The organism is Streptomyces sp. NPDC008092 (assembly GCF_042957285.1).
In the GTDB taxonomy this organism is placed as follows: domain Bacteria; phylum Actinomycetota; class Actinomycetes; order Streptomycetales; family Streptomycetaceae; genus Streptomyces.
The window spans coordinates 274,991-330,848 of record NZ_JBIBHY010000001.1; the positions used below are offsets into that span (position 1 = coordinate 274,991).

Annotated in this window: 49 protein-coding genes; 26 read left to right on the top strand and 23 right to left on the bottom strand. The window is 72.9% G+C overall.

Annotated elements, in window-relative coordinates:
* The first annotated feature begins 147 nt into the window (after positions 1–147).
* Entirely contained in the window at positions 148–1,659 is a 1,512-nt protein-coding gene (locus tag ACFZB3_RS01180) for a cellulose binding domain-containing protein (protein ID WP_391367758.1), read from the top strand.
* A 91-nt stretch (positions 1,660–1,750) separates the two neighbouring features.
* On the opposite strand, the gene ACFZB3_RS01185 is transcribed toward ACFZB3_RS01180, so the two are convergent.
* The 3 genes from ACFZB3_RS01185 to ACFZB3_RS01195 all read right to left on the bottom strand — a co-directional run bounded on the left by ACFZB3_RS01185 (position 1,751) and on the right by ACFZB3_RS01195 (position 4,664).
* Positions 1,751–2,755: a substrate-binding domain-containing protein gene (locus tag ACFZB3_RS01185; protein WP_391367760.1), complete on the bottom strand. Its 1,005-nt coding sequence runs from the start codon at positions 2,753–2,755 to the stop codon at positions 1,751–1,753.
* Between the two features lie 83 nt (positions 2,756–2,838).
* A complete protein-coding gene (locus ACFZB3_RS01190; RefSeq protein WP_391367763.1) occupies positions 2,839–3,873 on the bottom strand; it encodes an ABC transporter permease in 1,035 nt (344 codons plus the stop codon).
* Positions 3,870–4,664 carry an ATP-binding cassette domain-containing protein gene (locus tag ACFZB3_RS01195; RefSeq protein ID WP_391367765.1) on the bottom strand — a complete coding sequence of 265 codons (795 nt, stop codon included), beginning with the start codon at positions 4,662–4,664 and terminating at the stop codon, positions 3,870–3,872. The genes ACFZB3_RS01190 and ACFZB3_RS01195 overlap by 4 nt, the downstream gene beginning before the upstream one ends.
* A gap of 200 nt (positions 4,665–4,864) precedes the next feature.
* Here ACFZB3_RS01195 and ACFZB3_RS01200 point away from each other — a divergent pair, with 200 nt between their 5' ends.
* Positions 4,865–5,875 (top strand): substrate-binding domain-containing protein, encoded by a 1,011-nt coding sequence (locus ACFZB3_RS01200; RefSeq protein ID WP_391367766.1) that lies wholly within the window; start codon positions 4,865–4,867, stop codon positions 5,873–5,875.
* A 196-nt stretch (positions 5,876–6,071) separates the two neighbouring features.
* Here the strand turns inward: ACFZB3_RS01200 and ACFZB3_RS01205 are convergent, their stop codons facing one another.
* A complete protein-coding gene (locus ACFZB3_RS01205; protein ID WP_391367769.1) occupies positions 6,072–7,700 on the bottom strand; it encodes a DEAD/DEAH box helicase in 1,629 nt (542 codons plus the stop codon).
* Between ACFZB3_RS01205 and ACFZB3_RS01210 the strand changes: the two genes are divergently transcribed.
* Positions 7,699–7,902 carry a hypothetical protein gene (locus ACFZB3_RS01210; protein ID WP_362649688.1) on the top strand — a complete coding sequence of 68 codons (204 nt, stop codon included), beginning with the start codon at positions 7,699–7,701 and terminating at the stop codon, positions 7,900–7,902. The two genes, ACFZB3_RS01205 and ACFZB3_RS01210, sit on opposite strands and share 2 nt — an antisense overlap.
* 37 nt (positions 7,903–7,939) lie before the next feature.
* On the opposite strand, the gene ACFZB3_RS01215 is transcribed toward ACFZB3_RS01210, so the two are convergent.
* Both ACFZB3_RS01215 and ACFZB3_RS01220 read right to left on the bottom strand, forming a co-directional pair.
* Positions 7,940–8,143 carry a cold-shock protein gene (locus tag ACFZB3_RS01215; protein WP_016578941.1) on the bottom strand — a complete coding sequence of 68 codons (204 nt, stop codon included), beginning with the start codon at positions 8,141–8,143 and terminating at the stop codon, positions 7,940–7,942.
* A gap of 140 nt (positions 8,144–8,283) precedes the next feature.
* A complete protein-coding gene (locus tag ACFZB3_RS01220; RefSeq protein ID WP_391367773.1) occupies positions 8,284–9,606 on the bottom strand; it encodes an acyltransferase family protein in 1,323 nt (440 codons plus the stop codon).
* Positions 9,607–9,956: 350 nt separating this feature from the next.
* Here ACFZB3_RS01220 and rsgA point away from each other — a divergent pair, with 350 nt between their 5' ends.
* The 3 genes from rsgA to ACFZB3_RS01235 all read left to right on the top strand — a co-directional run bounded on the left by rsgA (position 9,957) and on the right by ACFZB3_RS01235 (position 14,157).
* Entirely contained in the window at positions 9,957–11,051 is a 1,095-nt protein-coding gene (gene rsgA, locus ACFZB3_RS01225; RefSeq protein WP_391367776.1) for a ribosome small subunit-dependent GTPase A, read from the top strand.
* Between the two features lie 217 nt (positions 11,052–11,268).
* Positions 11,269–12,681, top strand: coding sequence for an AlkA N-terminal domain-containing protein (locus ACFZB3_RS01230; protein ID WP_391369672.1), 1,413 nt, complete (start codon positions 11,269–11,271; stop codon positions 12,679–12,681).
* Positions 12,682–12,975: 294 nt separating this feature from the next.
* Positions 12,976–14,157 carry a GDSL-type esterase/lipase family protein gene (locus ACFZB3_RS01235; protein WP_391367779.1) on the top strand — a complete coding sequence of 394 codons (1,182 nt, stop codon included), beginning with the start codon at positions 12,976–12,978 and terminating at the stop codon, positions 14,155–14,157.
* Between the two features lie 43 nt (positions 14,158–14,200).
* Here ACFZB3_RS01235 and ACFZB3_RS01240 read toward each other — a convergent pair whose 3' ends face one another.
* Positions 14,201–14,686: a DUF456 family protein gene (locus tag ACFZB3_RS01240; protein WP_391367781.1), complete on the bottom strand. Its 486-nt coding sequence runs from the start codon at positions 14,684–14,686 to the stop codon at positions 14,201–14,203.
* Between the two features lie 36 nt (positions 14,687–14,722).
* Positions 14,723–15,703, bottom strand: a complete 981-nt coding sequence (locus tag ACFZB3_RS01245; protein ID WP_391367784.1) for a helix-turn-helix domain-containing protein — start codon at positions 15,701–15,703, stop codon at positions 14,723–14,725.
* 551 nt (positions 15,704–16,254) lie between these two features.
* On the opposite strand from ACFZB3_RS01245, the gene ACFZB3_RS01250 reads away from it, so the two are divergent.
* Complete coding sequence (locus tag ACFZB3_RS01250) at positions 16,255–17,676, top strand: protein phosphatase 2C domain-containing protein (protein WP_391367787.1); 1,422 nt, start codon at positions 16,255–16,257, stop codon at positions 17,674–17,676.
* Positions 17,677–17,769: 93 nt separating this feature from the next.
* Positions 17,770–19,512, top strand: coding sequence for a pyruvate dehydrogenase (locus ACFZB3_RS01255; protein ID WP_391367789.1), 1,743 nt, complete (start codon positions 17,770–17,772; stop codon positions 19,510–19,512).
* Between the two features lie 14 nt (positions 19,513–19,526).
* On the opposite strand, the gene ACFZB3_RS01260 is transcribed toward ACFZB3_RS01255, so the two are convergent.
* Complete coding sequence (locus ACFZB3_RS01260) at positions 19,527–20,864, bottom strand: helix-turn-helix domain-containing protein (protein WP_391367792.1); 1,338 nt, start codon at positions 20,862–20,864, stop codon at positions 19,527–19,529.
* A 210-nt stretch (positions 20,865–21,074) separates the two neighbouring features.
* On the opposite strand from ACFZB3_RS01260, the gene ACFZB3_RS01265 reads away from it, so the two are divergent.
* From ACFZB3_RS01265 to ACFZB3_RS01275, 3 genes are all read left to right on the top strand, one after another.
* Positions 21,075–21,695: a hypothetical protein gene (locus ACFZB3_RS01265; protein ID WP_391367795.1), complete on the top strand. Its 621-nt coding sequence runs from the start codon at positions 21,075–21,077 to the stop codon at positions 21,693–21,695.
* A 148-nt stretch (positions 21,696–21,843) separates the two neighbouring features.
* Positions 21,844–22,305, top strand: a complete 462-nt coding sequence (locus ACFZB3_RS01270) for a hypothetical protein (protein ID WP_391367797.1) — start codon at positions 21,844–21,846, stop codon at positions 22,303–22,305.
* A 308-nt stretch (positions 22,306–22,613) separates the two neighbouring features.
* Complete coding sequence (locus tag ACFZB3_RS01275; protein WP_391367800.1) at positions 22,614–23,063, top strand: ATP-binding protein; 450 nt, start codon at positions 22,614–22,616, stop codon at positions 23,061–23,063.
* 82 nt (positions 23,064–23,145) lie between these two features.
* On the opposite strand, the gene ACFZB3_RS01280 is transcribed toward ACFZB3_RS01275, so the two are convergent.
* Positions 23,146–24,180: a DUF2637 domain-containing protein gene (locus ACFZB3_RS01280; RefSeq protein WP_089104555.1), complete on the bottom strand. Its 1,035-nt coding sequence runs from the start codon at positions 24,178–24,180 to the stop codon at positions 23,146–23,148.
* Between the two features lie 328 nt (positions 24,181–24,508).
* Entirely contained in the window at positions 24,509–25,378 is an 870-nt protein-coding gene (locus ACFZB3_RS01285; RefSeq protein ID WP_391367804.1) for a (2Fe-2S)-binding protein, read from the bottom strand.
* 163 nt (positions 25,379–25,541) lie between these two features.
* Here ACFZB3_RS01285 and ACFZB3_RS01290 point away from each other — a divergent pair, with 163 nt between their 5' ends.
* Positions 25,542–26,309 carry an FCD domain-containing protein gene (locus tag ACFZB3_RS01290; RefSeq protein ID WP_391367806.1) on the top strand — a complete coding sequence of 256 codons (768 nt, stop codon included), beginning with the start codon at positions 25,542–25,544 and terminating at the stop codon, positions 26,307–26,309.
* Positions 26,310–26,540: 231 nt separating this feature from the next.
* On the opposite strand, the gene ACFZB3_RS01295 is transcribed toward ACFZB3_RS01290, so the two are convergent.
* From ACFZB3_RS01295 to ACFZB3_RS01305, 3 genes are all read right to left on the bottom strand, one after another.
* Positions 26,541–27,041: a DUF2231 domain-containing protein gene (locus ACFZB3_RS01295; protein WP_391367809.1), complete on the bottom strand. Its 501-nt coding sequence runs from the start codon at positions 27,039–27,041 to the stop codon at positions 26,541–26,543.
* A 78-nt stretch (positions 27,042–27,119) separates the two neighbouring features.
* Entirely contained in the window at positions 27,120–27,887 is a 768-nt protein-coding gene (locus tag ACFZB3_RS01300; protein ID WP_391367812.1) for a hypothetical protein, read from the bottom strand.
* A gap of 168 nt (positions 27,888–28,055) precedes the next feature.
* Complete coding sequence (locus ACFZB3_RS01305; protein ID WP_391367815.1) at positions 28,056–29,729, bottom strand: PucR family transcriptional regulator ligand-binding domain-containing protein; 1,674 nt, start codon at positions 29,727–29,729, stop codon at positions 28,056–28,058.
* Positions 29,730–30,102: 373 nt separating this feature from the next.
* On the opposite strand from ACFZB3_RS01305, the gene ACFZB3_RS01310 reads away from it, so the two are divergent.
* From ACFZB3_RS01310 to ACFZB3_RS01335, 6 genes are all read left to right on the top strand, one after another.
* Positions 30,103–31,005 carry an FAD binding domain-containing protein gene (locus tag ACFZB3_RS01310; protein ID WP_391367818.1) on the top strand — a complete coding sequence of 301 codons (903 nt, stop codon included), beginning with the start codon at positions 30,103–30,105 and terminating at the stop codon, positions 31,003–31,005.
* Positions 31,005–31,601 (top strand): 2Fe-2S iron-sulfur cluster-binding protein, encoded by a 597-nt coding sequence (locus ACFZB3_RS01315; protein ID WP_391367821.1) that lies wholly within the window; start codon positions 31,005–31,007, stop codon positions 31,599–31,601. The genes ACFZB3_RS01310 and ACFZB3_RS01315 overlap by 1 nt, the downstream gene beginning before the upstream one ends.
* 5 nt (positions 31,602–31,606) lie before the next feature.
* On the top strand, positions 31,607–34,003 hold the full coding sequence (locus ACFZB3_RS01320; RefSeq protein WP_391367823.1) for a molybdopterin cofactor-binding domain-containing protein: 2,397 nt from the start codon (positions 31,607–31,609) through the stop codon (positions 34,001–34,003).
* A 171-nt stretch (positions 34,004–34,174) separates the two neighbouring features.
* Positions 34,175–35,635, top strand: a complete 1,461-nt coding sequence (locus ACFZB3_RS01325) for a solute carrier family 23 protein (RefSeq protein WP_391367826.1) — start codon at positions 34,175–34,177, stop codon at positions 35,633–35,635.
* 54 nt (positions 35,636–35,689) lie between these two features.
* A complete protein-coding gene (locus tag ACFZB3_RS01330) occupies positions 35,690–36,847 on the top strand; it encodes an XdhC family protein (protein WP_391367829.1) in 1,158 nt (385 codons plus the stop codon).
* 67 nt (positions 36,848–36,914) lie between these two features.
* A protein-coding gene (locus tag ACFZB3_RS01335) for an IS5 family transposase (protein ID WP_391369675.1) occupies positions 36,915–37,744 on the top strand; the annotation gives its coding sequence in 2 pieces (ribosomal slippage) (positions 36,915–37,242 and positions 37,242–37,744; 831 coding nt in all).
* 18 nt (positions 37,745–37,762) lie between these two features.
* Here the strand turns inward: ACFZB3_RS01335 and ACFZB3_RS01340 are convergent.
* The 3 genes from ACFZB3_RS01340 to ACFZB3_RS01350 all read right to left on the bottom strand — a co-directional run bounded on the left by ACFZB3_RS01340 (position 37,763) and on the right by ACFZB3_RS01350 (position 39,785).
* Positions 37,763–38,224, bottom strand: coding sequence for a hypothetical protein (locus tag ACFZB3_RS01340; protein ID WP_391367832.1), 462 nt, complete (start codon positions 38,222–38,224; stop codon positions 37,763–37,765).
* A gap of 146 nt (positions 38,225–38,370) precedes the next feature.
* Positions 38,371–39,153: an ALF repeat-containing protein gene (locus tag ACFZB3_RS01345; RefSeq protein ID WP_391367834.1), complete on the bottom strand. Its 783-nt coding sequence runs from the start codon at positions 39,151–39,153 to the stop codon at positions 38,371–38,373.
* Between the two features lie 191 nt (positions 39,154–39,344).
* Positions 39,345–39,785 (bottom strand): SRPBCC family protein, encoded by a 441-nt coding sequence (locus ACFZB3_RS01350; RefSeq protein WP_391367837.1) that lies wholly within the window; start codon positions 39,783–39,785, stop codon positions 39,345–39,347.
* Positions 39,786–39,941: 156 nt separating this feature from the next.
* Here ACFZB3_RS01350 and ACFZB3_RS01355 point away from each other — a divergent pair, with 156 nt between their 5' ends.
* Positions 39,942–40,964 carry a DUF2278 family protein gene (locus ACFZB3_RS01355; protein ID WP_391367840.1) on the top strand — a complete coding sequence of 341 codons (1,023 nt, stop codon included), beginning with the start codon at positions 39,942–39,944 and terminating at the stop codon, positions 40,962–40,964.
* A 207-nt stretch (positions 40,965–41,171) separates the two neighbouring features.
* Positions 41,172–42,368, top strand: coding sequence for a cytochrome P450 (locus ACFZB3_RS01360; protein WP_391369678.1), 1,197 nt, complete (start codon positions 41,172–41,174; stop codon positions 42,366–42,368).
* Positions 42,369–42,437: 69 nt separating this feature from the next.
* On the opposite strand, the gene ACFZB3_RS01365 is transcribed toward ACFZB3_RS01360, so the two are convergent.
* Positions 42,438–44,192 (bottom strand): esterase, encoded by a 1,755-nt coding sequence (locus ACFZB3_RS01365; RefSeq protein WP_391367843.1) that lies wholly within the window; start codon positions 44,190–44,192, stop codon positions 42,438–42,440.
* Between the two features lie 113 nt (positions 44,193–44,305).
* Positions 44,306–45,133 carry a polysaccharide deacetylase family protein gene (locus ACFZB3_RS01370; protein WP_391367845.1) on the bottom strand — a complete coding sequence of 276 codons (828 nt, stop codon included), beginning with the start codon at positions 45,131–45,133 and terminating at the stop codon, positions 44,306–44,308.
* A 124-nt stretch (positions 45,134–45,257) separates the two neighbouring features.
* On the opposite strand from ACFZB3_RS01370, the gene ACFZB3_RS01375 reads away from it, so the two are divergent.
* The 3 genes from ACFZB3_RS01375 (at position 45,258) to ACFZB3_RS01385 (ending at position 47,420) form a co-directional block, all read left to right on the top strand.
* The gene (locus ACFZB3_RS01375) at positions 45,258–45,899 is read left to right on the top strand and encodes a phosphoribosyltransferase family protein (RefSeq protein ID WP_391369681.1); all 642 of its coding nucleotides are present in this window, start codon (positions 45,258–45,260) and stop codon (positions 45,897–45,899) included.
* Positions 45,900–45,916: 17 nt separating this feature from the next.
* A complete protein-coding gene (locus ACFZB3_RS01380; protein ID WP_391367847.1) occupies positions 45,917–46,339 on the top strand; it encodes a TIGR03668 family PPOX class F420-dependent oxidoreductase in 423 nt (140 codons plus the stop codon).
* Positions 46,340–46,451: 112 nt separating this feature from the next.
* Positions 46,452–47,420 carry a protein kinase gene (locus ACFZB3_RS01385; protein WP_391367850.1) on the top strand — a complete coding sequence of 323 codons (969 nt, stop codon included), beginning with the start codon at positions 46,452–46,454 and terminating at the stop codon, positions 47,418–47,420.
* A 128-nt stretch (positions 47,421–47,548) separates the two neighbouring features.
* Here ACFZB3_RS01385 and ACFZB3_RS01390 read toward each other — a convergent pair whose 3' ends face one another.
* Positions 47,549–49,993 (bottom strand): SpoIIE family protein phosphatase, encoded by a 2,445-nt coding sequence (locus tag ACFZB3_RS01390; RefSeq protein WP_391367853.1) that lies wholly within the window; start codon positions 49,991–49,993, stop codon positions 47,549–47,551.
* A 262-nt stretch (positions 49,994–50,255) separates the two neighbouring features.
* Between ACFZB3_RS01390 and ACFZB3_RS01395 the strand changes: the two genes are divergently transcribed.
* The 3 genes from ACFZB3_RS01395 to ACFZB3_RS01405 all read left to right on the top strand — a co-directional run bounded on the left by ACFZB3_RS01395 (position 50,256) and on the right by ACFZB3_RS01405 (position 52,762).
* Complete coding sequence (locus ACFZB3_RS01395) at positions 50,256–50,483, top strand: LuxR C-terminal-related transcriptional regulator (RefSeq protein ID WP_391367856.1); 228 nt, start codon at positions 50,256–50,258, stop codon at positions 50,481–50,483.
* An 81-nt stretch (positions 50,484–50,564) separates the two neighbouring features.
* The gene (locus ACFZB3_RS01400) at positions 50,565–51,728 is read left to right on the top strand and encodes an NAD(+)/NADH kinase (RefSeq protein ID WP_391369683.1); all 1,164 of its coding nucleotides are present in this window, start codon (positions 50,565–50,567) and stop codon (positions 51,726–51,728) included.
* Positions 51,725–52,762: a phosphotriesterase gene (locus ACFZB3_RS01405; RefSeq protein WP_391367858.1), complete on the top strand. Its 1,038-nt coding sequence runs from the start codon at positions 51,725–51,727 to the stop codon at positions 52,760–52,762. The genes ACFZB3_RS01400 and ACFZB3_RS01405 overlap by 4 nt, the downstream gene beginning before the upstream one ends.
* Here ACFZB3_RS01405 and ACFZB3_RS01410 read toward each other — a convergent pair.
* The 3 genes from ACFZB3_RS01410 to ACFZB3_RS01420 all read right to left on the bottom strand — a co-directional run bounded on the left by ACFZB3_RS01410 (position 52,755) and on the right by ACFZB3_RS01420 (position 55,769).
* A complete protein-coding gene (locus tag ACFZB3_RS01410; protein ID WP_391367861.1) occupies positions 52,755–53,690 on the bottom strand; it encodes a helix-turn-helix domain-containing protein in 936 nt (311 codons plus the stop codon). The two genes, ACFZB3_RS01405 and ACFZB3_RS01410, sit on opposite strands and share 8 nt — an antisense overlap.
* Positions 53,691–53,873: 183 nt before the next feature.
* Positions 53,874–54,779 (bottom strand): alpha/beta fold hydrolase, encoded by a 906-nt coding sequence (locus ACFZB3_RS01415; RefSeq protein WP_391367864.1) that lies wholly within the window; start codon positions 54,777–54,779, stop codon positions 53,874–53,876.
* Positions 54,780–54,881: 102 nt separating this feature from the next.
* Positions 54,882–55,769: an aldo/keto reductase gene (locus tag ACFZB3_RS01420; RefSeq protein ID WP_391369686.1), complete on the bottom strand. Its 888-nt coding sequence runs from the start codon at positions 55,767–55,769 to the stop codon at positions 54,882–54,884.
* Positions 55,770–55,858: the final 89 nt, after the last annotated feature.

Consider the following 55,858-nt stretch of genomic DNA (forward strand, 5'->3'; position numbering starts at 1 on the left):
CCCGTGGCACGACCATCGGTAACCGGTTTCGAATATGCCGCTTGTCAGTTGTGCGGGAGACGTGAAAAGCTCGGGCCCTGCCGTGAGGTACCCCCCAACTCCGTTGCCGATACGGTGAGTTGACCTCGCTTTGGATGCAGGAGACCCATGCCCGACCTGCCGACCCCTCAGGACGCCGCCGAGGCAGCGCTGTTCTCCGAATGCTGGGACGCGGTGCTCTCCTATGCCGACCTGTGCACGTCCGGCTCTCTGACGGCCAACCAACTGGCCACCGAGGCCTTCACGCTCGGCATGCGCGAGGCCCGCGAGGCCGACTTCGCGCCGGTCCGCAGCTCCGGACGGCGCGCCGCCCGGCTCCCGATGATCCCGCTGCTGCTCACCGCCGTGCGCAACACGGCCGCCGACTGGGAGGCCGGCGGGCTCGGGCACAAGCTCGATCCGGACCTCAGGCTGTGGCTCAACTCCGAGAAGGCCGCGCGCTACACGGGCCCGCCGCTGCAGCGGCCCGTCGCGCTGCGCGGCCTGCGCGACATGCAGGAGGCGGACGCCTCGCTGCTGTGGCTGGCCGAGGTGGAGGCGCTGCCGCTGTCCTCCGTGGCGCGCCGGCTCGGTCTCGACCAGGCCGTCGTCGCCCAGGAGCTGGAGCAGGTCCGCGGACTCTTCCGCGACCGCTGCCACCGCGCCCATCTCGACACGCCGATGGCCGCCGAGTGCCGCAGCTACGCCCGGCTCCTCGACGCGGTCACCCGGTCCTCCGCGGCCGACACGCCCGAGGACCTCTCCCGGCACCTCGCCACCTGTGTGCAGTGCGCCGAGGCCGCCGCCTGCCTGCGGCTGCACGGCGGCGGACTGCCCGCGGCGCTCGCTGGCGGGGTCATCGGCTGGGGCGGCCTCGCCTACCTGGAGCGCCGCAGGCGCGCCGCCGAGGTACGGCTCGGCGCCGGCCGCCCGGCCACCGCCGACAACGACGGCGGCGACGTCAAGGAGAGCGGCGGCCGGGGCAAGGTGCTGCGGCACGGTCTGCTCGGCGCCGCGGTGCTGATCTCGCTGGTGGCGCTCGGCGTGTCGATGATGCCGATGGGCGGCGGCTCCGGCGACGACACGACCGCCGCCTCCCACGACGACCGCCAGCCGGTCGCCGACCCCGACGCCGGGGTCCCGTCGGCCGACCCGACCGCCACGCACACCGCCTCCGCCTCCGCGGCCCCCTCCGCCTCGGCCACCACCGGGAAGCCGGCCCACAAGAACCCCGACCCGGAACCCCAGGGCACCTCCTCGGCCACGGCGAGCACCGGCCACCACGGCACCGCCTCCGCCTCCGCCAGCCCCACCGCTCCGGCGGCGGCCACCTGCCGGGTCTCCTACGACCTGGTCAACCAGTGGACCGACGGCTTCCAGTCCACCGTCACCGTCACCACCACCCAGGCCCTGACCGGCTGGCGGGTCCAGTGGTCCTTCCGGGACGGCCAGAAGGTCACCCAGATGTGGGACGCGACCGTCAGCCAGAACGGCGGCCAGGTCACCGCCGACGCCGCCGACTACAACCAGTCGGTCGCCGCCGACGGCACCCTGTCCTTCGGCTTCCTCGGCACCTGGAGCGGCAGCAACTCGGCGCCGTACGCCTTCACGCTGAACGGCACCTCCTGCTCGCTGAACTGAGCCGGGGCGGTCCGCACGCCCGGCGGCGGGCGGACCCACCGGGTCCGCCCGCCGCCGGTCATGCGTCAGACCGGTACCGCCGAAGCGACGCTCAGCACTGCGACTTGTAGAAGTACTTGCTGACCGCCGGCTCGTTCATGTTGTCCTTGGTGATCGCCACCATGTTCGTGCCGATCGACTTGCTGACCGACTTGCCCTCGAAGGCGTCGGCGAGCTGGTCCACCGCCTGCCGGCCGATCGCCGCCGGGTCCTGGGCGACCAGCACCTGGAGGGTGCCCGCCTTCAGGGAGGCGATCTCGTCCGGCTCGGCGTCGAACGCCGCCACCTTCACCGCGCCCTCCTTGCCGGCCTGCTTCAGACCGGTGGCGATGCCCTGACCGGTGTTGGTGTTGCCCGCGAACACCCCGCCGAGGTCCGGGTGCGCGGCGAGCGTCGACTGGATCTGGGAGGCCGCGGTGGCCGGCAGGTCGTTGTCGTAGAGCGTGGGCAGCACCTTGATGTCCGGGTACTTGGCCATCTCCTCGGTGAAGCCCTTGATCCGAGCGTCGGTCGTCGACACACCGGGCTTGACGCTGATGACGATGACCGAGCCCTTCTTGTTCATCAGCTTGGCCAGCGCGTCGGCGGCGACCCGGCCGCCCTTCTCGTTGTCCGACGAGATCCGGGTGATGCCGATCGACGTGTCGGTCACCGTCGTGTCCACCAGCGCCACCTTGGTGCCGGCCGACTGGATCTGCTTGAGCGACGGCGTCAGCGCGCTGGTGTCGACCGGCGAGATGAGCAGCCCGTCGGGCCGGGACGCGGCCACCGAGTCGAGCAGCGGCCGCTGCACCGACACGTCCCACTGCGCGGAACCGTCGGCCGTGAAGTCCATCCCCTTGGCCTTGGCCTCCGCCTGCGCGGCACAGGTCATGGTGATGTAGAACGGGTCGCTCTTCACCCCCGTGATCAGCCGGACCTTCTTGCCCTTGGCACTGCCCGAACTCCCCGAGCCGCCGCCGTCGTCCGACGAACCGCACGCCGAGGCCCCCGCGCCGAGGGCCAGAACCGTGCCCACCGCGACCAGCAACCGGCGCTTGCTGCGAATGCTCCCCATCACAGAGTCCTCCTTAGCCACGAGCGATTCAGTCATGTGCGATTCAGTAGTCACGAGCGATTCAGTAGTCACGTGCGATCCGGTCATGCGCGTTCCCGGGTCTTCCTGCGCAGCTGGTCGACGTAGACGGCCACGACCAGCACCACGCCCACCGCCACGTCCTGCCAGTACTGCTGGACGCCGATCACGATCAGCCCGGTGGTCAGCACCGCCGGGATGAAGACACCGATCACCGTGCCCAGCACCGAACCCCGGCCGCCGAACAGGCTGGTGCCGCCGAGCACCACCGCGGTGATCACCTTGAGGTTGTCCGTGGAGTGCCCGGCGATCGACGTCGTGCCGTACGAGGCCAGCCACATCACCGCGCCGAGCCCGGCCAGCAGCCCCATCAGGCCGTACACCTTCACCAGTTGCCGGCCCACCGGGATGCCGGCCCGCCGTACCGCGGTCGGGTTCGACCCGATCGCGAGGGTGTGCTCGCCGAACCGGGTGCCGGCCAGCACCGCGCCGAAGACCGCGGTCACCACGGCCGCCAGGATCACCATCCAGGGGATCCCGAGCACCTTGCCGAAGCCGAGGCTGTTCTGCAGGTGCGTGGAGGCCGCCCCGGCCGGGTCCTGGCCGCCGGTGGCGAGTTCGGCGATGCCCAGCGCCGCGCCGAGCCCGCCCAGCGTCACGATCAGCGGCGGCACCTTGCCGGTCGCCACCACCGCACCCTGCAGCGCACCCCACGCCGTGCCCACCGCCAGCGCGATGACGACACTGAACGCGACCGTGCCCCAGCCCGAAGTCGCCCCGCCGTGATGGATGTTGTACTCGCCCGCCGCCACCGCGGCCAGCACCAGTACCGAGCCGATCGACAGGTCGATGCCCGCCGTGATGATCACGAACGTCATGCCGACGCCGAGCACCAGGTAGATGGCCGCGTTCACGGCGATCTGGGTGATGTCGTACGTGGTGAAGAACTTGCCCGGCGCCGCGATCGTGAAGAACAGCACCAGCGCCACGAGGATGACAAAGGTCCACAGTTCGTTGAGGGTTGCCGCGCGGCGCACCCAGTCGGGCACCGCGGACCGGCCGTCCACGGCTGCCGCGGCCTTCTCGCTCTGCGCCGTCATCGTGCGCCCTCCGCTTCCCCGGTGCCGTTCGGCCCGTCCAGCGAGCCGGTCATCGCGCCGACCAGCTCCTCGATCGTCGTGTCGGCGGCCGTGTACGACGCGACGCGCCGGCCCAGCCGCAGCACCTCCACCCGGTCCGCGACCGACAGCACCTCGGGCATGTTGTGACTGATCAGCACAACGCAGATGCCCCGGTCGGCGACCCTGCGGACGGTCTCCAGGACCCGGGCGCGCTGGATGACGCCCAGCGCGGCGGTCGGCTCGTCCATGAAGATGACCTTGTGGGCGAAGGCGACGGCTCGGGCCACCGCGACGGACTGCCGCTGCCCGCCGGACAACGTTGTCACAGCAGCCGTCACGTCCTTCAGCTCCACACCGAGTTCGGCGAAGGCCTTGACCGCCTCCCGGCGCATCGTGGGCCGGTCGAGCACGCCGAGACGTCCGAGCAGGCCCCCGCGCACGATCTCCCGGCCGAGGTAGAGGTTGGCCGCCGCGTCCAGGTCGGGCGCGAGCGACAGGTCCTGGTAGACGGTTTCCACGCCCTGTCGCTGGGCGTCCATCGGACCGGAGAACCGCACCGGCGCGCCGTCCAGGCGGACCTCGCCGGCATCGGGGGCGAGCACGCCCGACAGGACGTTCACCAGAGTGGACTTGCCGGCACCGTTGTCACCGATGAGGGCGACGACCTCGCCGGGGTATGCCGTGAAATCGGCGCCCGAGAGCGCCTGGACGTGGCCGAAACGCTTGACCACTCCATGTGCGGTGAGCAGTGGTTCCCTTGCAGAGGCCATGTTGTGCCTTCTGGTTGGTATCGTTAACAGCTTGGCTGATTCTTGGGGCGCCCACAGCGGGGTGTCAAGGGTGGTGCAGCCGGTCGCCGGGCGCGTTGCTCGCGCCTCATCTCCCGCTGTTTGCAAGGCCGTTGATACGCGTGCGAGTTGGTAACGTTAACGAGTCGACGCTCAAACGTGACGCAGGTGGAGGACGTGGCGTGGCAGCCACCCGGCCGACCATGAAGGACGTTGCCGCGGAAGCGGGCGTCAGCACGATGACGGTGTCCCGCGTCGTCAACGGCGATTCGGCCGTCGCCCCGCGGACCGCCGCGCGGGTGGAGGCCGCGGTCCGCAAGCTCGGCTACCAACGCGACGACGTGGCACGCCAGTTACGCCGCACCCATGAACTGAGCCAGATCATCGGCCTGTTGGTCGACGACGTGACCGATCCCTTCATGGCCGCGGTCGCCTCCGCCGCCGAGGACGTCGCCCGGCAGCGCGGCAGCATCATGCTGATCGGCTCCAGCCGTGCCGACCTGCGCCGCGAGCGCGAGGTGATCGCCGCGTTCACCGCCCGGCGCGTCGACGGCCTGATCCTCACCCCGGCCGCCGGCAGCCACCGTTTCCTGCGCCCCGCGCAGGCGCAGGGCACGAAGATCGTCTGCGTGGACCGGGCGGCGCCCGGCCTCGACGTGGACGCCGTGGTGGTCGACAACTTCGGCGCGGTGCGCGGGGCCGTGGAGCAGCTGCTGGCACACGGCCACCGCAGGATCGGCTACCTGGGCGACACGCCGAAGATCTGGACGTTCGGCGAACGCCGGCGGGGCTATCTGGCGGCGCTCGGGGCCGCGGGCATCGCGGCCGACCCGGCGCTGGTCAGGGACGCCGTGCGCACCGGCCCGGAGGCCGCCGCTGCCGTCACCGGGATGCTGGCGCTGCCCGACCCGCCGACGGCCCTCCTCGCGGGCAACGAACTGCTCGCGTTCGGCGCGCTGACCGCGGCCCCCGGCGGCCTCGCCTTCGTCGCCTTCGACGACTTCGCGCTCGCCTCGCGGCTGACCCCGCCCGTCACGGTGATCGCCCAGGACCCGGTGGCCCTCGCGACCAGCGCGGCACACCTGCTGTTCGCCCGCATCCACGGCGACGTCTCACCACCGCGCACCGTCGTCATGCCGACGCGGCTGATCCGGCGGGGGTCGGGGGAGATACCCGGGCCGTTCGCCGCGTAGCGGCGCGTGGCGCCGGGAGGCCGACCGGTCGGCGGGCGGGTGCTGGCCGGTGGGGGCTGGTCGCGCAGTTCCCCGCGCCCCCAGAAAAGGCAGGGCACGGGGTGAGCGCCCCTTCAGGGGCGCGGGGAAGTGCGCGAACAGCCACGACGCACCCGCAGTCGAGGGACGGCGGATCGCGGTGCTTGCCGTGGAGTGCTCAGGTGGCCGGGGTGCGGCGGCCGCCCCGGCGGCCCGAGGCGTGACCGCCGGTGCCGGTGGCACCGCCGGACGGCGTGCGCCGACGGGAGCCGCCCGCGTCCTTGCCGGACGCGGTGCCGGCGCTGGTACCGGTCGCGGCCCGACGGTCGGAACTGCGGCCGGCCGCCGCGCTGGATGTCCCGCCGGACGCGGCCCGGCGGTCGGTGCCCCGGCTGCCCGCGCCTGCGGCGTCCCCCGTGGCACCGGAGGTGCCCTTTCGGCGGGCAGCACCGCGCCCGCCGCCCGCCGCGGACGCACCGGCGGCCGGTGCGGCCCCCGCGGCGGCCCGGGGAGCCGAGCCCCGGCCACCCGTCCCGGCCGCCGCCCCGGAACCGCCGCCGCCGCGGCGCCGACGGGTGGACCGCCTGCCGGACTTGGGGTCGGTCTGCTGGTCCGGGCCGGACGCCGTGGCCGTCGCCGGCTGCGGGACCTCGATGACGACCGGCACGCCGGAGGGCTCGCGGGCGCCGGTGAGCGTGGTCAGCTCGGCGTCGCCGGACGCGATCCGGGCCGTCCGGGGGCGGATGCCGGCGTCCGACATGAGCCGGGTGACATCGCGCTTCTGCTCGGGCAGCACCAGCGTGACCACGCTGCCGGAGCCGCCGGCGCGGGCCGTACGGCCGCCCCGGTGGACGTAGTCCTTGTGGTCGGTGGGGGGATCGACGTTCACGACGAGGTCGAGGTCGTCGATGTGTATGCCGCGGGCCGCGACGTTCGTCGCCACCAGAGCGGTGACCTGGCCGTTCCTGAACTGCTCCAGGGTGCGGTTGCGCTGCGGCTGCGAGCGGCCGCCGTGCAGCGCCGCCGCGCGGACGCCGACGGCCAGCAGCCGCTTGGCGAGCCGGTCGGCGGACCTCTTGGTGTCGAGGAAGAGGATGACCCGGCCGTCGCGGGCCGCGATGCGCGTGGTGACGGCCTTCTTGTCGGTCTCGTCCTGGATGTGGAGCACGTGGTGCTCCATGGTGGTGACCGCCCCCGCCGACGGGTCCACGGAGTGCACCACGGGGTCGGTCAGGAACCGCTGCACCAGGCGGTCGATGTTCCGGTCGAGGGTGGCCGAGAAGAGCAGCCGCTGCCCGTCGGGCCGTACCTGCTGGATCAGCTTGGTGATCTGCGGCAGGAAGCCCATGTCGGTCATCTGGTCGGCCTCGTCCAGCACCGTGATGCGGACGTCGCCGAGCACGCAGTCCCCGCGTTCCACGAGGTCGTTGAGCCGGCCGGGACTCGCCACGACCACCTCGGCGCCGCGCCGGAGCGTGGCGGCCTGCTTGGTGATCGACAGTCCGCCGACCACGGTGGCCAGCCGGAGGTTCACGGCCGTCGCGTAGGGCGTCAGCGCGTCCGTCACCTGCTGGGCGAGTTCACGGGTGGGTACCAGCACCAGCGCGAGGGGCGCCTTGGGCTGCGCGCGCAGTCCGGCCGTACGGGCGAGCAGCGCCAGCCCGAACGCGAGGGTCTTGCCGGAGCCGGTCCGTCCCCGTCCCAGCAGGTCACGGCCGGCGAGCGAGTTGGGCAGCGTGGCGGCCTGGATGGGGAACGGGGTGGTCACCCCCTGCGCGGTCAGGGTCTTCAGCAGCGCCGCGGGCATGTCCAGAGCGGCGAAGTCCTCGACGGCGGGAAGCCCGGGCGTCGTGTTCTCCGGCAGCCGGAACTCACGTGACGACGGACCGGACGGCGGGGACGCCGGGGCCGTCCTGGACGACGAGGTGCGCCTGTTCGGCTTCTGGGGCCTGCGGGACATGCTGCTGTCTGCCTTCCTGGAACAGCACAAACCGGGGTCCGCACCATGACGATACGGACCCCGGCGAGTGGATACGCGTAAGGCGATCAGGCGGGGACGATGTTCTCCGCCTGCGGGCCCTTCTGACCCTGCGTGACGTCGAAGGAGACCCGCTGGCCCTCCTGGAGCTCACGGAAGCCCTGGGACTGGATGTTCGAGTAGTGGGCGAACACGTCCGGGCCGCCGCCGTCCTGCTGGATGAAGCCGAAACCCTTTTCGGCGTTGAACCACTTCACGGTTCCCTGTGCCATGACCTTCTCCGATCTATAGGCAGAGGCCCCATCCGGAGATGCCGGTAAAACAACTAATGCGCCTGCAGGAGAAACATTCCCGTCAGGCGCACATAGGTTCATGGGTACCACAACTGCAACTCCGTAACCGTAGCACAGCCTCAGACCCGGTCCGGGGTGCGCGTGGCCCCGGGCTGCCCGAGGCGGCGCTCCGCGGCCGTCCACCGGGGGACCGTCACCAGCACCGTGCCCAGCGCCAGGCCCACGGCGGGCAGCACGGGGAACCGGCCGTCCGGCGCGAAGCCCCGCACGGCGAAGCGGCCCAGCGCGACGACGGCCAGGGCCACCCCGGCCCACAGCGGCCAGGCGCGGCGCAGCCCGGCGTCCGGCACAGTCCGCTCGTACAGCACGCCCAGCCCGCGCTCCACCGGCCGCAGCGCGAAGACGACGCAGGCCAGGACGGCGCCCAGCACCAGCAGCCAGGGCACACGCAGTGCCCACCACGCCGCGGACCCGAGCGCCGGCTCGGGCGCGAGGCCGGTCAGGTAGAACGCGGCGGCGGCGATCAGCACCGGCAGCATGTGCCACAGGTAGAGCGTCATGCTGGCCGCGCCCACGGGGCGGACCAGCCGCCACACCCGTTCGCGGTCCAGCAGCCGCCGCAGCGGCGGCGCGGCGAGCAGGCTCAGGCCCGCCTGGGCGACCACCCACGCCAGCATCGCGGCCGACGGCGGATCGGTGTTGCTGGGACTCTGCCCGGTCACCAGGATCAGGCTGACCGGGAACGGCCCGAGAGCGACGAGCGCGGCGAAGGCCAGTCCGCCGCCCGCCGCCATCGCGAGCGGCACGGGCCGACGGCCGGTCAGCAGACCGTCCCGCCAGCAGAAGCCCAACTGGTAGGCGACACCCCACACGAGCACGTAGTTCAGCAGTCCGGCATAGGGCACGTGCACGCCCACCACGAGCGCGTCGACGGCCAGGGCGAGGGCCCCCAGCAGCGGCGGGACGCGCAGGCCCCACCGCCGGTGCGCCGCGTACAGCAACGGCGTCAACGCGCTGAGCAGCAGGTACACCGGAAGGAACCAGAACTGCATCCCCATCGCCCAGCCCACCAGCGCCAGCGTGTCCGCGTCCACGCCGGCCGCCGTGCAGATGCCGACCGCGAGCAGCACCGCGCCGCTGTAGACGGCCACCGGAAGCAGCAGCCGCAGCGCCCGCCGCCCCAGCCACCCCGCGGGCGTGCCCCCTTCCGCCCGGACCCGGGCCCAGGAACCGCCCGCCGCGTGGCCGCCGGCCAGGAAGAACAGCGGCATGATCTGGAAGCCGAGGGTCAGCCACTGGGTCCAGTCCACGGTCGCCAGCAGCTCCGGGGCGGTGATCCGCCCGTCGGGCTCCCGGACCAGGGCGGTGATCAGCCAGTGGCCGAGCACCACCAGCACGATCGCCCAGGCCCGCAGGAAGTCGACGTACCGGTCTCGGCTCATGGCCGTCATGATCCCGGGAGCCTGCCGCCCGGCGTGGCGGATGGCCCCGACCGCAACCGATCCGTGCCCGGTACGACACCGTCCGCGAGGCCCGGGACCGGTGCGCGAGGGCGCCTCCTGGCACCGCGCGGTAATTCGGTGGCGGCACGGTGCGGACAGCCCCTAAAGTCCGTGGCGTCGGAGCGGCCACCCCAGGGTGCCGCGGGTGACCCGGTTCGATCAGGGAGGTGTTGACCGATGGCTGTCGTTGCGATGGGCGCTGCCCGCAACCAGAAGTTCATCCATTCCACCTCCGCGGCCACCGGCTGACCTCTTTCCTTACCCGGGGCCGCCCTTGTGAAGGGTCACCCTTGACTTCCAGCTCCGCTGTTTTCTCCGCGCTCGCTCCCTACGGCTGGGACGAGACCTGGGCGAAGGAGTTCGCCCCCCACGAGGCGGAAGGACTGCTCGCCGGGCGGGTCGTCCGCGTCGACCGCGGGCAGTGCGACGTCGTCACCGCCGGCGGTCTGCTGCGCGCCGACACCGCGTTCGTCACCCCGCACGATCCGCTGCGCGTCGTGTGCACCGGCGACTGGGTCGCCGTGGAACCCGGCGGCAACCCCCGTTACGTACGCGCGTATCTGCCGCGCCGTACCGCCTTCGTGCGCTCCACCTCCTCCAAGCGGTCCGAGGGGCAGATCCTCGCCGCCAACGTCGACCACGCGATCGTCGCGGTCTCCCTCGCCGTCGAACTCGACCTCGGCCGCATCGAGCGGTTCCTGGCACTGGCCTGGGAGTCCGGGGCGCAGCCGGTCGTGGTTCTCACCAAGGCCGACCTGGTCCCGGACCCGGTGACCCTCGCCCATCTCGTCCAGGACGTCGAGACGACGGCCCCGGGCGTGCCGGTCCTCACGGTCAGCGCGCACGCGGGCGACGGCCTGGACACCCTGGTCGCCCTCGTCGGCTCCGGTACCTCGGTGCTGCTCGGCCAGTCCGGCGCCGGCAAGTCCACCCTCGCCAACGCGCTCCTAGGGGCGGACGTGATGGACGTCCAGGCCGCCCGGGACGTCGACGGCAAGGGCCGCCACACCACCACCACCCGCAACCTCCTCGCACTCCCGGGCGGGGGCGTGCTGATCGACACGCCCGGGCTGCGGGGCGTGGGGCTGTTCGACGCCGAGACCGGCGTCGGGCAGGTGTTCGCCGAGATCGAGGAACTGGCCGAGGACTGCCGGTTCTCCGACTGCGGACACGAGAGCGAGCCGGGATGCGCGGTGCGCACCGCGGTGGAGACCGGTGAACTGCCCGTGCGCCGGCTGGAGAGCTACCGCAAGCTGATGCGGGAGAACCAGTGGATCGTCGCGAAGACCGACGCGCGGCTCCGGGCCGACATGAAGCGGGAATGGAAGAAGAGGGGAGCGGAGGGGAAGGCGGCGATGGAGGCGAAGCGGGGGCGGTGGCAGTAGCAGGGCCGCCGCGGGGGCGTGGGGCCGAGCGCGCACCCGCGGCGGCAGCCGCACCTCCGCACCCCGACACAGCCCCGCGCCCCTGACGGAGCGCCCCACTCACGGGGCGCTCCCGTCACGGGGCGCTCCCGTCACAGGGCGCTCCCCTCACGGGGCCCAGCGTCATGTCCGATTCCCGCCAGCCCCCTCTCCTCCCGTCGTCCACACTTGAACCGTGATGGACGAGGACACCAGGTACGAGGCGGTCCGCAGCCGGGACGCCCGGTTCGACGGCGCGTTCTTCTTCGCCGTCGAGACCACCGGCATCTACTGCCGCCCCAGCTGCCCCGCCGTCACCCCGAAGCGGCGCAACGTCCGCTTCTTCCCCACCGCGGCCGCCGCGCAGGGCTCCGGGTTCCGGGCCTGCCGCCGGTGCCGCCCCGACGCGGTCCCCGGCTCCGCAGAGTGGAACGTCCGGGCCGACGTCGTCGGCCGGGCCGTACGGCTGATCGGCGACGGCGTGGTGGACCGGGAGGGCGTCGGCGGGCTCGCCGACCGGCTCGGCTACAGCGCCCGCCAGGTGCAGCGGCAGCTCACCGCCGAACTCGGCGCCGGGCCCGTCGCACTCGCCCGGGCCCAGCGGGCGCACACCGCACGCACGCTGCTCCAGACCACCGAGCTGCCGATCACGGAGATCGCGTTCGCGAGCGGCTTCGCCAGCGTGCGGCAGTTCAACGACACCGTCCGCGCCGTGTACGCCAGCACCCCGAGCGGGCTGCGCGAGTCCGCGCCCGGCGGCCGCGGCGCACGGCGCGGCTCCCCGGCCGCCGGCATCCCGCTGCGGCTCGCCCATCGCGGCCCGTACCAGGCCGGCCCCGTCTTCGACCTCCTCGAACGCGAGGCCGTGCCCGGCGTGGAGGAGGTCACCGGCACCCCCGGCACCCGCACCTACCGCCGCACCCTGCGCCTGCCGTACGGCCATGCCGTCGTCGCCGTCGAGGAACGGACCGGTACGACCCGGGCCACCGCTACCGGCCTCGGCGCCCACCCCGGCGGCTGGCTCGACGCGCGGCTGCGCCTCACCGACCCGCGCGACCTGACCACCGCCGTACAGCGGCTGCGCCGGCTGTTCGACCTCGACGCCGACCCGTACGCCGTCGACGAGCGGCTCGCAGCGGACCCGCGGCTCGCTCCGCTGGTCGCCGCCCGGCCCGGGCTGCGGTCACCCGGCGCCGCGGACCCCGCCGAGGCAGCCGTACGGGCCCTGGTCGGCACCGCCGGCGCCGAGCGGCTGGTACGGCGGTACGGCAAGGCGCTGGACACGCCGTCCGGCGGCCCCACCCACCTCTTCCCCGAGCCCGCGGTGCTCGCGGAAGCCGAGCCCGACGGCAGCCTCGGCGCGCTGGCCGCGGCGCTCGCCGACGGGACGCTGCGACTGGATCCGGGCGCCGACCGGGACGACGCGGAGGCGGCGCTGCGGGCCCTGCCCGGGATGGACCCGGCGACCGTCGCCACCATCCGCGTCCGCGCCCTCGCCGACCCCGACGTCGCCCTGCCCGGCGTACCCGGCCTAGACGTACCGGACGAGTGGCGGCCCTGGCGGTCGTACGCCGTCCGGCATCTGCTGCTGGACGGAGCGCCGCCGCACTGAAGCCGGCGCGGGGGTGGGGACGCTTACCGGCGCTTGCCGGGTACCCCCGGCCGAAAGCCGGGGGAGGAACTGCGCGACCAGCCCCCACGCACCCGCACCCCGGAACGCACCGTCACCACCCCTCCGCTCCGACACACCTATCCGGACAGACGACGAACAGGCACCGTCCCCAGCTCCGTCGGCCTCCTCCCCGCCGCGCTCCGCCACCCGAGTGGTCTCCCGGTCGCGTTGCTGTTCACGCCACCCCCCGTATGTCACCTTCCCCTCCTGTAGGCCTCGGAAGGGCAGGTGTGGATGCGCAGGGTCGGGCGGCTGCTCGCGGTGGCGTTGTTGTCGGTGATGGGGGTGAGCGGGCGGGCCGGTGCCGACCCGGAGCCCGCGCTCTGGGCCGGGAGCTGGGAGGCCGCGCCCTCCGGTACCGAACCGGCGCTGCCCGGCGCCGCCTACCGCAACGTCGTCCACCTGAGCGTCGGAGGCAGCGAAGTGCGGGTGCGGGTCAGCAACCGGCTCGGCAGCGCCCCGCTCCGGCTCGGCGCCGTCACCGTCGCCCTCCGGCAGGGCAGCGGCCCGGCCGCCGTACCCGGCTCGATGCGCGCCGCCACCTTCGCGGGCGCCGCCACCGCCGTCGTGCCCGTCGGACAGGACCTGGTCAGCGACCCGGTGCCGCTCGCCGTCCCGGCCGCCGCCGACCTGCTGGTCAGCGTCGAGACCCCGGGCGACGCCGGGCCCGCCACCTACCACCGGGTCGCCCTCCAGACCAGCTACCTCGCCGCGGACGGCACCGGACGCGCCCAAGACGAGGACGGCGGCGCCTACACCCGTACCACCGGCCACTGGTACTACGTCACCGGCGTCGACGTGCACGCCGTGACCCGCGGCACCGTGGTCGCCTTCGGCGACTCCCTCACCGACGGCAACGGCACCAGCATGGACGCCAACCACCGCTGGCCCGACCGCCTCGCGGACCGCCTGCGGCCCTTCCGGGCCGGCGTCCTCAACGCCGGCATCTCCGGCAACCGGCTCCTGCTCGACAGCACCGGAGGACCGGGAGCCCTCAAGCGCCTGGACGCCGACGCGCTCGACCGGAGCGGGGTGCGGACCCTGGTCGTCCTCGAAGGCATCAACGACATCAAGGGCACCCCGGAGACCACGGACCCCGCCGACCTCGTGCGGGCCTACCGGACCCTCGTGGCCCGCGCCCACGAGCGCGGGATCCGGGTGGTCGGCGCGACCCTCACCCCGTACGCCGGGTACAGCGGGTACACCGACGCCCGGGAGACCGTGCGGCAGCGGGTGAACGCGCTGATCCGCACCGGGGACGTCTTCGACGCGTACGTCGACTTCGACGCCGTCGTACGGGACCCGCAGCAGCCCGGCCGCATCCTGCCCGCCTACGACCCCGGCGACCACCTGCACTTCAACGACACCGGCACGCGCGCCCTCGCCGACGCCGTCCCGCTCGCCGACCTGCTCTGAGCCCGCACGCCGGGCACGCACGCCGGGCATTCACGCCGGGCACTCAGCCGGCCCAGATCACCGCCGTCAGCCAGCCGGCCGTGACGAGCAGGCAGGCGAACAGCTCGGCGAGCACGCTGGAGCCGCCCGCGTTCATCGCGGTGCGCAGGGCGGCCCGCGCCTCCGTGTGCCGGCCGAGACGGAGGCGTTCGTGGAGGTAGATCCCGGCCATGAAACCGGGGATCGCGCCGAGGACGGGGAGCAGGACGAAGCCGAGGACGGCGCCGGTTCCGGCGTACACGCCCATCCGGGGGGTGGCACCGCTCGCCCGGAGCCGGCGCGGGGGCAGGGCCCAGCGGACCACCAGCGCCGACAGCAGCACCAGGGTGGCCCCGACCAGGACCGACCAGGCCACCGGGCGCGGGTCGTACAGCGCCCACCACAGCACCGCGGCCCACACCAGCCCCGTCCCCGGTACCCCGGGCACCAGCACCCCGCACAGGCCGAGCACCAGCACCAGGCCGACCAGCAGGAGTTCCCCTGCTCCCATCTGCCCAGAGTGCCGGACCGCCGGACGATGCGCAGGTCAGTTCCGGGTCACCCAGCCCCGCTCGTACGCGTGCCAGCCCAGCTGCATGCGGGTCGACACCCCGGCCAGCTCCATCAGCCGCCGCACCCGGCGCTGCACGGTCCGCAGGCCCACGTCGAGCTGCTTGGCCACGCTGGCGTCGGTCAGGCCCGCCAGCAGCAGCGACAGCACCTCCAGATCGGTGGCGTCGGGGCCGTCCGGCTCCTCCTCGCACACCCCGGCCGGGCCGAGGCGCAGCGGCAGCGCCTCCCGCCACACCGACTCGAACAGGCCGCAGAGAAGTTCCAGCAGGCCGCTGGCATGGACCACCAGGGCCGCGGGTTCCGCGGCGTGCAGGGTGAGCGGGACCAGCGCCAGCGCGCGGTCGGCGACGACCAGCTTCGTCGGCACCCGCTCCGCCACCCGCACCTGCTCGTCCCGGCCCAGCGCCGCCGCCAGCTCCGGGACGGCGTCCGGCAGGCCGAGGGCCGACCGCTCCACCACCACCCGGTAGCGCACGCCCCGGTGCGCGGCCTGCTCCTCGGCGTCGTTCTCCGTCCCGGTGACGGCCACCGGCTTGTCCGTGACCAGCGCGCACACCTCGTCCAGGGCACCCAGCTGGAGCTGGAGGAACCGCCGGGCGACGGCCGGGGCGCCGGTCACCACCTCCACCAGGTCGCCCGCCGCGGGCTCGGCCGCCGCCGCCCGGTACTCCTCCGCGAGCAGCGCCGCCGTCAGCTCAGCCTTCTCCAGCTCGTGCCGCTGCTGCGTGAGCAGCGCGCCCAGCGCGACCCCCGGCGGCGCCGCCACCCAGCGGCCCGGCCGGCCCGAGGACTGGGCCGCAAGACCGTGCCCCTCCAGCCGGCGCAGCGCGCGCTCGGTGTCCGGCTCCGCCAGCGTCAGACGCCGCGCCAGACCGGGCACGTCGGCGGCGCCCGCGGACACCAGCGCCCGGTACGCCGACTCGTCGCGTTCGTCCAGCCCCAGCGCTGCCAGCATCGGTCCGTGTCCCTCCCTCGAAGCCCGGTGAGATGGCGGGAACCGGCCACGGCGCAAACCCGCCCCACCCCATCATCGCCGTACCGCGGGTCACTCTGCCAAGATCACGTCACCGCAGCGCCTTCGCACGGGAAACCGATGCGCCATTCACAGCTGACCGCCAGGAAGACCCGTCACAATCTGGCCTTCCGGCCGGTCCCGTGGTGTTCGGCCGTGCGAACGGTGACCGGCCCCATGACGCGCGTACGCGTAGGGGATCTGGGGCCGGTCACTCCGGTGTCGCCGGGTGGTTCTCCCGTGGGGGGTGGGACCACCCGGCGACTCACACGTGTCAGTTCCGGCGCCCCCGCCACTCCCGCCCGCCCCGCCCGGGCGCGTCCCGTCCGGGCCCGTCGTGTCCGCCGCACCGTCCGTCGCGCGCGTGTCGTCGATTCCCTTTCCTTGTACGGGTGTTCGGGATGTCCCTCGCCACGCCGTTCGATACGGGGTCGGGTGCGGGATTTTCCTGATGCCCCGTTTTCATCCGGCCCGTGCGGTGGACAATTAGGGGCATGAGCCAGCCAGGGGGTAGGCCCACCCGTCACGACGACGACTGGTGGGGGCAGTTGTACGACGACTCCACCGAGGACACCGGGCCCACGGCCGCACCCGATTCCCTGGACGACCGCTTCGCCTCGGCGAAGAAGACGGTGGGGGGACGGCGGGGCGGCACCGTGGAACCGGGCGACGAACAGCCACCGCCGACCGTGCCGGCCCAGCGGGCGCCCACCGCCCCCGTCGAGGACACCTCCCCTGTCGAGGACATCGGGCCTGCTCCGAAGACCTGGCCCTGGGACGAGGAGGACCAGGAACTGCTGGAGGCGGACGACGACCCGGCGGACCCGCACCCCGCCACCCGGCTCGACCTGCCCCTGCTGCCCTCCCGCGCCGCCCCGGAGCCCCTGGAGCCCCAGGAGTCCCCGGAGCCCTCGGACGCCGTGCCCGTCCCGGCCGCCGCCTCGGCCTCCTCCGTGGATTACGTCGGCTCCGGACCGCCCACCTACGACGCCGAACCCACCGCCCTGCCGGCCGCCGACCCCGACGAACTCGACGACCTGGTCGCCGACACCGTCCTGGACGGCGCCCGGTACGGCGCCTGCACCCTGCGGGCCGTCTCGCAGCGCGGCGACTCCGCCCGGTACCGGGGCGAACCGCGCCGCGACGCCCTGCTCACCGCCCGCTTCGGGGCCGGCGAACAGGCCCTGGTCCTGGTCGCGATGGCCACCGGCGCCCGGGCCACCCCCGGCGCGCACCGGGCCGCCGCCGAACTGTGCGAGTGGATCGCCCGGGCCGTGGGCCGCAGCCACCAGCGGCTCACCGAGGACATCCAGGCCGCCCGGCGCGGCGACCTCAAGTCCGGACTGCACCGCCTCACCGACCGCAGCCTCGGCAAGCTCCGCGCCAGCGCCGCGGAACAGGGCATCGCCCCCGAGGAGTACGCGGCCAGCCTGCGCTGCCTCCTCCTGCCCGCCCACCCCCAGTGCCGTACCCGGGTCTTCTTCGGGGTCGGCGAGGGCGGGCTGTTCCGGCTCCGGGGCGGCGAGTGGCAGGACATCGAACCGCGCGTCGACACCGACAGCGCCGGTGAACCCGTGCTCGGCTTCGGCTCGCTGCCCTCCGAGACCCCGCAGGGCGACCGGCTCACCATGGACCTCGGCATCCCGACCCCGCCCAGCCCCTACGAACCGGCCCCCGAGCCGCCCCGCGACCCGTTCCTGTTCCGGGCCTCGGTAGCCCGCCCGGGTGATGCCCTCGTGATGTGCACGGGCGGGCTCGCCGACCCGCTGCGCGGCGAGCCCGCACTCTGCGCCTACCTGGCCCGACGCTGGTCCGGCCGCACCCCGCCGGGCCTCGCCGCGTTCCTCGCGGACGCCCAGGTCCGGGTCAAGGGGTACGCCGACGACCGTACGGCGGCGGCCGTCTGGGAGGCGTGAGCGCGGCCGCTGTGGATACATGGAAGGGCATCGCGGGGGAGGGACGGGGGAGGGGAGCCGGAGATCCGCGCAGCCGAAGGGTGCCCGACCGCCATGGCCAAGCAGAACGTCGCCGAGCAGTTCGTCGACATCCTCGTCCGCGCCGGGGTGCGCCGCCTCTACGGCGTCGTCGGCGACAGCCTCAACCCGGTCGTGGACGCCGTCCGCCGCAACTCCGCCATCGACTGGATCCACGTCCGCCACGAGGAGACCGCCGCCTTCGCGGCCGGCGCCGAGGCCCAGATCACCGGCACCCTGGCGGCCTGCGCCGGCTCCTGCGGCCCGGGCAACCTGCACCTCATCAACGGCCTGTACGACGCCCACCGCTCGATGGCCCCGGTGCTCGCCCTCGCCTCCCACATCCCCTCCAGCGAGATCGGCCTCGGCTACTTCCAGGAGACCCACCCGGACCGGCTCTTCCAGGAGTGCAGCCACTACAGCGAGCTGATCTCCAGCCCGAAGCAGATGCCCCGGCTGCTGCAGACCGCCATCCAGCACGCGGTCGGCCGCAGCGGGGTGAGCGTCGTCTCGCTGCCGGGCGACATCGCCGACCAGCCCGCGCCCGAACAGTCCGCCTCGGCGGCCATCGTCACCTCCCGGCCCACCGTCCGCCCCGGCGACGCCGAACTCGACAAGCTGGTCGCGATGATCGACGCGGCGGACAAGGTGACCCTGTTCTGCGGCAGCGGCACGGCCGGCGCCCACGCCGAGGTCATGGAACTCGCGGAGCGGATCAAGTCCCCGGTCGGGCACGCCCTGCGCGGCAAGGAGTGGATCCAGTACGACAACCCGTACGACGTCGGCATGAGCGGACTGCTCGGCTACGGCGCCGCCTACGAGGCCACCCACGAGTGCGACCTGCTGATCCTGCTCGGCACCGACTTCCCGTACAACGCCTTCCTCCCCGACGACGTGCAGATCGTGCAGGTCGACGTCCGCCCCGAGGTGCTCGGCCGGCGCTCCCGGCTCGACCTGGCGGTGTGGGGCGACGTGCGCGAGACGCTGCGCTGTCTGGTGCCGCGGGTGCGGGCCAAGGAGAACCGGCGCTTCCTCGACCGGATGCTGAAGAAACACGCGGACGCGCTGGAAGGGGTGGTGAAGGCGTACACGAGGAAGGTCGAGAAGCACGTCCCGATCCACCCGGAGTACGTGGCCTCGGTCCTGGACGAACTCGCCGACGACGACGCGGTGTTCACCGTCGACACCGGCATGTGCAATGTCTGGGCGGCCCGCTACGTCTCGCCCAACGGCCGCCGCCGGGTCATCGGTTCCTTCTCGCACGGCTCGATGGCCAACGCGCTGCCGATGGCGATCGGCGCCCAGTTCACCGACCGGCGGCGGCAGGTCGTGTCGATGTCCGGGGACGGCGGATTCGCCATGCTCATGGGCGACTTCCTGACCCTGGTCCAGTACGACCTGCCGGTGAAGGTAGTGCTGTTCAACAACTCCGCGCTCAGCATGGTCGAGTTGGAGATGCTGGTCGCGGGGCTGCCCGCGTACGGCACCGCCAACACCAATCCCGATTTCGCCGCCGTGGCGCTGGCCTGCGGAGCCTACGGGGTGCGGGTCGAGAAGCCCAAGCAGCTCGCGGGCGCGCTGAAGGACGCCTTCAGCCACAAGGGCCCGGCCCTGGTCGACGTGGTGACCGACCCCAACGCGCTGTCCATCCCGCCGAAGATCAGGGCCGACATGGTCACCGGCTTCGCGCTCTCCGCGTCCAAGATGGTCCTGGACGGCGGCGTGGGCCGGATGGTCCAGATGGCCCGCTCCAACCTGCGCAACATGCCGCGGCCCTGACCGGTTTCCCCTGCTCAGCCGGTGGGCACCCACTGGCGGACGCCGTCGACGGAGCCGTACCAGTACTGCGGCAGGCCCTTGATGGAACTGGTGCGGAACGGCCGGCCGTGGTCGTCGATGCGGACGGTGCCGCTGCGGCCCTGTGACGACCAGTCGAGTTCGAGGTACCAGCGGCAGTCGCAGCCCGCGGTGCTCGCCTTGACGCGCAGCACCTCGGGGTCCGTGGCGGAGACCCGGTAGGGCAGGTGCATCGTCGATACGGTCTGCCCGTCCGGGCCCGAACCGGCCACCGGGCGGGCGATGGGGCGGTCCTTGTCCAGGTTCACGTCGAAGTAGCGGGGGGTGAGCCCGCCGCCGCAGCCGTCCGCCATGGAGTAGGCGATGCCGGGCGCGGGAGCCGTACGGCCGACGACACGCACCCGCAGAGCCTCCAGGACGACGGCGGTGGCCGAACGGCCCTGCACGGAGACCTCCACGATCGTGTTGCCGCCGTGCACCGCGCTCTGGGTGGCCGCCCAGGTGCCGGCGTCCTGCGGGGCGGGCGGCGGCGGCACCTGGGCCGGCTGCTTGTCGATGACGTAGTCGTGGTCGCAGCCCAGTTCCCAGAGCTGCGAGTTCGCGGTCCAGGCGAGGGGGACGGCGGCCGGGGCCGGGGTGCCGGACGTGCTGCCCGTGGCGGGGGAGGAGGTCTTGGCACCGCCCGACGCCGAGGAGGCCGAGGAGGTCGAGGAGGAGGTCGGGGACGTGGGCGACGGGGTGGCGGAGTCCGGCGCCGGGCCGGTGGTGCCGCTGCCGTGGCGCTGGGCGTCACCGGCGGCGGTCGTGCCGGAGGAACCGGGGTCCCGGGCCCCGGCACCGGTGTCCTGCCGGTCGTCCGGGAGGGCGGCCAGGGTGCCCAGGGTCGCCAGCAGCACGGTGGCCACGGCCGAGGCGACGAGCGTGCGCCGCCGCCGGTACCAGGGGCGGGCGACGGGGGCGGCTTCCGCCACTGGGGCCGTCTCCGCTGCGGGTTCCGCGGCAGCTTGGGGGGCGGTGCTGTCTGTGGTCTCCGCGTTTTCCGTGTTCTCGGTGGTCTCCGTGTGCTCCGCCGCGCGTGGGCGTTGGCGTGCGGCCACCGCGCGCAGCCAGCACTCGTGGAGTTCGAGCCGTTCCTGCGGTGTCGCCCCGCAGAACGCGGCCAGACGTTCCACCGGAGCGAAGTCCAGCGGTACCGCCTCGCCCGCGCAGTAGCGGTGCAGGGTGGAGGTGTTCATGTTCAGCCGACGGGCCAGGGAGCCGTAGCTCCGGTCCGTACGGTCCTTCAACTGCCGTAGCAGCGCCGCGAACACCTCGACGTCGTCGCGCACGGGCATCCTCCCCCGGTCCTCGCCATCCCAGGCACTCATATACCTGCACGTCAACGGGGCTGGGATGGTTCCAGGGCGGGGAAAGGGGCGGCCGCCGTTGCGGTCCACGCCGGTGACGGCGGATGCTCTTGGTGTCGCACCGAGCAGGGCCGGACCGACCAGTCGGCCGCCTCGGCGGCAGCCCACACCCATGCACCGACCCACGGGGGAACACCCATGCCCAAGCGCACCCGAGCAGGCGCGCTCACCGCACTCGCCGGCGCCGCACTCGTCGTCGGCACCGCGTCGGCCGCTCCCGCGGCCGCCGCACCCAAGGCGCCCCGCTTCCTCGCGGCGGCCGAGCTGCCGCCGCGGGCCGGCACGTCCTGGACGGCCGGCAAGGTCACCGCCGGCATTCCGGAGGAGGCCAGGCAGGACATCTGCATCGGCGTCGGGCTCGGCGGCGGCCAGGACTCCTGGTACCGGAAGTTCCGGACCGACCTCGACACGAGTGCCCGTCAGGTCAGCGCCGAACTGCCCAGCGTCCGCCTGGCGAAGGGCCGGTTCGCGAAGCTCGACGAGGACATCGTGTCCTGCGCGGACCGTATCGAGATGGCGGACCCGCAGATCCGGGCCACCTTCCAGGACCACGGCACCCTCCCGGTCGGGGACGGCGCCCATGTCTACGCCCTGCGCACCGTGTCCGCCTGGGGCGCCAGCGACATCCGGATGATCTCCATCGGCCGGGAGGGGCGCACCGTCACCGTCGTGGACTGGGGACAGCTCGGCGGCTTCGTGGACGCGCCGGTGAAGGTCTTCAAGAAGACCACCACCACGGCCGTGAACAAGCTCCACTGACGCACGGCCACCGGGACCGGGGCCGCCCTCTCCCTCGGGGGAGGGGAGGGCGGCCCCAGACACAAGGCACAAGGCACAAGGCACACGACGCACGACGCACGACGCACGACGCAAAGAACACGAAGACACAGAAAAACGGGGAACAGACATGAGCAGCAAGAGCCGCGCCGTCCTCACCGCCGGCGTCCTCGCCGTGGCCCTCGGGCTCGGCGTCACCGCCCAGGCCTCGGCCGGCGCTCCGCGCAGCGTCGCCGGCAGCCCGGCCGACAACATCACCCGCATCGCCGACTTCTACGGCGCCTACATCGACGCGGAGAGCGACCCGGACGGCAGCGGCCGCCTGTCCACCGCGCTGCGCGCCTACTACATCGACCCGGCCTACCTGAAGAAGCTCAAGGCCTGGGAGAACCGGGAGCACGCGGACGGTGTGCTGCGGGCCCAGAACACCCCGCTCAAGTGGAAGGTCACGGACAACGGCACGGCCGACTACACGGAGGCCGCCGTCACCCTCACCTGGAGCCGCAACAGCACCACGAAGCTGGTCGTCGACATGACCCGCTCCACCCACAAGATCATTCACATCGGCACCACCGGCCTCGGGGGCAAGTAGCCGGAAGGACAGGTTTCGGCCAGGTTCGCCGGTGCCGCGGACCGCGTGAAACAGCTCGGCGGGTTGCGTACGGGGCCGAATCACGCCGGGTCCGCGGCACCCTTGGCGCGTACGGGGCGGTCCGGGCGACGACGTACGGGCCGCGGCGGGCCCGGGACTTGGCCGAACACCCGGTCGTCATCGGCGTGACATGACTGGCCGGTGCCCGAGCGGGCATGGATCCCCGTGAACGTGTTCGATCAGGAGGGGAACCGGCAAACAGCGTGCGGGCGGGGGTCATGAACAGTCAGGCACGAGGGGGCGGTCCCGTGGCCATCGGGGCCTCCTCGGCGCAGACGGCGGGGGAAGAGACCGACACGACGGAACGGGGAAACCCGTCGCAGTTCAGGCGCCGACTGGGACGGTCGGACCTGCGGGCGGTGCCCGAGGCGCGCAGGGAACTGCGCGAGCTGCTGCGGCACTGGGGGCGGCCCGGCCGCTCCGAGATAGCGGAACTGCTCACCAGCGAACTCGTCACCAACGCGCTCGTCCACACCGACCGGGAGGCGGTGCTGACGGCCGTCGTGGAACCGGGCCAACTACGGGTGGAGGTACGGGACTTCGTCGGCCGCAGGCCGCGGATGTGCGCCCCGGACACCGACGACGGCACACACGGCCGGGGCCTGGTGCTGGTCGACGCCTTCGCCGACGCGTGGGGTGTCCAGGCGCACGAGGTCGGCAAGTCGGTGTGGTTCGAACTGGACGCGGAGGCCGCCTAGCCGGCGCCTCGTACACAACGGGACGGGGGCGTGACCGTCATGGTCACGCCCCCGTCCCGAAGTGCTGTGCGGCAGCAGGCGGTCAGCCGAACTGCTGCTCCAGGTCCTTGAGCTTGCGCTCAAGGGAGTCCAGGCGCGGCAGCGCCATTGTGTCGTCCTCCGCGGTCAGGTCCACGGTGATCGGGTCAGACCCTTTGCGGACGGGCTGAAGGGAGGGCCGCTGGCGTACGGGCAGCTGCTCCGGCGCCGATATGGCAGGCTCCGCAGTGGGCTGCGAGGCGCGCTCGACCTGGTGCTGCACCTCGTCCTGCCGGCCACGGCCGACGAAGCCGCGGTGGCCCCGGCTTATGGCCTTGAGCTGGGCCCGCTCCAGACGGTCCTGCTCGCGGCGGCGCAGCCGGTTGGTCTCCTTCTGCCGCTTGTCCTCGCGCACCTCGTCGACCGCCTCGTCCAGGCTGCGCACGCCCTCCAGGAGCATCAGCGACCAGGCCTTGTAGGTCTCGCGGGGGGCACGCAGCCAGCGGACGATACGGATCTGCGGCAGCGGACGCGGCACCAGACCCTGCTCACGCAGGGCGGCCTTGCGGGTCTGCTTCAGCGCGCGGTCGAAGAGGACGGCCGCGGACAGCGACATGCCAGCGAAGAACTGGGGAGCGCCCGCGTGGTCGACGCCCCTGGGCGCGTGCACCCAGTTGAACCAGGCCGCGGCGCCCGCGAACGTCCACACGAGTATCCGGGAGCCGAGAGCGGCGTCACCGTGGCTCGCCTCGCGCACCGCGAGGACGGAGGAGAACATCGCCGCGCCGTCCAGACCGAACGGCACGAGGTACTCCCAGCCGTCGGAGAGGCCGAGGTTCTGCTGGCCGAAGCCGACCAGCCCGCGGAACGAGAGGGCCGCCGCGACCGACGCGGAGGCGAACAGGAGCGCGTAGGAGACGGTGCCGTACACGGCTTCCTTGCGCCTGCGGCGCTCCTCGCTGCGCTCCCACGAGTCGTCCTTCGCGTGCTCCCCGCCGGACCGCTTGGAGCGCGCGAGCACCGCCACCGCGACCAGCATGCCCAGGAGCAGTACGGCGCCGGGAAGCAGCCAGTTCAGCGATATGTCGGTCAGTCTCATCTAGGGGTCCCTTGCATTGGGATAGGGCGTATCGCCCGCCATAGTGGCCCAACCCCACTGGCCCTCAGGGGGTTTCGGGGCAAGAGGCCGCCAAGGAAGTGCAAGGGGATGCCCCAGGGCGGCATTCTGCTCGAACTGCCGCGTGAGGGGCGGGAGCTGAGTTCGAGTAAGACTACCCATACGGGTGGTTCCTCGGAAAGTTCCTGCGGCAAGTGAGGAAGTTGTGAATTCCCTGTCCGCGCAGGAGCGACCTCGCCACCGGTGATCTTAGTGGATGCCGGCGGGTGCCGTGTCCCGGGGCGGGTGGTGCGGGCGGACTGAGGGGGACTCAGGCCGCGGCGGCCGCCGCGAGTTTGGCGATCCGGACGTCGTCGCAGGTGCGCGGGCAGGTGGCGCAGGTGTCCTCGGGGCGCAGCGTGTAGTACATGCAGCAGCTCGCCCGGTCCCGGGTCGGCAGCGGCTCCCCGGCCGGTCCCGGCAGCACGCGGAAGGCGGCCGAGCCGACGTACGGCTTGGTCGCGCCCGGGAGCAGCTGTTCGAGCTCGCGCACCGCCCGGGCCTCGTCCCCGAGCAGTCCGGCGATGTACCAGAGCCCCTCGACGACCTCGTCCGTCGCCATGCCCCACAGTGCGCGCCCGCGCCGCCGCATTCGCGGCCCGAAGCCGCCGAGGACCGGTTCCAGGTGCTCGGCGACGGCCGCCCGCACCTCCGCCCGCAGCGCCTCCTCGCCGGCCACCACGACCGCGCCGGGCAGCGCCGCCGCGGGGTCGCCCGGGAGGCAGGCGAACGAGGTGACGCGTACGGCCATGCGGCCCGCCGTGCGGTCGTACGACACCTCGGCCGCGGGCAGGCGGGGGACCCGGCGGTCCAGGAACCAGGGGAGGGTGATCAGGAGGCAGGCGGCCCAGCCGTAGCGGTGCAGGCCGAAGGTGGCGACCACGTCGGGGCGGGCCGGCTTCCCCTCGTCCCGCAGGATCTGGTCCTCGTCCCAGGCCAGGAAGGCGTCCAGGGCGGAACCGCCCGCCGCCAGCTCGGCGGCGCCCACCCAGCCGCCGCCCCGGGGTGCCGGGTCGCCCGGCCCCAGCTCCGTGACCGCCAGGTCCGGGCAGACCTCGGTGAGGCGCGCGTAGGCGGCCGAGACGGCGGAGGCGGTGGGGACGACGGAGGCAAGGGAGGCGGTGGAGGCGGGGGAGGGCATGGGCTACCACCGATCGGATCCGGACCGACTGTCAGATAAGTAAGCCTTACCTTACCCATTCGTTCGGAAATTTGAACCAGCGCCTTGTGCGCCTAAGGTGCTTGACGGACAAGTAACAACCCGCCGTTAATGACCCAAGTGCCGACGAGCCGGAGGAGGACCCGTGGACCAGCGCTCGCACGCGGCTCCCGCCGAGACGGCCAGGGTGCCGGCGCAGTCGCGGTCCGAGGAGTCGGCGCGGGAGGCGCTCGCGTTCCCCGCAGGCCCGCAGGCCGCGCGCGGCGAACACGTCCACAGCGAGCGGCCGATCCCGCAGCCCAGGCCCGCCGTGCAGCGGGCGTCCGTGCGCGGACAGATCCTCGACGCGCTGCGTACCGCCCTGGTCGGCGGGGAGCTGGCACCCGGCGAGGTGTACTCGGCACCGGCGCTGGGGGAACGGTTCGGGGTCTCCGCGACACCGGTGCGCGAGGCGATGCAGCAGCTGGCGCTGGAGGGCGCGGTCGAGGTCGTGCCCAACCGCGGGTTCCGGGTCGTCGAACGGGGCGCTCGCGAGCTCGCGGAACTGGCCGAGGTGCGGGCGCTGATCGAGGTACCGGTGATGCTGCGGCTGGCGCGCAGCGTACCGGCCGAGCGATGGGCCGCGTTGCGGCCGCTCGCCGAGGAATCGGTGCGGGCGGCCGCGAAGGGATGCCGGGCGACGTACGCGGAGGCGGACCGGGCGTTCCACCGGGCGGTACTGGCCCTCGCCGGCAACGAGCAGCTGGTGCAGATCGCGGAGGACCTGCACCGCCGCGCGGTTCCGCTGCGCGGGGCGCGGGACGACCTGATGGCGGACGCGGCCGAGCATGCGGAGTTGCTGGAGGCGTTGATCGCGGGGGAGCTGGACGCGGTGCGGAGGCTGGTGGCCGGGCATTTCGCTGCCGCGGGCTGACGGGGGAGGGTGTTTGCGCGGCCTCCCGCCGTGGAGGTGCGGACCGCCTGCCGGCTGCCGGGTGCCGGCTGCCGGGTGCGGGTGCGCCGTGGCTGGTCGCGCAGTTCCCCGCGCCCCTGAAGGGGCGCTTCAGCTGCGGGCAGTCGTGCCGCTGGGGCGGCACGGGTGGGCGCAGCGGCACCCGGCCAGCGCCGGTAAGCGTCCCCACCCCCCCCGGCGGCCCCGGCCCCCTCAGTTGCCCTGTGCCGTCTTCTGGTACGCGTCGTGCCATGCCGCCTTCGCGCCCGAGTCGCCTATCCGGTAGACGTCGACGACCGCGCCGGCCGCCACGGCCACCGACAGCACGCCCACGGCGATCCGCACCGGCAGCGCCGACCAGCGGGCACCGCCGCCGGGAACCTGCTCCGCCCCGCCGCGGCGCGTCGCCCACCACACCACCGTGGCCAGCACGAACAGACCCAGGGCCCACGGCAGCAGGCCGTCCCCCAGCTCGGTGTGCCGGCGGACCAGGGTGTCCTCGGTCACATGCCGCTCCAGCCACTCGCCGGCCTGCGTCGTCAGCGGCACGCTGACCAGCGCGGCCAGGGCGAGCGCGGGCAGCAGCACCCCCAGCCGCCGGGCGACCCCCGGCCACAGCGCGGCGGCCACCAGGGCGAGGGCCGTCAGCGGGACCAGGACGACGACGATGTGGACCAGCAGGACATGGGCCGGCAGCCCGTTGACGGTGCTCATGGCGAAGCGCTCCTGAGAGGGTGGGTCGAGGCGCGTCAGCCTGGCACAGCAGACTCTCAGTTTCCTCTGAGCCGGGTCTCAGGCGGTCGCCGCCCCCGGCGCCGGCGGCGTCAACTGCCTCGCCAGCCACGTGGGGACGCCGCCCAGGAGCCGGAACAGGCGGCCGGCCTCCTCGCGCAGGCGTGACGCCTCCGGCTCGGACTCCGTGTCCGCGAGGGAGGCGAGCGCCGGAGCCGTGCCCACCAGATAGCCCAGCTCCTCCCTGATCCGCAGCGACTCCGCGAACCCGTGCCGGGCCTCCGCCAACTCCCCTTCCCGTAGCGCCAGTCCGGCCAGATGGCGCCAGGTGAACGAGAGCAGCAGCGGGTCGGCGTGGGCGGTGGCGGCCGCGTGGGCCCTGCGGTACGCGGCCCGTGCCGCCTGCGGCGAGCGGGTCAGGTTCTCCGCCAGCAGACCCCGGCGGAAGTCGAGCAGCGCCCGGCCCGCCGCCCCCGGAGGAATCAGCGCCGCCGCCCTGCCGAGCGCGGCCCGCGCCTCGTCCGCCCGGTCCCGGACGCCGTGCAGCGTGGCCGCGTAGGCGAGTTGGCCGCGTTCACAGGCCGCCGCGCCCCGCTCCTCGTCGGTCCGGGCCACCGCCTCGGCCGTCCGCAGCGCGTCCTCGGCCTCCTCCCAGCCCCCCTCGGTGTACAGACACCGTTCGACCATCAGCCCCGCCCGCTGCAGGGTGTACGTCGGCGTGTCCGTCGGCAGCAGAGCCGCTGCGTCGGCCCAGCAGGCCCGCGAGCGCAGCCGCCATACCGCGGTCTGGAGCGGATCGTCACCGTCGGTCGTTCCGTTCCCAGACATGGCGGAATACGCCACGTTGCCCTCCCCTTGCGCGCCGTCGAGCAGTGAAGTGGTGGCCGCATTCCAGCACCGATCGCCGCGCGGGGCCAAGAGGGTGGGTGAATAATTTCACAAAGTCGTGGGACGGCGGCGGCACTTGGCACCAGCCGCTCGCACGCCCGCGTGACCTCAGCTCATCCGCAACGCCAAGAAGAAATCGAGCTTGTCCTCCAGCCGGGACAGGTCCCGGCCCGTCAACTGCTCGATCCTCCCCACGCGATAGCGCAGCGTGTTGACGTGCAGGTGAAGACGGGTGGCACAGCGCGTCCAGGAGCCGTCGCAGTCGAGGAACGCCTCCAGGGTGGGAATCAGCTCGGCACGGTGCCGGCGGTCGTAGTCGCGCAGCGGGTCCAGCAGGCGGGCGGTGAACGCGCGGCGGACGTCGTCCGGGACGAACGGGAGCAGCAGGACGTGCGAGGCCAGCTCCTGATGGCCGGCCGCGCAGACCCGGCCCGGGCGGGCCGCCGCCACCCGGCGGGCGTGCCGCGCCTCCTCCAGGGCGCCGCGCAGCCCCTCCGCCGAGTGCACGGCGGCGCTGACGCCGAGGGTGACCCGGCCGTCGTCGTCGAGCCCCGCCGACAGCGGGCCCCGAACGGCCTCCAGCAGGACGTCGGCGTGGATGCCGGACTCGGAGCCGTCATGCTCGGCCGTCACGGCGGGCAGCGGGACAAGGGCGATCGCCTCGTCGCCGGTGTGGGCCACCGCTATCCGGTCGGACGGCTCCGGGCCGGTCGCGAGCGGGTCGACCAGGATCTCCTCCAGGAGGGACTGGGCGACCGGGCCGCCCTCGACCTCCCCGCCGTCCCACTCCACACGGGCGACCACCACCTGCCAGTGCGGGGCCGCCCCGAGCCCGGGCAGCAGGACCGGCGCGGCCACCCGCAGACGGGCCGCGATCTCCGCCGGGGCCGCGCCCGTCTGGACCAGCTCAAGGACCTCCTGGGCGAGCCTGCGCCGCACCGTCCGGGCCGCGTCACGGCGGTCGCGCTCCACGGCGATCAGCTGCGTGACGCCCTGGAGCAGGTCGAGCCGCTCCTCCGGCCAGTCGCCCGCGTCCGCCTCGACCGCCAGCAGCCAGTCCGACAGCACGGTCTCGCGGACGTCCCGGGCGCCCTGCGGGGAACGCCCGCCGGACCGGATCGGGAAGAGCGAGTAGGTCGTGCCGCCGAGCAGCACGCGGTGCGGGCCGCGCCGGCCGGTACGGGTCGCGGCCAGGTGCTCGGCGGCCAGCCCGGCGCAGACGTCGGCGGGCAGCGCCGGCCCGGACACCTTGGAGCCCGCGATCAGGCGGCCCGCCGGCGACAGCACCCACGCCCGCAGGTCGAGGTCGGAGCCGAGCAGATCCAGCACCACGTCCGGACCGCCGCCCGCCGGGCCCGAGGTCATCATCCGCCGGTGCCGGTCCACCACGGCCGCCAGATCCCCGGCCCGCTCCCCGCTGACCTGCCGTACGACATGCTCGGTGATCGTCGCGAAGGCCACCGACTCGTGGACCGCGAAGAGCGGGAGACGGTGCCGCGCGCAGGCCACGGCCAGGTCGTCCGGAACGTCGCCCAGCTCCGCCTCACCGGCCGCCAGCGCGACCACCCCGGCCTGCACCAGGAGCCGTACGAACGGCTCGGAGTCCGCCGCGTCCCGGCGCCAGGCCAGGCCCGTCAGCACCAGCTCACCACCGGACAGGTAGCGGCTCGGGTCGCGCAGGTCGGTGGTCATCACCCCGCGCACGGTACGGTCCAGCTCGTCCTCGCCGCCGAGCAGCCGCAGGCCCAGCGCATCGGTGTCCAGCAGTGCGCGCAGCCGCATCTCGTCGCCGCCGTTCTGTGTCTCGAAATCTACGATGAATCTTGAAGGGTCACGGGGGAGGTGCCCGGCGGGCGCCTCCACGGGCCGTCACCAAGGGTCGCCGGGCCGCAACCGGTGGTCGCCAGGGCGTTTCCTGCGTTTCCACAGGAAAACCAAGAGGTTACTGATGACCTCCGTTCATACGAATCTACAAGATGCCCGTGCTGGCCAGCCAACTCCTTCATGGTTTCAGTGACTGACCCCGCTGGAGTAAGGGGCGGTGTACTGACCTCATTCAGCGTTAACAGGACATGAACGAGCCGGGCCCGCCGCACACGGATTGGCTCAATCCGCACGACTCACGAGACTCACGAGACGGAGAAGAGAGCCGGTCATGGACTTCCTTCGCCCCGCCAGCTGGGAGGAGGCGCTCGCCGCGAAGGCCGAGCACCCCACCGCAGTGCCGATCGCGGGTGGCACCGATGTGATGGTCGAGATCAACTTCGACCACCGCCGGCCCGAGTACCTCCTCGACCTCAACCGCATCGGCGAACTCTACGAATGGGAGGTCGGCGAGGAGAGCGTACGGCTCGGCGCCTCCGTCCCGTACACCCGGATCATGGAGAACCTCCGCGCCGAACTGCCCGGTCTCGCCCTCGCCTCGCACACCGTCGCCTCCCCGCAGATCCGCAACCGCGGCGGCGTCGGCGGCAACCTCGGCACCGCCTCCCCGGCCGGCGACGCCCACCCCGCGCTGCTCGCGGCCGGCGCCGAGGTCGAGGCCGAGTCCGTGCGCGGCACCCGGCTCATCCCCATCGACGACTTCTACACCGGCGTCAAGCGCAACGCCCTCGCACCCGACGAACTGATCCGCGCGGTGCACGTGAAGAAGGCCGACGGCCCGCAGCAGTACTCGAAGGTCGGCACGCGCAACGCCATGGTGATCGCCGTCTGCGCCTTCGGACTCGCCCTCCACCCGGAGACGCGGACCGTGCGGACCGGGATCGGCTCGGCCGCCCCCACACCCGTGCGGGCGAGGACCGCCGAGGACTTCCTGAACGCCGCGCTCGACGAGGGCGGCTTCTGGGACAACGGAAAGATCATCACCCCGTCGGTCGCCAAGCAGTTCGCGGACCTGTGCGCCGCCGCCTGCAACCCCATCGACGACGTCCGGGGCACCGCGAGCTACCGCCGCCACGCGGTCGGCGTGATGGCCCGCCGGACCCTGACCTGGACCTGGGAGTCGTACCGCGGCACCACTGGGCAGAACCCTGAGCAGAAGGGGAGTGTCGCCTGATGCGCGTCAACTTCACCGTCAACGGACGCCCGCAGGAAGCCGACGACGTGTGGGAGGGCGAGTCCCTGCTGTACGTGCTGCGGGAGCGCCTCGGCCTGCCCGGTTCCAAGAACGCCTGCGAGCAGGGCGAGTGCGGGTCCTGCACCGTCCGGCTGGACGGCGTGCCCGTGTGCTCCTGCCTGGTCGCGGCGGGGCAGGTGGAGGGGCGGGAGGTCGTCACCGTGGAGGGGCTGGCGGAGTTCGCGGAGCGGCGGGCCTGCGGGAGCGGGACGTGCGACGGCGACAGTGCTATGTCACATGTCACGCGTGACACTTCAAAGAGCTGGCAGCCCAAGCCCCCCGCCGACTCCCAGACCGGCGAACGCACCCACCTCTCCCCCATCCAGCAGGCCTTCATCGACGCCGGCGCCGTCCAGTGCGGCTTCTGCACCCCCGGCCTCCTCGTCGCCGCCGACGAGATGCTGGAGCGCAACCCCAACCCGACCGACGCCGACATCCGCGAGGCGCTCTCGGGCAACCTTTGCCGCTGCACCGGCTACGAGAAGATCATGGACGCGGTCCGCCTCGCGGCCGCCCGGCAGGGAGAGGCGGTCTGAGCCGGATGCCCATCAACAGCGCCCCCCTCGGCACTCCCACCAAGGTCACCCAGGGCTCCCAGACCAAGGGCGGCATCGGCGAGTCCACGCTCCGCCCGGACGGCACCCTGAAGGTCACCGGCGAGTTCGCGTACTCGTCCGACATGTGGCACGAGGACATGCTCTGGGGCCAGATCCTCCGCTCCACGGTCGCGCACGCCGAGATCGTGTCCATCGACACGAGCGAGGCCCTCGCCCAGCCCGGCGTCTACGCCGTCATGACCTACGACGACCTGCCCACCGAGGTGAAGAACTACGGCCTGGAGATCCAGGACACCCCGGTCCTCGCGCACGGCAAGGTGCGCCACCACGGCGAGCCGGTCGCGATCGTCGCCGCCGACCACCCGGAGACCGCCCGCCGCGCGGCCGCGAAGATCAAGGTCGAGTACCGCGAGCTGCCCGTCATCACCGACGAGGCCTCCGCGACCGCCCCGGACGCGATCCACGTCCACGAGAACCGCGACGACCACCACATCGGCCACGTCCCGCACCCCAACATCGTGCACCGCCAGCCGATCATCCGCGGCAACGCCGACGAGGCCGCGAAGAAGGCCGACGTCGTCGTCAAGGGCGAGTACTACTTCGGCATGCAGGACCAGGCCTTCCTCGGCCCCGAGTCCGGGCTCGCGGTCCCCGAGGAGGACGGCGGCGTCCACCTCTACATCGCCACCCAGTGGCTCCACTCCGACCTGCGCCAGATCGCCCCGGTGCTCGGCCTGCCCGAGGACAAGGTGCGGATGACGCTGTCCGGCGTCGGCGGCGCGTTCGGCGGACGCGAGGACCTGTCGATGCAGATCCACGCCTGCCTGCTGGCCCTGCGCACCGGCAAGCCCGTGAAGATCGTCTACAACCGGTTCGAGTCCTTCTTCGGCCACGTCCACCGCCACCCGGCCCGGCTCTACTACGAGCACGGGGCCACCCGCGAAGGCAAGTTGACGCACGTCAAGTGCCGGATCGTGCTCGACGGCGGTGCCTACGCCTCCGCCTCCCCGGCCGTCGTCGGCAACGCCTCCTCGCTCGGCATCGGCCCGTACGTCGTCGACGACGTCGAGATCGAGGCCATCGCCCTCTACACCAACAACCCGCCCTGCGGCGCGATGCGCGGCTTCGGCGCGGTCCAGGCGTGCTTCGCCTACGAGGCCCAGATGGACAAGGTCGCCGAACAACTCGGCATGGACCCGGTGGAGTTCAGGAAGCTGAACGCCATGGAGCAGGGCACGATCATGCCGACCGGCCAGCCGGTGGACTCGCCGGCCCCGGTCGCCGAACTCCTGCGCCGGGTCAAGGCGATGCCGCTCCCGCCCGAGCGCCAGTGGGAGAGCAGCGAGGGCGCGGACGTACGGCAGCTGCCCGGCGGCCTGTCCAACACCACCCACGGCGAAGGTGTCGTACGCGGCATCGGCTACGCGGTCGGCATCAAGAACGTGGGCTTCTCCGAGGGCTTCGACGACTACTCGACCGCACGCGTGCGGATGGAAGTGGTCGGCGGCGAGCCCGTCGCCGTCGTGCACACCGCGATGGCGGAGGTCGGGCAGGGCGGAGTGACCGTCCACGCGCAGATCGCGCGCACCGAGCTGGGCGTGGCGCAGGTGACCATCCACCCGGCCAACACCCAGGTGGGCTCGGCGGGTTCGACCTCGGCCTCCCGGCAGACGTACGTCACCGGCGGCGCCGTGAAGAACTCCTGCGAGCTGGTCCGGGAGAAGGTCCTGGAGCTGGGCCGCCGCAGGTTCGGCACGTACCACCCGGCCTGGGCCACCGCCGAACTGCTCCTGGAGGGCGGCAAGGTCGTCACCGACGGCGGCGAGGTGCTCGCCGACCTGGCGGACGTCCTCGGCGACGAGGCCGTGGAGGTCGAGGCGGAGTGGCGGCACCGGGCGACCGTGCCGTTCGACCTGCACACCGGGCAGGGCAACGGCCACGTCCAGTACAGCTTCGCCGCCCATCGGGCGGTCGTCGAGGTCGACACCGAGCTGGGCCTGGTCAAGGTGATCGAGCTGGCCTGCGCCCAGGACGTCGGCAAGGCGCTCAACCCGCTCTCCGTCGTCGGCCAGATCCAGGGCGGTACGACCCAGGGCCTGGGCATCGCGGTGATGGAGGAGATCATCGTCGACCCGAAGACCGCGAAGGTCAGGAACCCGTCCTTCACGGACTACCTGATCCCGACCATCCTCGACACGCCGACCATCCCGGTCGACGTCCTCGAACTCGCCGACGACCACGCCCCGTACGGGCTCCGCGGCATCGGCGAGGCCCCCACCCTGTCCTCGACCCCGGCGGTCCTCGCGGCGATCCGCAACGCGACCGGCCTGGAGCTGAACAGGACACCGGTCCGCCCGGAACACCTGACGGGCAACGCGTAGCACCTGCCGACAACGGCAGCCCGGCGCCGGGCAGTCGACCGACTCCCCGGCGCCGAACCCACAAGCGTGCACCTCCGGGCCGTCCCCCGGGTCATGCACTTCCCAAATCCCGTGTACCGCCGAAGGCATCGGCGTGCGCGGGGGCCCCTGTGAACCTTGGGAGACGGCATCATGACCCAGCAGTCACTCGAACCCAGGGCGACGGCCGAAGACGCGGGCGAAGGCACCCGCGTCCCGGCCGGACGGTCCTGGCTCGACCGGTACTTTCACATATCCCGCCGGGGATCGAGCGTCGCGCGTGAAGTGCGCGGCGGCGTCACCACCTTCATGGCGATGGCGTACATCCTCCTGCTCAACCCCCTGATCCTGTCCGGCAAGGACGCGGCCGGGGACACCCTCGGCCAGAAGGCGCTCATCACGGCGACGGCGTTCGCCGCGGCCTTCACCACCCTCCTGATGGGCTTCGTCGGCAAGGTGCCCCTCGCGCTCGCCGCCGGCCTCTCCGTCTCCGGCGTGCTCTCCTCGCAGGTCGCCCCGCAGATGACCTGGCCGCAGGCGATGGGCATGTGCGTGCTGTACGGCGTCGTCATCATGCTCCTGGTCGTCACCGGCCTGCGCGAGATGATCATGAACGCGATCCCGCTCGCGCTCAAGCACGGCATCACCATGGGCATCGGCCTGTTCATCGCCCTGATCGGCTTCTACAAGTCCGGCTTCGTGCACCAGGGCAAGGCCACCCCGGTCACCCTCGGCCCCGCCGGCGAACTCGCGGGCTGGCCGGTGCTGCTCTTCGCCGGCACCCTGCTGCTGATCTTCATGCTGCAGGCCCGGAACGTCCCCGGCGCGATCCTGATCGGCATCATCGGCGGCACGGTCGTGGCGGCCGTGCTCAACGGCCTGGGAGTCATCGACCCCAAGCAGTGGGCCAGCGGCGCCGCCCCGGAACTGCACGGCTCCGCCGTCTCCATGCCGGACTTCTCGCTCTTCGGGCACGTCGCGTTCGGCGGCTGGGGCAAGGTCGGCGCGATGACGGTGGCGATGATCGTCTTCACCCTCGTCCTCGCCGGGTTCTTCGACGCGATGGCCACCATCATCGGCGTCGGCACCGAGGCGAAACTCGCCGACGACAAGGGCCGGATGCCGGGCCTGTCCAAGGCGCTGTTCATCGACGGCGCGGGCGGCGCGATCGGGGGAGTGGCCGGCGGCTCCGGCCAGACGGTCTTCATCGAGTCGGCGACGGGCGTCGGCGAGGGCGCCCGCACGGGCCTCGCCTCGGTCGTCACCGGCCTCTTCTTCGCGGCCTGCCTGTTCTTCACCCCGCTCACCGCGATCGTCCCCCAGGAGGTCGCCTCGGCCGCCCTGGTGGTCATCGGCGCGATGATGCTGATGAACGCCCGGCACGTGGACTGGGCCGACCGGGCCACCGCCATTCCGGTGTTCCTGACGGTCGTTCTGATGCCCTTCACCTACACCATCACCACCGGCGTGGCCGCGGGCGTCATCTCGTACACCGCCATCAAGGCAGCTCAGGGCAGGGCACGGGAGATCGGGGCATTCATGTGGGGCCTGACAGGGATCTTCCTGGTCTATTTCGCCCTCCATCCCATTGAGAGCTGGCTGGGCGTGAACTAGCCCGCGGCTCACCGAACCCGCTACCCGTCCGTTGTTCCGTAAGGAGACCCAGACATGCTCGACATCGCCGAGGAGCTGAACCGGTGGGTCGCCGACGGGCGGGACTTCGCCGTGGCCACGGTGGTGGCGGTCGGCGGGAGCGCGCCCCGGCAGCCCGGGGCCGCTCTCGCGGTGGACGCCGAGGGGACGGCCGTCGGCTCGGTCTCCGGCGGGTGCGTGGAGGGCGCCGTGTACGAGCTGTGCCGGCAGGCGCTGGAGGACGGGGAGACCGTCCTGGAGCGCTTCGGGTACAGCGACGAGGACGCCTTCGCCGTCGGCCTGACCTGCGGCGGCGTCATCGACATCCTCGTCACCCCGGTCCGGGCGGACGACCCCGCCCGGCCGGTGGCGGCGGCCGCGCTGGCCGCCGCGGCACGCGGGGAGGCGGCGGCCCTCGCGCGGATCGTCACCGGCCCGGCGGAACTCCTGGGCCGCGCCCTCCTGGTGGACGCCGACGGTTCCCACGAGGGCGGCTTCGGCGCCCATCCCGAGCTGGACCGTACGGTCGCCGCCGAGGCCGCCGCCTTCCTGGACGCGGGCCGCACCGGCACCCTGGAGATCGGAGAACAGGGCTCTCGGTGCGGAGCACCGCTCACGGTGCTGGTCGAGTCGTCGGTCCCGCCGCCCCGGATGATCGTCTTCGGCGCGATCGACTTCGCGTCCGCTCTGGTCCGGGTCGGCAAGTTCCTCGGCTACCGGGTGACGGTGTGCGACGCGCGGCCCGTCTTCGCGACGCGGAACCGTTTCCCGGAGGCCGACGAGATCGTCGTCGAGTGGCCGCACCGGTACCTGGAGCGCACGGAGGTCGACGGCCGTACCGTGCTGTGCGTCCTCACCCACGACGCCAAGTTCGACGTCCCGCTGCTCCGGCTCGCCCTCCGCCTGCCGGTGGCCTACGTCGGCGCGATGGGCTCCCGCCGCACCCACCTCGACCGCAACGAACGCCTGCGCGAGGTCGGCGTCACGGAACTGGAGCTGGCCCGCCTCCGCTCACCCATCGGCCTCGACCTCGGTGCCCGTACGCCCGAGGAGACCGCGCTGTCGATCGGGGCCGAGATCGTCGCGAACCGCCGGGGCGGCACCGGGGTCTCCCTGACCGGCGCGCACACCCCGATCCACCACGACGCGACGGCCTCGCCGCTCCCGGCGCGGCGGATCGGCTCGGTGGCCTAGGGCGTGTCTCTTTGATCGGCTGGTCAGTTGATCGGATGTGTCCGTCCGGTTAGTGATCAGTGATGCGATGTGGGACCGGATCGAGCCGCTGATGCCCGCCGATCCGGTCCGTGGTCGGCGGTGGGCCGATCATCGCCGAACCTTGGAGGCCATCGCGTGGAAGTACCGAACCTGCTCGCCTTGGCGAGACCTGCCCGACGAGCTCGGCTCGTTTCAGACCGCCCATAAACGGCTGATCAGGTGGGCCATGGACGGCACCTTGGAACGCATCCTAGCCGCGGTCCTGGCAGCGGCCGAGGGTGCTGACGACATCGGCTGGACCGTGTCGGTGGACTCCACCGTCTGCCGGGCTCACCAACACGCCGCCGGAGCCAGGAAAAAGGGGCTCCAGGACGGTCCGAACCCGACGATCATGCGCTCGGACGCTCCCGCGGAGGCCTGAGCACGAAGGTTCACCTCGCCAGTGACGGCCATGCGCGCCCCCTGGTCCTCCGCGTCACCGCAGGCCAGGCGGGCGATGCCCCGGCCTTCGAGACCGTCATGGCCGGCATCCGTGTTCCGCGGAGCGGGCCCGGAAGACCGAGGACCCGACCCGATGCTGTGCTGGCGGACCGCGCGTACTCATCCCGCGCGATCCGAAATCACCTCCGCCGACGTGGAATCCGAGCTGTCATCCCCCAGCCGTCCGACCAGATCGGCCACCGTCTGCGGCGAGGCCGCGCCGGCGGCCGCCCACCGGCCTTCGACGCCGAGGCATATCGGCAACGCAACGCGGTCGAGCGATGCATCAACCGGCTCAAGCAGTGGCGCGGCCTGGCCATGCGAACGGACAAACTCGCCATCGCCTACCAGGCCGCACTCCACCTCGCCTCCATCCTCATCTGGGCACGGCGGTGACGATGAAGCGATGACCCTTCAGTCGTAGAAGAAGAGCTCAAGATCCTCCACGGATCCCGGCCCGGTGAGGAAGCCCTCAGCCTTCGCGATCTCGTCTTCTAGTGGCAGCTCACCCTTCAGAAGCCGCCGCATCCAGATTTCTCCCTGCTCGCCGACCGCGTAGATGCCAGACAGCAGCTCAGCCATGCCCGCAGGGTGCGGCGGGCGGCGCCCGGCGACTGGCTGGAGCACCCATCCGCCTGACCGGGCCGCGAGTCGCAGCACCCCGGCCCAGTTCGCGATCCTCCCGATGCGTACGTGCCACGAGTCCTCGGTGAACGGGGCCACCCGTCTCTCATTGAGAGGGTTTGTGGCGGCGCCGATGTCCTTGATGACTTGCCGTTCCACGGCGTCACGGACCCAGCGCCCCTCCTGCGCTTCTTCGATGGCGGCCTCCCACCACTTCCACCCGCCGTCGAGTCGGTCCGCGAATGTATCCACGTGGACAGGCTTCCATGCGCGATGCCGCAAGCATCAAGGGGGCGCCGATCAGTGGATCGCCCCATCAAGGAGACAGGCTCTAGAGCCTGTCCGGCGTTGCCGGGCCGGGCCGTGTACGGCGCGGTCCCGGCCCGGCTGCGCCGTGCTCAGCTGTCGATCTCGTACTGGCCGACGGTGCGGAAGTAGCGGAGGGCCTCCGGGCTGCCGTCGTCGAGGACCGCCTGGATCGCGTCGTACATGGCGTCGCTGATGTCCGGGTCCGTGAGCATGCGGATGATGTACACGCGGTCGTCCTCGGCCTGCGCGAGCCGGTACCCGGTCCACCGGAAGTAGCTCAGGGCTTCCGCGGTACCGGCGTCGAGGGCGGCGTTGGCCTCCGCGATCACCCTCTTGTCACCGTTCTGGGTGGCCACGTACAGGATGCGTGCCACGGCCACGGAGTCGTCCTCGGCCTGGGCCTGGGCGTACCCCGTCTCCAGGAAGGCACGCAGCGCTTCCGGGGTGCCGGCGTCGAGGGCGGCGTTGGCCGCCTTGATCACGCGCTTGTCACCGTTCTGGGTGGCCACGGCGAGGACATGGGCGACCGCGACGGAGTCGTCCTCGGCCTGGGCGAGGCGGCATCCCGTCTCCAGGAAGGCGCGCATGTCCGCCGCGGTGCCGCTCAGTGCCTCGTTGGCCTCGCGCAGCACGCCCGTCCCGGCGTCGCCGTCCGTGAGGATGTCCTGGATCGCGGCCCTGACCTGGTCGTCCGTCAGTTCGTCGACCGGGGTCCCGGTGCCGGACGAGACGTCCGGGCAGGCGGTGGCAGGCGTGGTGACGACGGGCGTGGTCGGCGTGGACGCGTCGGCGGCGAAGGCCGGTGCGGTGAGGAGAAGGGCGGGCGCCAGAACGGCCGTGGCGACCAGCATCGCGGCGCGGGTCGGTCTCATGGATGTGCCTCCGTGGTCGGTGGGTCGATCGGTATGAAGCATCTACATGCCGGGTGCACGGATCAACACGTTTCTCGGCGTGGCGAAGCCGTCGGACGGTGCTCAACTGCGCGCATCTGATGATGAGTTCGCAGCACCGGGCGCCTCTGCTCCGGCTGCGGACTCGGGCTCGCCCGCGGTACCGGGCGGAGTCAGGGCCGCCGGAGCAGCGAGTTGACCGCCCGTCCGAACACCGCCCGGGACGTCCGGCGCACCAGCGGGTCGAAGAGCGACGGCAGCCCCCGGATCCGCAGTTCCTCGTGCCAGATCACCCGGGTACGGCCGCCGGGCCCGGGGTGCACCTCCAGTTCGGCCCAGCCGAGCACCACCCGGCCGCGCTTGACCAGACGGCACCGGCCGGAGCCGCCGTCCCGCGGAGGCTCCCAGACGGTCACCTCCATGGGATCGTCGAACGACAGCGGCCCGAACCCGGAGCGGGCCACGAAGACCGTGCCCTCGTGGGTCGGGGGATCGGTGAGCACGGTGACCCGGGTCAGCGGGACCACGTCGGCGTGCCGGGACCACTCCGTGAGCCGGCGCCACGCCTCGTCGATCGGCAGCGGAGCCGTCCGCTGGAGGAGGAAATTGACCACGGCACGATCGTAGGGAACCGGCCACCGTGCGCGGGTTGCACACGGGATGTTCACATGAACGGCAGATTCGTCCAAGCCGGGGCGGAGCCGGTCCGGGACCCGTACGATTCCCGCCATGGCGGGCAAACCGCCCGCCTTCACGGGGAGTTGGTCATCATGCCGTTGAAGACCTATGGCGTACTGATCACCAGGGCGGTCGACACCCGGCGCGAGGGCGCCGCCGACAGCCCGCATTACCAGATCCATCTCACCGACGACGCGGGCGTCCACTACCGGGCCGCGGTCAACGTCCTCTCGCAGGAGAAGCCCGCCGAACTGCTCTACCTCGTCGACGACGACTTCGAGCACCCCCTCACCGCCCGCCTGACGGGCCTGGCGAGCGGCTGGAACACGCTGCCGCCCGGGCCCGGCGGCCCCAACCTCGACTTCGTCCGCGGCAACCTCTTCGACCCGGCGAAGATGCGGGTCCTGCCGGCGGACCGCTCCGGGCCCGACAACGACCTGGCCGACCTGCTCGACCACTACGTCCGGCGGGCCGTCGACGACCCCGGCGCCCGGCTGTACCTCTTCGGCGAGCGCTGGGGGCCCGAGACCGGCGTCAAGGACAAGGTGTTCGGCTTCCTGCCCGGCAACGGCGTCCACGACATCCACATGAACCAGGGCAACAACGGCCGCTTCACCGCCGACGACGGGGTCTGGCAGGACGGCGGTCTGCTCATCCACTTCCCCGCCGACGGCCAGGCCGCCGAGCGCTGGGTCGGGATCTTCCTCGCCTTCCAGAGCCAGGCCTGGCACACCGACGACGTCACCGGCCACACCCTTCCCGACGCCGACACCTCCCGTCCCGCTCCCGGCGACCGGCCGGTCCGGATCGTCGCCGCGCTGGTCAACCCGGTCGGCCCCGCCCCCGAGGCGGAGACCGTGACCCTCCTCAACGCCTCGTCCGCCCCGGTCGACCTCACCGGCTGGCGCCTCCTCGACCGCATCGGCCAGGCCTCCCCGGTCCCGGCCGGCACCCTCGCCGCCGGCACCGCCCTCGCCGTGCCGCTCGCCGGCGGCGCCCGACTCGGCAACCACGGCGGCGAGATCACCCTCCTCGACGCCACCGGACTCAAGGCCGACGGAGTGTCGTACACGGCCGAACAGGCGGCCCGCGAAGGGTGGTGGGTCGTCTTCTGACCCGGCCGCGCGCGGCCCTGTCGCGGCGGCCCGGCGGTGCGGCACCATGAGCGCGGTCCGTACCGCCGTCGTCGTCCCGGGGGGCGTCTCGTGGAACACGAACTGCACGACAGGCACGACGCACACGACGCACACGACAGGCACGACACAGACGACAGGCACGACGCACCCGACAGGCGCGACGCATCCGACAGGCTCGACGACCTGATGCGCGACCCCTATCCGCTCTACGCGCGGGCGCGGGCCGCCCAGGGGCTGGTGCGGGTGCCCGAACTGGACGCCTGGCTGGTGGCCCGGGACGCCGACGTCCGCGAAGTGCTGCGCCGCACCGAGGAGTTCTCGTCGGCGAACGCGTTACGGCCGGACGTCATGCCCTCGCCCGCCGCGTTCGCCGTGCTCGGCGGCGGCTTCGGCGGCCGGCCGGTCGTGGTCACCTCGGACGGCGAACGGCACCGGCAGCTGCGCGAGCCGCTGGTGCGGGCGTTGTCTCCGGCCCGGGTCGCGGCGGCCGTGCCGTACGCCCGTGAGCGCGCCGCCGCCCTCGTCGAGGGGTTCGGGACGGACGGCCGGGTGGAGCTGATGTCGGCCTACGCCATGCGGCTGCCCGGCGAGGTCATCGGCAGGATCGTCGGACTCGACCCCGCCGACGTACCCCTCGTCGTGCACGGCGGGCGCCGCGCCGAGGAGCTGCTGTTCCGGCCGCTGCCGGAGGCCGGGCAGATCGCCGCCGCCGAGGACGTCGTCGCCATGCAGCACGTCCTCGACCGCTGCGCCCGCGACCGCTACACCCGCCCCCGCGCGGACCTGGCCACCGAGATCGTCGCCTCCGTGGCCGAACCCGGTCAGGCCGAACTCTCCCTGGAACAGCGCCACGAGGCCGTCGCCCACCTGCAGAACCTGCTGATCGCCGGACACCTGACCACGACCGCGCTGATCGGCACCACCGTCCTGCACCTGCTGAACCACCGGGAGCAGTGGGAACTCCTGCGCGAGCGGCCCGACCTGATCCCGGCGGCCGTGGAGGAGGCGGCGCGTCACGACGGGTCGCTCCAGGGCTTCCGCCGGGTCACCACCCGCCCCGTCACCCTCGCGGGCACCGAACTCCCGGCCGGCGCCGAGCTGTTCGTCGCCTTCGGCGCGGCCAACCGGGATGCCGCCCGGCACCCCGACCCGGACACGTTCGACATCACCCGGGCCGCCGCCGCCCGCCACCTCGCCTTCGGTTTCGGCGCCCACGCCTGCGTCGGCGCCCAGCTGGCCCGTGAGCAACTCCGGGTCACGGTCGAGGAGCTGACCCGTCGGCTCCCTGGTCTGCGGCTCGCGGAGGGCCGTCCGGTCACCATGCGGCCGACGATGATCCACCGCTCGCCGGAGGAACTGCACCTCGCCTGGGCGGTGTCCTAGGCGCTCTCCGGGTGCCGGACGCCTGACCGCGGTTCGGCGGTCGGGCGCCCGGGCCGTCCGGACCGCGGGTCACCTCCCGGTGACGGACTCCACCCAGCTGATGAAGTTCACCGTCGGGTCGCCGGTGCGCTCGGCCTCCGTGTGTCCCTGGGCCCACACGGTGGCGAAGTCGACGTCGCGGATGCCGTAGTTCCTGAGGGCCAGCGCGATGTTGATCTCGGTCGTGTTGGCGGTGTCGCCCTGCATGATGCCGGTGCGGATGCGCCAGTGGCGTGCCACCTGCGACCGGCGGTGGCCGGCGAAGGCGGGGGAGAGGAAGTACAGCGGGTTGTAGGCGTCGGCCCGCCAGGCCATGTCCTTGCCGACGCCGTCCTTCAGCGCGAAGTCGCTGTCGTACGCCGCGGAGCCGTAGCCGGAGCTCCAGTCGGAGTAGGTGGCGTACGTCGACTCGTTCGCCCTGACGACGTCACGGGTGAGCGGCGCGAAGTGCGCCGGGGCGTTGAGCCCCATGGCGAAGACGCCGTTCTCGGTCTGCGCGCGGGAGTACCCGTCGAAGGCGCCGACCGGCTTGTTCGCGGTCTTCTGGCTGGTGACGAAGCCTGCGAGGCCGGACACCGTGGCGGTGTTGGTCGTGGCGTCGTAGGTGACCCAGGTGCTGTTCGTGTTCAGGTAGGCGATGTAGTCGTCGACGGTCTCGTACGTGGTGGAGGAGTCCGTCTGGCCCGATCCGGGCGGGCCGCCCATCGTGGTGATGGTGTACGGGAAGGTGTTGTCGGACAGGAAGTTGTTCAGCGAGGTGGTGATCACCTCGATCAGGTGGTCGTAGTAGCTGCCGGCCAGGTAGGTGCCGCTCCCGGACTCGGTCAGCTTCAGGCGCCTGCCCCGTTCGTCGCGCAGACCGAGGCGGTTGACGTACCTGGGCCAGGCCTTCGCGAGGTCCGCCGAGTAGGCGCTGGTCCAGGTGCCGGCCGCGCGGGTGCCCGTCGAGGCGAACTGGCCCATGTTCCACTCGTAGGACAGGTTGGCCTCGTGCAGGCTGGTGATCGGGCACCAGGCCATGACACCGGCGACCGCGTCGCTGAGGGGGCGGCCCTCGGCGTCCTCCATCGCCGCGCCGATCGTGCGCAGGTAGGGGTGGTACAGGGGGCTGTCGCCGGACGCGCCGGCCACGGTGTCCTGGGCGCCGCCGCCGCTCATGCCGAACAGGACGATGTCGTCCGTGCTGCCGGGCAGGACGCTCCGGTTGTACCGCAGGAAGCGGACCGCGGCCTTGAGGTCGGTCACGCCCCAGGGCGCCGCGTCGGAACGGGTGCTGGTGGAACTGTCCCGGCCGCGCAGGCCCGGCCACACGTAGATGTGCCCGGCCGCCAGGTACTGCGACACGCTGGTGTAGCTGTAGGACGTGGCCGGCTTCTGGGCGGCGTAGCCGGGGGTGTTGACCGGGATCACGATCGGCGCGGTGCGTCCCGAGTACGCGCCGACGGTGCCCTTCGGGTTGACCGTCGCGGTGTACGTGGTCCCGTCGCTGTTCGCGGTGGCCGTCAGGTAGGCGCCCGGCACGTAGATCGACAGGCTCTCGATGTCCGTCGCGGCCGGGGCGGTGACGTACACCTTGCCGAGCTGGTAGTACACGTCGTTGGCCGAGTCGTACGACCAGGCGGCCGGGTCGAACTCCAGCGAGTACGCCGAGCCCGCCGAGGACGTGCCCGACGAGCTGTCCGACGACGAGGTGCCGGCGAACGCCGTGCCTGCCGCGCCCTCGGCGACTCCGAACGCGGCCATGGCTGCGGCGCCCCGGATAACGGTTCTGCGGTTGATCTCCACCCGTAGACCTCCTTGTGCAGCGGGTTGCTGGTGCGGCTCATTCGAGTCCCCGACTGTAGGCAAGGAGGCCCAAGATTGTTGACAATTTTGATGATTATTTTGTTAGAAGGTTGCTAGGGCCGGTACACCTTCCCCGGTTCGGCCTTGCCGGGGGCGAGCAGCTGGGGGACCGTCACGAACACGTACCCGCGCGCCTTGAGGGCGTCGATGATGCCGGGTACGGCGGGCACCGTGCCCTTGTAGAGGTCGTGCAGCAGGATGATCCCGTCCCGGGAGGCCTGGTCCAGGACCCGCTTCTCGATCAGTGCCGAGTCGGTCGTCATGTAGTCCTTCGCGGTCACGCTCCACAGCACCTCGGAGAGGCCCAGCTCGCGGCAGATCCGGTGCACGTCCGCGTCGGTGCGGCCCTGCGGCGGGCGCATCAGCGTGGGCCTGTGCCCGGTGAGGCGCTCGATCGCGTCGTCGGTGCGGGTGAGCTCCTCGCGTATCTGCCGGTCGGATATCCGCGTGAGGATCTTGTGGTCCCAGGTGTGGCTGGCGACCTCGTGCCCCTCCGCCGCCATCCGCTTCACCAGCTCCGGGTACTTCTCGATGTGCCGCTTGCCGAGCAGGAAGAAGGTCGCCGGGACGTGCTTCTCCTTGAGGATGTCGAGCAGCCGGGCGGAGTTCTCGCTGGGTCCCGCGTCGAAGGTGAGCGCGATGCACTTGGCCTCGCGGCAGTCGACGGTCCCGAACCGGGCCTGGCTCGTCGTCGTGGCGTGGGCCCGTACGTCGGCCGGTGACGTCGTGTCGACCTGGGCGCAGCCGGACAGGGTCAGGACCAGCGAGGCGGCCGCGGCGGTGAGCGCCGGGAGGCGACGGCGGGCGGTCCGGAACCCGGAGGGCCGTCTTTCCCTCTTCCTGGCCGGAGGTTCGATCGGAAGCTTGCTCCAAAGTGGCATGCCGGGACTATACACACAGTGCATAGATCACGTGTTCGAATTATTCGGGAGGGCTCGGCCTACGGCGCCTCCGGGTGTGAGCATGGAGGAAGGAGACCCCGACCTCGCCCGGGGAGGACGAACCGTGCGCTACCGGGACCGTGCCCACGCGGGCCGCGAACTCGCCGCCGTGCTGGCCGAGTTGCGCGACCAGGGCGCCCTGCCCGACCCGATCGTGCTGGCGCTGCCCCGGGGCGGTGCGGCCGTCGCCGCGGAGGTGGCGCGCGAGCTTCCGGCCCCGCTCGACGTGCTTGTCGTACGCAAGATCGGAGCCCCCTACCACGAGGAGTTCGGCGTCGGCGCGATCGCCGGGGACGACCCGCCGCTCCTCGACCTGGCGACCCTGGCCCACCTGGACCTGAGCGAGGACTCCCTCGCCCCCGTCGTCGAGCGCGAACGGCAGGAACTGCGCCGCCGCGAGCGCCGCTACCGGGAGGGCCGCCCGCCGCCCGCACTGCGCGGCCGTACCGTGCTCGTCGTCGACGATGGCCTCGCCACCGGCTGCACCGCCCGCGCCGCGCTGCGCCACGTGCGGGGCATGGGCCCCGCGCGGACCGTGCTGGCCGTCCCGGTCGGCGCGCCCGACTCCCTGGACGCGCTCGCCGCCGAGGCGGACCTCGTCGTCTGCCCGTACCGCCCGGCCGTCTTCACCGCGGTCGGGCAGTGGTACGACGACTTCGGGCAACTGACGGACGACGACGTGCTCGACGCGCTGCGCCGGGCCTGACGGGGACGGGGCGGGCGATGCCGGAGCTGGCCGGGGGCGAGGCACGACACCGGTTCGCCGCGGCCCGGGTGGCACGGCTCGCGACCGTGGACGGCAGGGGCCGTCCCCATCTGGTGCCGGTCGTCTTCGCCCGGTACGGCATCGACGGGATCGTCACCGCCGTGGACCACAAACCCAAGACCACACCCGACCTCAAGCGGCTGCGCAACATCGCCGCGCAGCCGTCGGTGTGCCTGCTCGCGGACGCGTACGACGAGAACTGGGACCGCCTGTGGTGGGTCCGGGCGGACGGCGAGGCGAGGGTGGTTCCCGCCGACCCGGCCGTCGTCGAGCCGCTGTGCGAGAAGTACCCCCAGTACCGGGAACGGCCGCCGGACGGCGCGGTCGTCCTCGTGACCGTGTCGCGCTGGACCGGCTGGCAGGCGGCGGCGCCCTCCTGAGCCGCCGGTGCGAGCCGCCGGTGCGGGTCGCCGGTTCGATCCGCCGGTCCGATCTGCCCGTTCGGTCCGCCGGAGGGTGGCCTTCTCGCGGGTCACGGGCCCGCTGGATACGATGAGGGTGATGGCGACGCGCATCGCGGGCTACGAGGTCCAGGGCGAGATCGGGCGCGGCGGCATGGCCGTCGTCTACCGCGCCACGGACCTGCGTCTGGACCGGACCGTCGCCCTGAAACTGCTGGCTCCCGAGATGGCCCGCAACGACACCTTCCGGCGCCGCTTCACCCACGAGTCACGGGTCGCCGCCGCCATCGACCACCCCCACATCGTGCCGATCTTCGAGGCCGGCGAGACGGACGGCGTGCTCTACATCGCGATGCGGTACGTCTCGGGGCCCGATCTGCGCGCGCTGCTGGACAAGGAGGGCGTGCTGCCGGTGGACGCGGTGCTGCGGATCGCCGCCCAGGTCGCCTCCGCGCTCGACGCGGCCCACGAGCACGGTCTGGTGCACCGGGACGTCAAGCCCGGCAACGTGCTGGTGGCGCAGGGCACCGACAGCGACCACCCCGAGCACGTCTACCTCACGGACTTCGGGCTCACCAAGAAGTCGCTGTCGCTGACCGGGTTCACGACGGTCGGCGAGTTCGTCGGCACCCTGGACTACGTGGCGCCGGAGCAGATCTCGGGGCGCCCGGTGGACGGCCGCTGCGATCTCTACAGTCTCGCCTGCGTGGTCTTCGAGATGCTCGCCGGCGGCCCGCCGTTCGTCCGGGACGAGGACATCGCGCTGCTGTGGGCGCACCAGTACGACGCCCCGCCCGCGCTGAGCGAGGTGCGGGCCGGGCTGCCGCCGGCGTTCGACGACGTGTTCGCCAGGGCGCTGGCCAAGGTCCCCGAGGACCGGTACGGCTCCTGCCTGGAGTTCGTGGGCGCACTGCGGCTGGCCGCGTACGGCGCCGGTCCGGTGGGGGCGGCGGAGGAGCCGGCCGGGCAGCGATCGGCCGACGGCCCGCCGACGGTCGGGCGGGACGCCGCACGCACGCCACGGCCGCCGGACTGGGCCCGCCCGGTGTTCCGCCGCTGAGCTTTTTTGGCAGGGCCCCGGTATGCCGTCCCTCGACTGCGGCGCCGTCGTGGCTGGTCGCGCTGTTCCTCCCCCAGCCTTCGGCCGGGGGTACCCCCTGCGCCCCTTACGGGACGCAGCCCCGGCTCTCAGTCCTCTGCGAGGTACTGCTCGGCCCAGACGGTCTTGCCCGTGCCCGCGTGCCGGGTGCCCCAGCGCTGGGTCAGCTGGCCGACCAGCAGGAGCCCGCGGCCCCCCTCGTCGTAGGTGTGGGCCCGCCGCATGTGCGGGGCGGTGTTGCTGGAGTCGAAGACCTCGCAGGTGAGGGTGTGGTCGTCGTGGATCAGGCGGAGCCGGACGGGCGGGCGGCCGTACCGGAACGCGTTGGTGACCATCTCGCTGACGATGAGTTCGGTGATGAACGCGGCCTCCTCCAGCCGCCACTCGGCCAGCTGCCCGGTGGCCAGCTTGCGGGCCTCGGCGACCGCGGCCAGGTCGAAGGGCAGCTCCCAGGTGGCGACCCGGTCGGCGTGCAGGGCCCGGGTGCGGGCCACGAGCAGGGCGATGTCGTCGTCGGGGCGGTGGGTGAGCATGGACGTCAGGACCCGGTCGCAGACGGTGTCCAGGGTCTCGGCGGGGCGGGCGAGCGCGGCGAACATCGTGTCGAGGGCGTCGTCGATGTCGTGCTCACGGGGTTCCAGCAGGCCGTCGGTGTAGAGGGCGATCAGGCTGCCCTCGGGGAGTTCCGTGTCGTACGACTCGAACGGCAGGCCGCCGAGGCCGAGCGGGGGACCGGCCGGGACGTCGAGGAAGCGGACGGTGCCGGCGGTGACCACGGCAGGCGGCGGGTGGCCGGCGCGGGCGACGCAGAGCCGCCGGGTGACGGGGTCGTACACGCTGTACAGGCAGGTCGTGCCGACTCCGCCGGCGGCCTCGGCGGCGGAGTCGCCACCGGCCTCCTCGGCGGAGAGATGGACGACCAGGTCGTCGAGGTGGCTGAGGAGTTCGTCGGGAGGCAGGTCGACGTCGGCCAGGGTGCGGACGGCGGTGCGGACCCGGCCCATGGTGGCGGCGGCCCGCATCCCGTGGCCGACGACATCGCCCACGACGAGCGCGACCCGGGTCCCGGACAGCGGGATGACGTCGAACCAGTCGCCGCCCACCCCGGCCTGGCTGACCGAGGGCAGGTAGCGGCTGGCGATGTCCAGGGCCGCCTGCTCCGGCAGGGTCTGCGGCAGCAGGCTGCGCTGCAGCGTCATGGTGGTGGTGTGCTGCCGCTGGGCGCGTGCGGCGCTCTGGATGCCGGCGGCGGTGCGCGCCGCGAGCTGTTCGGCCAGCCACAGATCGTCCGCGTCGAACGGCGCGGTCCGCCCGCTCCGTCCGAACAGGGCCACGCCGAAGGTGCTGTCGCCCGCCCTGATCGGCACCGCCATCAGCGAGTGCGCCCCGCTCTCCCCGATCCACCCGGCGGCCTGCGGATCCTCCCGTGCCCAGCGGCTCACGACCTCGTCGCCGCCCGCGTACACCGTGCCCCGTCCCTCGGCCAGGCAGCGGCCCGACGGCGACCACGGCGGGCAGCGCAGCACGTCGCCGGAGGGCTGCGGCAGCGGCGGCCCGCCGGGCACCGACCGCACGGCGGCCCGGCGCAGGGCGACGCCGTCGGGCGGCGGTGTGCCGGGCGCACGAGGGTCCCCGCGGGCGGCCTCGGCCGCCCGCGGGGGAGCGTCCAGCAGGTCCACGGCGCACACGTCGGCGAAGTCGGGGACGGCGACCTCGGTCAGCTCCCTGGCGGTGCGCTGCACGTCGGAACTGGTGCCGATGTGCACCCCGGCGTCGCCCAGGAGCAGCATCCGGCGCCGTACCAGCTGTTGGGACACGTCCGCGTGGGCCGTCAGGGCCACCGCCCGCACCCGGCCGTCCGGGTCCGCCAGCGGCATGAGCCGCGCGTGCCAGGTGCGCTCCGGGGCGGCCGGATCCAGGTGCAGGCGGACCTCCTGCGGTCCGGCGCCGTCCAGGACCCGCCGCATGGCCGCCTCGGCCTCGGCGCTGCCCTCGTACGGCACGACGTCCGTCAGCCGCAGCCCCCGCATCGTCCCCTCCGCCAGCGACAGCGTGCGCTGCGTCGCGACGCTCGCCCGGGCCAGCCGCAGCTCCTCGTCGAAGACGGCGGAGACGCACGGCGACTGCTGGAAGGCCCATTCGCCGAGGGCCTGGCCGGCGGCGGCCGCCCCCTGGCCGGTCACCGCGGAGACCACCAGCCACTCCGTGCCGCCCGGCCGTCCGTCCGCAGGCCTGCGGTGCACCAGGACGTCCCGGTCCACCCGGTGCCCGTCGCGGTGGCGCAGCGCCACGGGTCCGCTCCAGCGCGCTCCGGCCGCCGCCTCCCGCCAGGAGTCCCGGTCCGGTTCGGCGAGCAGCCGGGCGGCCCGCTGCCCCAGGATCTCGGCGGGCGGGTAACCCAGCAGCAGCCGCGCCCCGTCGCTCCAGCCGGTCACGACACCCTGCTCGTCGACCGTGACCGAGGCGGTGCGGGTCCCCTGGGGTACGGCGTGCGTCTGCGCCGGGTGGCTGGGAGGGGTGGGAGGTCGTTCCATCGCCGCTCATCCTTCGCGGAACCTGCACGGCCGGCTCTCTCCCCAGGATGATCCCGGCCGCCACGGAGCACCAATCCGCCGCCGCTGCCACTCCGGGCCACCGGTGCCGCACCCGTCCGGGGGTTCCTGTGACGCGCCTGTGACAGTCGGGGGACAGCGTCATGACGTCGCCTTGTGAGGGTTTTGTAAACGGACAAATCGCCCCAATCGCTCCCAGCTCCCCCTACCGCCTCTGTCGGATCGACCGGTCAAGGAACCCCTCATGAGCTTCACCGCAGTCACCCAGCACACCGAGACCGCCGTCGCGCTGGCCCCGCGTGAGCGCGAGACGCTGAAGCACATCGCCGCGGGCTGCACCTACCTCCAGGCGGCCCGGCAGATGGGGCTCTCCAAGCACACGGTCGACGCCTACCTCCGCCGTATCCGCGCCAAGCTCGACATCAACACCACCGCCGAGCTCACCCGGCTGGCCATCTCGATGGGGCTGTGATCCCACTCCGCCCGACAGATCCGCCCCCGCCGTGACAGCGTGGGAGCAGCGGCTGAGCACGGTGGTGTCCTGGAGGCGGAGATGACGGTGAACGGGCTCGGACTGGTGGTGCACGGCGGGCGCCCGGAGGCGGTGGACGCGGCCCGTGCCGTACGGGCGTGGGCCGCCGAGCACGACGTGCGGTGCACGGACATCGACGTGTGGCACGACGGCGGACGGCACCACTCCGGGGAGGAGGTCGCGGCCGCCGGCGACCCCGATCTGATCGTCACCCTCGGCGGCGACGGCACCTTCCTGCGCGGCGCCCGGCTCGCCGCCCGCAACGACGCGCTGGTCCTCGGCGTCGACCTGGGCCGGGTCGGCTTCCTGACCGAGGTGCCGGCCTGCTCGGTGCGGGAGGCGCTGGACGCGATCCGCGAGGACCGCTACACCGTGGACAGCCGCCTGCTCCTCACGATGCGCGCCTCCCGGCGCCTGGAGGTGCCGGCCGACATGGAGCGGCTGATGCAGTACGGCCGCGGCCCGCTGCTGCCGCCGCCCCAGGTCCGCACCGACTGCGAGCAGGACACCGACTGGGGCGTCCCGCTGCACGTCGCCGCGGTCAACGACATCGTCCTGGAGAAGCTGTCCCGGGACCGCCAGGTCTCCGTCGGCGTCTACGTCTCCGGCCGGCTGCTGGCCTCCTACTCCGCCGACGCGCTGCTGGTGGCGACGCCGACCGGCTCGACCGCCTACAGCTTCGCCGCCGGCGGCCCCGTCGTCTCGCCCTGCGCGGAGGCCCTGGTCTTCACCCCGGTCGCCCCGCACATGACGTTCAACCGCTCGGTCGTCACCGCTCCCAACGAAGCGGTCGGCCTGCGCGTCCTGGAACGCTCGGGACAGGCCGCGGTCAGCGTCGACGGCCAGGTGCGGGGCGTACTGGAGCCGGGGGACTGGATCGGTGTGTACGCCGCCCCGACCCGGCTGCGGGTGGTCCGGCTCGCGACGATGGACTTCTACGGCCGCCTGCGCGAGCGCATGAACCTGACCGACGCCCCGGCCGCGGTCGCCGACGGCACCCCCGCGCCCCTGTGGTCGCTGCGGACGCCCCCGCCCGGCGACCTCTCCCATCTCTCCCTCCCGCTCATGGCGGCGGACTACGCCGAGGCGAAAGAACCGTGCGTCGACTGGAAAGACGGTGTCGCCCCCGCGCTGGAAAAGTCGGCCTTCCCACGTCACGCGCAGGAAGGCGACGACAACCCATGACCACCGACTCCCCGGCCCGGACGGTTCCGACGGCCCAGGCGGCCCAGGCGGCCCAGACGGTTCAGACGGTTCAGACGGCTCAGACGGTCCAGACGGTCCGCGGCCCGGTACCCGCCGACGGACTCGGCACCGTACTGATGCACGAGCACGTCTTCGTGCTCAGCGAGGAGTTCCGGCAGAGCCTCCCGGAGACCTGGGACGAGCAGGAGCGCGTCGACGACGCCGTGACCCGCCTCAAGGCCCTGGCCGCGACCGGCGTCACCACCATCGTCGACCCCACCTGCATCGGCCTCGGCCGCGACGTCGCGCGCGTGGCCCGGGTCAACGAGCAGGTCGACCTCAACATCGTCGCGGCCACCGGCATCTACACCCTGGCCGACGTCCCCGACTACTTCCGCTACCACGGCCCGGGCACCCTGCTCGGCGGCGCCGAGGGCATGACCGAGCTGTTCGTCCGCGAACTCACCGTCGGCATCGCGGGCACCGGGATCCGGGCCGCGTTCCTCAAGTGCGCGATCGAGGACCGGCTCACCCCGGGCGTGGAGCGGGTGCTGCGCGCGGTGGCCCAGGCCCACCTGCGCACCGGCGCCCCGATCACCGTGCACACCAGCGCCGCCGCACGCACCGGCCTGGTCGCCCAGGAGATCCTGCGCAGCGAGGGCGCGGACCTCGGCAAGGTGGTCGTCGGGCACAGCGGCGACACCGCCGACCTGGACTATCTGCACGAACTCGTCGACAACGGCTCGTACGTCGGCATGGACCGCTTCGGCCTCGACATCCTGCTCCCCGGCGACCAGCGGGTGGCGACCGTCGCGGCCCTCGCCGCCGAGGGGCTCGCCGAGCGGATGGTGCTGTCCCACGACGCGTCCTGCCACATCGACTGGTTCCCGCCCGGTGTGAAGGAGCAGATCGCACCGGACTGGCACTACACCCACCTGCACGACCGGGTCCTCCCGGCCCTGCGCCAGGCGGGCGTCACCGAGGCCCAGTTGACCACCATGCTGGTCGGCAACCCGCGCCGCTACTTCAGCTAGCGCGCCGTCGCCGGGCCTCGCTCGGCGTCGTCCCGAACTCCGCCCGGAACGCGGTCGCGAACGACGCGTGGCTGCCGAAGCCGCAGGAGTGCGCGATCTGCGCGATCGAGTACGACGCCCAGCCCGGCCCGGCCAGCCGTTCGCGGGCCGCGTGCAGCCGCTCGCGGCGGATCAGGTCGCGGGCCGTGGTGCCGGCCTCCCGGAGCACCTGCTGGACATAGCGCACCGACCAGCCGAGCGCCCGCGCGACGGCGACCACGTCCAGCTCGGGTTCGCAGGCGTGCCGGCGGACGTAGCGGCGGATCGCGGCCTCGACCGTCGCCCGCTGCCCGGCGGGCGCCGTGTCGGTGCCGCCCTCCGCGGCCAGGCACACCAGGTCGAGCAGCCGGTCGCACGCGAGGTCGAAGGTGCGTTCCGAGAGTTCCGCGCGCTCCTCGTGGAGCGTGGTGGTCAACTCCCGGACGATCCGGCCCAGTCCGCGTTCGGCACCGAGCAACCGCGGTTCGCCGGCCGCGATCCGGCTGCGTCCGGCGATGTCCGCGCCGGACATGATGAAGGCGATCGACAGGAAGTCCGCGTCGTGCGCGAACGTCATCGGGCGGTCGATGTCGCACAGCACCATGCTGCCGGCCCGGATCTCGGCGGCCGACGGCCCCTGTTCCACCCAGGCGGAACCGGCGAGCGGGACGAGGAGTTCGTACGTCCCCCGGGGATCGGCCCGGATGTGCCGGGCCTCCCGCCGCACCACCTCCCGCCCGCCGGCGCACAGGGCGACGCCGTACGCCGTCGACCGCTGCCACTCCAGCCGGGCGCGCCACGGCGCCTCGCCGTCCGGCACGCTGATCCGGACGGCGCCGTGCAGGCCGGTGAAGAGCTCGTCCCAGGCGCTCGCCGAAGTCAGGGTGAGGGCTTCGCTCCAGGAGTACACGCGCCTCATCGTAAGCGGCCCGGGGGCGAGGGCGGCCGGCGCGGCCCGCGCCGCCACCGGCCGGCGAACACGTGGGGGCGGCAGGCGTTTTGTCCGTGCGGCACCGTGCGCACCGCCGAAGCGGCGGCACGCGTCGCCTGAGCGGCGGGGCCGGGTCGGGCGGCCTGCGGGCCCGGACCGCGCCTAGCGGTCGGCCGTCACGAAGCGCGTCACCGCGGCCGTGAAGGCCGCCGGCTCCTCAAGGTGGCCGAAGTGGCCGCTGTTCTCCAGGACCACCAGCTCCGAGCCGGGTATCAGGGTGTGCAGTTCCTCGGCCCACCGCACTCCGCAGATGAAGTCGTGGCGGCCGGCGAGCACGAGGGCGGGAACGGTGAGCCTGCCGAGGCCGGCGCGGTCGTCGAAGAGGACGGGGGACAGGTCCTCGTCCAGACCGGAGACGTACGTGGTCCGCACGGCCTCCCGGACGGGCGTGAACTCCCGCTCCCGGCCCCAGTAGTCGGCGAAGTAGGCGGGGAACAGCCCCTGCGCGACGGCGGTGTGGGCCTTGTCGTCGGTGGCGGTGGGGATGGCCTGGAAGGCGGCCAGGACCTCGGGGAGCCCGGGGTTCCCGGCGTTCCGTGCGGCGAACGCCTCGACCTGGCGCACGGTCTCGGCGGTGTGCTCCGGGCCGGTCACCGGCAGGCTCTCGTACAGGATCACCCCGGCGAGCCGCTCCGGGTGGTGCAGGGCGTGGTACTGGGCGACGAAGCCGCCGTGCGAGTGGCCCAGCAGGTGCACCCGGGGAACGCCGAGGTGGTCGACGAGCGCGCCGAGGAACCGGCTGTAGCGGGCCCGCGTGTAGCCGTCGGGGTGGGAGGGCAGCCGGCCCGAGCCGCCGCTGCCGACCGGCTCCACGTAGACGACCGTCAGGTGCCGCTCCAGCTCGGGCATGCGCAGGTACTCCCAGTCGATGCCCGGGCCGCCGGAGTGCGCGACGCACACCGGCCCCGTGCCGTGCACGTGGTAGCGCTGCACGAGGCCGTCGACCTCGATGGCGTGCGTTCCGGTGGCCAGGGGATCGGTCAGAGGATCGGTCAGGGGCGTGGTCATGTTCTTCTCCGGGGCCGGCGGGTTCTCGGGACATCGGCAGGACGCCGCGGAGACGGAGAAGTTCGAACCGGATCATGTGAGGGCGGTCACACGCGGAGCGGGTCAGTAGCGGCCGCCCACCGTCCGCGCGGCCAGCCCGTCCAGCGCGGCGGCCTCCTCGGCGGTCAGCCCGATGTCCGCCGCGGCCGCGTTCTGCTCCAGCCACTTCACGCGCTTGGTGCCCGGGATCGGCACCACGGGCACCCCGAGGTGCGCACCCCGGGCGTGCACCCAGGCCAGCGCCAGCTGCGCCGGGGCCACGCCCTTCGCGGCCGCCAGGGTGCGGACGGCGTCCGCGATCACGTCGTTGTCCGTCGTCCGGAACCGGGGGAGCCGGCGGCGCGCGTCGCCCGCCGGCAGCGCGGTGACGTCGACCGTGCCGGTCAGGAAGCCGCGGCCGAGCGGGGAGTACGCCACCAGGGCGACGCCCAGTTCGCGCAGGGCGTCCCCGACGGTCGTCTCCACGTCCCGGGACCAGATCGAGTACTCGCTCTGCACCGCCGTGACCGGGTGCACGGCGTGGGCGTGGCGCAGCAGTTCGCCGCTCACCTCGGACAGGCCGATGTGCCGGATCTTGCCCTCCTTCACCAGCTCCGCCATGGCGCCGACGGACTCCTCGATCTCGGCGTTCTGCGGCGGCCGGTGCAGGTAGTAGAGGTCGATGTGGTCGACGCCGAGCCGCAGCAGGGAGGCGTCGCAGGCGCGCCTGACGTAGCCGGGGTCGCCGCGCAGCGCCCAGGTGTCGCCGCCCATCCGGTCGATGCCGGTCTTCGTGGCGAGCTGCACCTCGTCCCGGCGGCCCGCGAGCGCCCGGCCCACCAGCACCTCGTTGTGCCCGAAGGCGTAGGCGTCGGCGGTGTCGATGAGGGTGACGCCCAGGTCGAGGGCCCGGTGGATGGTGGCGATCGCGTCGTCCCAGCTGGTCGGGCCGTATCCCTCGCTCATGCCCATGCAGCCGAGCCCCTGGGCGGAGGTGGTGAGGTCACCGAGAGAAACCGTGTCCACGGCATGACTCCGTTCGATGTGCGCAGTGCGTACGA

Bases quoted from the DNA above. Each gene is read 5' to 3' on its own strand.
- ACFZB3_RS01320 (WP_391367823.1), top strand. From the start codon at position 31,607: ATGCCCATCAACAGCGCCCCCCTCGGCACTCCCACCAAGGTCACCCAG.
- ACFZB3_RS01355 (WP_391367840.1), top strand. From the start codon at position 39,942: ATGCCGTTGAAGACCTATGGCGTACTGATCACCAGGGCGGTCGACACC.
- ACFZB3_RS01245 (WP_391367784.1), bottom strand. From the start codon at position 15,703: ATGCTGGCAGCGCTGGGGCTGGACGAACGCGACGAGTCGGCGTACCGG.
- ACFZB3_RS01205 (WP_391367769.1), bottom strand. From the start codon at position 7,700: ATGCCCGCGGCGCTGCTGAAGACCCTGACCGCGCAGGGGGTGACCACC.
- ACFZB3_RS01360 (WP_391369678.1), top strand. From the start codon at position 41,172: ATGCGCGACCCCTATCCGCTCTACGCGCGGGCGCGGGCCGCCCAGGGG.
- ACFZB3_RS01300 (WP_391367812.1), bottom strand. From the start codon at position 27,887: ATGTCTGGGAACGGAACGACCGACGGTGACGATCCGCTCCAGACCGCG.
- ACFZB3_RS01370 (WP_391367845.1), bottom strand. From the start codon at position 45,133: ATGCCACTTTGGAGCAAGCTTCCGATCGAACCTCCGGCCAGGAAGAGG.
- ACFZB3_RS01390 (WP_391367853.1), bottom strand. From the start codon at position 49,993: ATGGAACGACCTCCCACCCCTCCCAGCCACCCGGCGCAGACGCACGCC.
- ACFZB3_RS01280 (WP_089104555.1), bottom strand. From the start codon at position 24,180: ATGAGACTGACCGACATATCGCTGAACTGGCTGCTTCCCGGCGCCGTA.
- ACFZB3_RS01190 (WP_391367763.1), bottom strand. From the start codon at position 3,873: ATGACGGCGCAGAGCGAGAAGGCCGCGGCAGCCGTGGACGGCCGGTCC.
- ACFZB3_RS01380 (WP_391367847.1), top strand. From the start codon at position 45,917: ATGCCGGAGCTGGCCGGGGGCGAGGCACGACACCGGTTCGCCGCGGCC.
- ACFZB3_RS01195 (WP_391367765.1), bottom strand. From the start codon at position 4,664: ATGGCCTCTGCAAGGGAACCACTGCTCACCGCACATGGAGTGGTCAAG.
- ACFZB3_RS01295 (WP_391367809.1), bottom strand. From the start codon at position 27,041: ATGAGCACCGTCAACGGGCTGCCGGCCCATGTCCTGCTGGTCCACATC.
- ACFZB3_RS01325 (WP_391367826.1), top strand. From the start codon at position 34,175: ATGACCCAGCAGTCACTCGAACCCAGGGCGACGGCCGAAGACGCGGGC.
- ACFZB3_RS01345 (WP_391367834.1), bottom strand. From the start codon at position 39,153: ATGAGACCGACCCGCGCCGCGATGCTGGTCGCCACGGCCGTTCTGGCG.
- ACFZB3_RS01180 (WP_391367758.1), top strand. From the start codon at position 148: ATGCCCGACCTGCCGACCCCTCAGGACGCCGCCGAGGCAGCGCTGTTC.
- ACFZB3_RS01255 (WP_391367789.1), top strand. From the start codon at position 17,770: ATGGCCAAGCAGAACGTCGCCGAGCAGTTCGTCGACATCCTCGTCCGC.
- ACFZB3_RS01405 (WP_391367858.1), top strand. From the start codon at position 51,725: ATGACCACCGACTCCCCGGCCCGGACGGTTCCGACGGCCCAGGCGGCC.
- ACFZB3_RS01305 (WP_391367815.1), bottom strand. From the start codon at position 29,729: ATGCGGCTGCGCGCACTGCTGGACACCGATGCGCTGGGCCTGCGGCTG.
- ACFZB3_RS01415 (WP_391367864.1), bottom strand. From the start codon at position 54,779: ATGACCACGCCCCTGACCGATCCTCTGACCGATCCCCTGGCCACCGGA.
- ACFZB3_RS01420 (WP_391369686.1), bottom strand. From the start codon at position 55,769: ATGGGCATGAGCGAGGGATACGGCCCGACCAGCTGGGACGACGCGATC.
- ACFZB3_RS01385 (WP_391367850.1), top strand. From the start codon at position 46,452: ATGAGGGTGATGGCGACGCGCATCGCGGGCTACGAGGTCCAGGGCGAG.
- ACFZB3_RS01235 (WP_391367779.1), top strand. From the start codon at position 12,976: ATGCGCAGGGTCGGGCGGCTGCTCGCGGTGGCGTTGTTGTCGGTGATG.
- ACFZB3_RS01310 (WP_391367818.1), top strand. From the start codon at position 30,103: ATGGACTTCCTTCGCCCCGCCAGCTGGGAGGAGGCGCTCGCCGCGAAG.
- ACFZB3_RS01265 (WP_391367795.1), top strand. From the start codon at position 21,075: ATGCCCAAGCGCACCCGAGCAGGCGCGCTCACCGCACTCGCCGGCGCC.
- ACFZB3_RS01230 (WP_391369672.1), top strand. From the start codon at position 11,269: ATGGACGAGGACACCAGGTACGAGGCGGTCCGCAGCCGGGACGCCCGG.
- ACFZB3_RS01285 (WP_391367804.1), bottom strand. From the start codon at position 25,378: ATGCCCTCCCCCGCCTCCACCGCCTCCCTTGCCTCCGTCGTCCCCACC.
- ACFZB3_RS01250 (WP_391367787.1), top strand. From the start codon at position 16,255: ATGAGCCAGCCAGGGGGTAGGCCCACCCGTCACGACGACGACTGGTGG.
- ACFZB3_RS01210 (WP_362649688.1), top strand. From the start codon at position 7,699: ATGTCCAGAGCGGCGAAGTCCTCGACGGCGGGAAGCCCGGGCGTCGTG.
- ACFZB3_RS01400 (WP_391369683.1), top strand. From the start codon at position 50,565: ATGACGGTGAACGGGCTCGGACTGGTGGTGCACGGCGGGCGCCCGGAG.
- ACFZB3_RS01240 (WP_391367781.1), bottom strand. From the start codon at position 14,686: ATGGGAGCAGGGGAACTCCTGCTGGTCGGCCTGGTGCTGGTGCTCGGC.
- ACFZB3_RS01260 (WP_391367792.1), bottom strand. From the start codon at position 20,864: ATGCCCGTGCGCGACGACGTCGAGGTGTTCGCGGCGCTGCTACGGCAG.
- ACFZB3_RS01315 (WP_391367821.1), top strand. From the start codon at position 31,005: ATGCGCGTCAACTTCACCGTCAACGGACGCCCGCAGGAAGCCGACGAC.
- ACFZB3_RS01215 (WP_016578941.1), bottom strand. From the start codon at position 8,143: ATGGCACAGGGAACCGTGAAGTGGTTCAACGCCGAAAAGGGTTTCGGC.
- ACFZB3_RS01330 (WP_391367829.1), top strand. From the start codon at position 35,690: ATGCTCGACATCGCCGAGGAGCTGAACCGGTGGGTCGCCGACGGGCGG.
- ACFZB3_RS01395 (WP_391367856.1), top strand. From the start codon at position 50,256: ATGAGCTTCACCGCAGTCACCCAGCACACCGAGACCGCCGTCGCGCTG.
- ACFZB3_RS01270 (WP_391367797.1), top strand. From the start codon at position 21,844: ATGAGCAGCAAGAGCCGCGCCGTCCTCACCGCCGGCGTCCTCGCCGTG.
- ACFZB3_RS01220 (WP_391367773.1), bottom strand. From the start codon at position 9,606: ATGAGCCGAGACCGGTACGTCGACTTCCTGCGGGCCTGGGCGATCGTG.
- ACFZB3_RS01185 (WP_391367760.1), bottom strand. From the start codon at position 2,755: ATGGGGAGCATTCGCAGCAAGCGCCGGTTGCTGGTCGCGGTGGGCACG.